General features: G+C 39.9%; 60 protein-coding genes and 1 tRNA gene (1 of these 61 only partly in view). 41 read left to right on the top strand and 20 right to left on the bottom strand.

All coding sequences use genetic code 11. From position 1 onward, the window contains the following. Window positions 1-313: 313 nt before the first annotated feature. The 4 genes from ACEQ1T_RS07235 (at window position 314) to ACEQ1T_RS07250 (ending at window position 3219) form a co-directional block, all read left to right on the top strand. Window positions 314-679, top strand: coding sequence for a hypothetical protein (locus tag ACEQ1T_RS07235; RefSeq protein WP_206835345.1), 366 nt, complete (start codon window positions 314-316; stop codon window positions 677-679). Window positions 680-798: 119 nt separating this feature from the next. Next, window positions 799-1437, top strand: coding sequence for a GTP pyrophosphokinase family protein (locus ACEQ1T_RS07240; protein ID WP_275723073.1), 639 nt, complete (start codon window positions 799-801; stop codon window positions 1435-1437). A 25-nt stretch (window positions 1438-1462) separates the two neighbouring features. Continuing rightward, window positions 1463-2257, top strand: a complete 795-nt coding sequence (locus ACEQ1T_RS07245) for an NAD kinase (protein WP_009331194.1) — start codon at window positions 1463-1465, stop codon at window positions 2255-2257. Between the two features lie 77 nt (window positions 2258-2334). Beyond that, entirely contained in the window at window positions 2335-3219 is an 885-nt protein-coding gene (locus ACEQ1T_RS07250; protein ID WP_206835348.1) for an RluA family pseudouridine synthase, read from the top strand. A 32-nt stretch (window positions 3220-3251) separates the two neighbouring features. Here ACEQ1T_RS07250 and prpE read toward each other — a convergent pair whose 3' ends face one another. Next, entirely contained in the window at window positions 3252-3986 is a 735-nt protein-coding gene (gene prpE / locus ACEQ1T_RS07255) for a bis(5'-nucleosyl)-tetraphosphatase PrpE (RefSeq protein ID WP_370222253.1), read from the bottom strand. Between the two features lie 377 nt (window positions 3987-4363). On the opposite strand from prpE, the gene mgtE reads away from it, so the two are divergent. The 4 genes from mgtE (at window position 4364) to ACEQ1T_RS07275 (ending at window position 9183) form a co-directional block, all read left to right on the top strand. Further along, window positions 4364-5743 carry a magnesium transporter gene (mgtE, locus tag ACEQ1T_RS07260; protein ID WP_206835354.1) on the top strand — a complete coding sequence of 460 codons (1380 nt, stop codon included), beginning with the start codon at window positions 4364-4366 and terminating at the stop codon, window positions 5741-5743. Between the two features lie 12 nt (window positions 5744-5755). Then, complete coding sequence (locus ACEQ1T_RS07265; RefSeq protein ID WP_370222254.1) at window positions 5756-7615, top strand: cation:proton antiporter; 1860 nt, start codon at window positions 5756-5758, stop codon at window positions 7613-7615. Between the two features lie 137 nt (window positions 7616-7752). Continuing rightward, window positions 7753-8523 (top strand): enoyl-ACP reductase FabI, encoded by a 771-nt coding sequence (gene fabI, locus ACEQ1T_RS07270; RefSeq protein ID WP_206835360.1) that lies wholly within the window; start codon window positions 7753-7755, stop codon window positions 8521-8523. 117 nt (window positions 8524-8640) lie between these two features. Then, entirely contained in the window at window positions 8641-9183 is a 543-nt protein-coding gene (locus tag ACEQ1T_RS07275) for a CotO family spore coat protein (RefSeq protein ID WP_370222256.1), read from the top strand. Between the two features lie 64 nt (window positions 9184-9247). On the opposite strand, the gene ACEQ1T_RS07280 is transcribed toward ACEQ1T_RS07275, so the two are convergent. Continuing rightward, window positions 9248-9751: a CotY/CotZ family spore coat protein gene (locus tag ACEQ1T_RS07280; protein WP_206835365.1), complete on the bottom strand. Its 504-nt coding sequence runs from the start codon at window positions 9749-9751 to the stop codon at window positions 9248-9250. A gap of 127 nt (window positions 9752-9878) precedes the next feature. Between ACEQ1T_RS07280 and ACEQ1T_RS07285 the strand changes: the two genes are divergently transcribed. From ACEQ1T_RS07285 to ACEQ1T_RS07315, 7 genes are all read left to right on the top strand, one after another. Continuing rightward, window positions 9879-10232, top strand: a complete 354-nt coding sequence (locus tag ACEQ1T_RS07285; RefSeq protein WP_206835369.1) for a DUF1360 domain-containing protein — start codon at window positions 9879-9881, stop codon at window positions 10230-10232. A 332-nt stretch (window positions 10233-10564) separates the two neighbouring features. Further along, window positions 10565-11038 (top strand): YhcN/YlaJ family sporulation lipoprotein, encoded by a 474-nt coding sequence (locus ACEQ1T_RS07290; protein ID WP_206835373.1) that lies wholly within the window; start codon window positions 10565-10567, stop codon window positions 11036-11038. A gap of 15 nt (window positions 11039-11053) precedes the next feature. Then, entirely contained in the window at window positions 11054-11527 is a 474-nt protein-coding gene (spoVAC, locus tag ACEQ1T_RS07295) for a stage V sporulation protein AC (protein ID WP_061791561.1), read from the top strand. After that, window positions 11527-12540, top strand: coding sequence for a stage V sporulation protein AD (spoVAD, locus tag ACEQ1T_RS07300; RefSeq protein WP_206835376.1), 1014 nt, complete (start codon window positions 11527-11529; stop codon window positions 12538-12540). Before spoVAC ends, spoVAD begins: the two co-directional genes overlap by 1 nt. Window positions 12541-12553: 13 nt before the next feature. Further along, window positions 12554-12910 (top strand): stage V sporulation protein AE, encoded by a 357-nt coding sequence (gene spoVAE / locus ACEQ1T_RS07305; RefSeq protein WP_206835378.1) that lies wholly within the window; start codon window positions 12554-12556, stop codon window positions 12908-12910. 168 nt (window positions 12911-13078) lie between these two features. Continuing rightward, complete coding sequence (locus ACEQ1T_RS07310) at window positions 13079-13192, top strand: YjcZ family sporulation protein (RefSeq protein ID WP_019381501.1); 114 nt, start codon at window positions 13079-13081, stop codon at window positions 13190-13192. A gap of 145 nt (window positions 13193-13337) precedes the next feature. Continuing rightward, window positions 13338-13592 carry a stage VI sporulation protein F gene (locus ACEQ1T_RS07315; protein ID WP_206835380.1) on the top strand — a complete coding sequence of 85 codons (255 nt, stop codon included), beginning with the start codon at window positions 13338-13340 and terminating at the stop codon, window positions 13590-13592. Between the two features lie 40 nt (window positions 13593-13632). On the opposite strand, the gene ACEQ1T_RS07320 is transcribed toward ACEQ1T_RS07315, so the two are convergent. After that, window positions 13633-15951, bottom strand: coding sequence for a UvrD-helicase domain-containing protein (locus ACEQ1T_RS07320; protein ID WP_370222258.1), 2319 nt, complete (start codon window positions 15949-15951; stop codon window positions 13633-13635). A 204-nt stretch (window positions 15952-16155) separates the two neighbouring features. On the opposite strand from ACEQ1T_RS07320, the gene ACEQ1T_RS07325 reads away from it, so the two are divergent. Then, complete coding sequence (locus tag ACEQ1T_RS07325) at window positions 16156-16440, top strand: hypothetical protein (protein WP_206835383.1); 285 nt, start codon at window positions 16156-16158, stop codon at window positions 16438-16440. A gap of 130 nt (window positions 16441-16570) precedes the next feature. On the opposite strand, the gene ACEQ1T_RS07330 is transcribed toward ACEQ1T_RS07325, so the two are convergent. The 4 genes from ACEQ1T_RS07330 to ACEQ1T_RS07345 form a co-directional block, all read right to left on the bottom strand. Then, window positions 16571-17245, bottom strand: a complete 675-nt coding sequence (locus ACEQ1T_RS07330; RefSeq protein WP_370222259.1) for a DUF421 domain-containing protein — start codon at window positions 17243-17245, stop codon at window positions 16571-16573. Window positions 17246-17348: 103 nt separating this feature from the next. Continuing rightward, on the bottom strand, window positions 17349-17771 hold the full coding sequence (locus ACEQ1T_RS07335; RefSeq protein ID WP_206837613.1) for a GNAT family N-acetyltransferase: 423 nt from the start codon (window positions 17769-17771) through the stop codon (window positions 17349-17351). 8 nt (window positions 17772-17779) lie between these two features. Further along, complete coding sequence (locus ACEQ1T_RS07340) at window positions 17780-18298, bottom strand: YjcG family protein (RefSeq protein WP_206835390.1); 519 nt, start codon at window positions 18296-18298, stop codon at window positions 17780-17782. Between the two features lie 190 nt (window positions 18299-18488). Then, the gene (locus ACEQ1T_RS07345) at window positions 18489-19214 is read right to left on the bottom strand and encodes an esterase family protein (RefSeq protein WP_206835391.1); all 726 of its coding nucleotides are present in this window, start codon (window positions 19212-19214) and stop codon (window positions 18489-18491) included. A gap of 264 nt (window positions 19215-19478) precedes the next feature. Here ACEQ1T_RS07345 and ACEQ1T_RS07350 point away from each other — a divergent pair, with 264 nt between their 5' ends. The 3 genes from ACEQ1T_RS07350 (at window position 19479) to ACEQ1T_RS07360 (ending at window position 23077) form a co-directional block, all read left to right on the top strand. Next, window positions 19479-20471, top strand: coding sequence for a TAXI family TRAP transporter solute-binding subunit (locus ACEQ1T_RS07350; protein ID WP_370222261.1), 993 nt, complete (start codon window positions 19479-19481; stop codon window positions 20469-20471). Between the two features lie 127 nt (window positions 20472-20598). Next, window positions 20599-21129, top strand: coding sequence for a DUF1850 domain-containing protein (locus tag ACEQ1T_RS07355; RefSeq protein ID WP_370222262.1), 531 nt, complete (start codon window positions 20599-20601; stop codon window positions 21127-21129). Further along, complete coding sequence (locus ACEQ1T_RS07360) at window positions 21119-23077, top strand: TRAP transporter permease (protein WP_206835399.1); 1959 nt, start codon at window positions 21119-21121, stop codon at window positions 23075-23077. Before ACEQ1T_RS07355 ends, ACEQ1T_RS07360 begins: the two co-directional genes overlap by 11 nt. Before the next feature lie 77 nt (window positions 23078-23154). Here ACEQ1T_RS07360 and ACEQ1T_RS07365 read toward each other — a convergent pair whose 3' ends face one another. The 4 genes from ACEQ1T_RS07365 to ACEQ1T_RS07380 form a co-directional block, all read right to left on the bottom strand. Next, a complete protein-coding gene (locus ACEQ1T_RS07365; protein ID WP_370222263.1) occupies window positions 23155-23739 on the bottom strand; it encodes a hypothetical protein in 585 nt (194 codons plus the stop codon). Between the two features lie 177 nt (window positions 23740-23916). Next, window positions 23917-24135 (bottom strand): hypothetical protein, encoded by a 219-nt coding sequence (locus ACEQ1T_RS07370; RefSeq protein ID WP_370222264.1) that lies wholly within the window; start codon window positions 24133-24135, stop codon window positions 23917-23919. Between the two features lie 110 nt (window positions 24136-24245). Continuing rightward, the gene (locus ACEQ1T_RS07375; protein ID WP_206835403.1) at window positions 24246-24860 is read right to left on the bottom strand and encodes a YitT family protein; all 615 of its coding nucleotides are present in this window, start codon (window positions 24858-24860) and stop codon (window positions 24246-24248) included. A gap of 175 nt (window positions 24861-25035) precedes the next feature. After that, a complete protein-coding gene (locus tag ACEQ1T_RS07380) occupies window positions 25036-25800 on the bottom strand; it encodes a SurA N-terminal domain-containing protein (protein ID WP_206835405.1) in 765 nt (254 codons plus the stop codon). 246 nt (window positions 25801-26046) lie between these two features. On the opposite strand from ACEQ1T_RS07380, the gene ACEQ1T_RS07385 reads away from it, so the two are divergent. Further along, a tRNA-Val gene (locus tag ACEQ1T_RS07385) sits at window positions 26047-26119 on the top strand. A gap of 199 nt (window positions 26120-26318) precedes the next feature. Beyond that, window positions 26319-27293, top strand: a complete 975-nt coding sequence (locus tag ACEQ1T_RS07390; protein WP_206835446.1) for a proline dehydrogenase family protein — start codon at window positions 26319-26321, stop codon at window positions 27291-27293. A 254-nt stretch (window positions 27294-27547) separates the two neighbouring features. Here ACEQ1T_RS07390 and ACEQ1T_RS07395 read toward each other — a convergent pair whose 3' ends face one another. The 5 genes from ACEQ1T_RS07395 to ACEQ1T_RS07415 all read right to left on the bottom strand — a co-directional run bounded on the left by ACEQ1T_RS07395 (window position 27548) and on the right by ACEQ1T_RS07415 (window position 33672). Beyond that, entirely contained in the window at window positions 27548-28333 is a 786-nt protein-coding gene (locus ACEQ1T_RS07395) for an endonuclease/exonuclease/phosphatase family protein (RefSeq protein WP_370222266.1), read from the bottom strand. A 2-nt stretch (window positions 28334-28335) separates the two neighbouring features. Further along, on the bottom strand, window positions 28336-29976 hold the full coding sequence (locus ACEQ1T_RS07400) for a PTS transporter subunit IIBC (RefSeq protein ID WP_370222267.1): 1641 nt from the start codon (window positions 29974-29976) through the stop codon (window positions 28336-28338). A gap of 321 nt (window positions 29977-30297) precedes the next feature. Continuing rightward, on the bottom strand, window positions 30298-31782 hold the full coding sequence (locus ACEQ1T_RS07405) for an aldehyde dehydrogenase family protein (protein ID WP_206835455.1): 1485 nt from the start codon (window positions 31780-31782) through the stop codon (window positions 30298-30300). A 128-nt stretch (window positions 31783-31910) separates the two neighbouring features. Continuing rightward, on the bottom strand, window positions 31911-32864 hold the full coding sequence (locus ACEQ1T_RS07410) for an amidohydrolase family protein (protein WP_206835458.1): 954 nt from the start codon (window positions 32862-32864) through the stop codon (window positions 31911-31913). Window positions 32865-32895: 31 nt separating this feature from the next. Then, entirely contained in the window at window positions 32896-33672 is a 777-nt protein-coding gene (locus ACEQ1T_RS07415) for an IclR family transcriptional regulator (protein ID WP_206835461.1), read from the bottom strand. Window positions 33673-33941: 269 nt separating this feature from the next. Here ACEQ1T_RS07415 and ACEQ1T_RS07420 point away from each other — a divergent pair, with 269 nt between their 5' ends. The 7 genes from ACEQ1T_RS07420 (at window position 33942) to ACEQ1T_RS07450 (ending at window position 40166) form a co-directional block, all read left to right on the top strand. Next, window positions 33942-35405: an aldehyde dehydrogenase gene (locus ACEQ1T_RS07420; RefSeq protein WP_370222268.1), complete on the top strand. Its 1464-nt coding sequence runs from the start codon at window positions 33942-33944 to the stop codon at window positions 35403-35405. A 15-nt stretch (window positions 35406-35420) separates the two neighbouring features. Beyond that, window positions 35421-36197: a 2-keto-4-pentenoate hydratase gene (locus ACEQ1T_RS07425; protein WP_206835466.1), complete on the top strand. Its 777-nt coding sequence runs from the start codon at window positions 35421-35423 to the stop codon at window positions 36195-36197. Between the two features lie 98 nt (window positions 36198-36295). Then, the gene (locus ACEQ1T_RS07430; protein WP_206835469.1) at window positions 36296-37180 is read left to right on the top strand and encodes an acetaldehyde dehydrogenase (acetylating); all 885 of its coding nucleotides are present in this window, start codon (window positions 36296-36298) and stop codon (window positions 37178-37180) included. A 19-nt stretch (window positions 37181-37199) separates the two neighbouring features. Further along, window positions 37200-38225 (top strand): 4-hydroxy-2-oxovalerate aldolase, encoded by a 1026-nt coding sequence (gene dmpG / locus ACEQ1T_RS07435; protein WP_206835472.1) that lies wholly within the window; start codon window positions 37200-37202, stop codon window positions 38223-38225. 15 nt (window positions 38226-38240) lie between these two features. Further along, window positions 38241-39029: a 2-keto-4-pentenoate hydratase gene (locus ACEQ1T_RS07440; protein ID WP_370222269.1), complete on the top strand. Its 789-nt coding sequence runs from the start codon at window positions 38241-38243 to the stop codon at window positions 39027-39029. A 43-nt stretch (window positions 39030-39072) separates the two neighbouring features. Continuing rightward, window positions 39073-39258: a 4-oxalocrotonate tautomerase gene (locus tag ACEQ1T_RS07445; protein WP_206835479.1), complete on the top strand. Its 186-nt coding sequence runs from the start codon at window positions 39073-39075 to the stop codon at window positions 39256-39258. Window positions 39259-39317: 59 nt separating this feature from the next. Continuing rightward, entirely contained in the window at window positions 39318-40166 is an 849-nt protein-coding gene (locus tag ACEQ1T_RS07450; protein WP_206835481.1) for an extradiol ring-cleavage dioxygenase, read from the top strand. An 81-nt stretch (window positions 40167-40247) separates the two neighbouring features. Here the strand turns inward: ACEQ1T_RS07450 and ACEQ1T_RS07455 are convergent, their stop codons facing one another. Next, on the bottom strand, window positions 40248-41153 hold the full coding sequence (locus tag ACEQ1T_RS07455; RefSeq protein WP_206835483.1) for a LysR family transcriptional regulator: 906 nt from the start codon (window positions 41151-41153) through the stop codon (window positions 40248-40250). Window positions 41154-41312: 159 nt separating this feature from the next. Between ACEQ1T_RS07455 and ACEQ1T_RS07460 the strand changes: the two genes are divergently transcribed. Then, complete coding sequence (locus ACEQ1T_RS07460) at window positions 41313-43088, top strand: thiamine pyrophosphate-requiring protein (RefSeq protein WP_370222271.1); 1776 nt, start codon at window positions 41313-41315, stop codon at window positions 43086-43088. A gap of 120 nt (window positions 43089-43208) precedes the next feature. Then, window positions 43209-44267 carry a TRAP transporter substrate-binding protein gene (locus ACEQ1T_RS07465; RefSeq protein WP_206835486.1) on the top strand — a complete coding sequence of 353 codons (1059 nt, stop codon included), beginning with the start codon at window positions 43209-43211 and terminating at the stop codon, window positions 44265-44267. A 52-nt stretch (window positions 44268-44319) separates the two neighbouring features. On the opposite strand, the gene ACEQ1T_RS07470 is transcribed toward ACEQ1T_RS07465, so the two are convergent. Beyond that, window positions 44320-45099 (bottom strand): IclR family transcriptional regulator, encoded by a 780-nt coding sequence (locus ACEQ1T_RS07470; protein WP_370222272.1) that lies wholly within the window; start codon window positions 45097-45099, stop codon window positions 44320-44322. Window positions 45100-45116: 17 nt separating this feature from the next. After that, window positions 45117-45905, bottom strand: a complete 789-nt coding sequence (locus ACEQ1T_RS07475) for an IclR family transcriptional regulator (protein ID WP_370222273.1) — start codon at window positions 45903-45905, stop codon at window positions 45117-45119. A 119-nt stretch (window positions 45906-46024) separates the two neighbouring features. On the opposite strand from ACEQ1T_RS07475, the gene pobA reads away from it, so the two are divergent. The 11 genes from pobA (at window position 46025) to ACEQ1T_RS07530 (ending at window position 57319) form a co-directional block, all read left to right on the top strand. Beyond that, window positions 46025-47245, top strand: coding sequence for a 4-hydroxybenzoate 3-monooxygenase (pobA, locus tag ACEQ1T_RS07480; RefSeq protein ID WP_370222274.1), 1221 nt, complete (start codon window positions 46025-46027; stop codon window positions 47243-47245). Window positions 47246-47547: 302 nt separating this feature from the next. Continuing rightward, window positions 47548-48600, top strand: coding sequence for a TRAP transporter substrate-binding protein (locus ACEQ1T_RS07485; RefSeq protein ID WP_370222276.1), 1053 nt, complete (start codon window positions 47548-47550; stop codon window positions 48598-48600). Window positions 48601-48623: 23 nt separating this feature from the next. Then, a complete protein-coding gene (locus ACEQ1T_RS07490; RefSeq protein ID WP_206835504.1) occupies window positions 48624-49196 on the top strand; it encodes a TRAP transporter small permease in 573 nt (190 codons plus the stop codon). Next, window positions 49186-50490 (top strand): TRAP transporter large permease, encoded by a 1305-nt coding sequence (locus tag ACEQ1T_RS07495; protein ID WP_206835506.1) that lies wholly within the window; start codon window positions 49186-49188, stop codon window positions 50488-50490. Before ACEQ1T_RS07490 ends, ACEQ1T_RS07495 begins: the two co-directional genes overlap by 11 nt. Window positions 50491-50543: 53 nt before the next feature. Continuing rightward, window positions 50544-51896 (top strand): aromatic ring-hydroxylating dioxygenase subunit alpha, encoded by a 1353-nt coding sequence (locus ACEQ1T_RS07500; protein ID WP_370222277.1) that lies wholly within the window; start codon window positions 50544-50546, stop codon window positions 51894-51896. Continuing rightward, on the top strand, window positions 51893-52417 hold the full coding sequence (locus ACEQ1T_RS07505; protein ID WP_206835511.1) for a 3-phenylpropionate/cinnamic acid dioxygenase subunit beta: 525 nt from the start codon (window positions 51893-51895) through the stop codon (window positions 52415-52417). The genes ACEQ1T_RS07500 and ACEQ1T_RS07505 overlap by 4 nt, the downstream gene beginning before the upstream one ends. Window positions 52418-52733: 316 nt before the next feature. Next, a complete protein-coding gene (locus tag ACEQ1T_RS07510) occupies window positions 52734-53588 on the top strand; it encodes a MurR/RpiR family transcriptional regulator (protein WP_206835514.1) in 855 nt (284 codons plus the stop codon). 51 nt (window positions 53589-53639) lie between these two features. After that, window positions 53640-55019 (top strand): YjiH family protein, encoded by a 1380-nt coding sequence (locus ACEQ1T_RS07515; protein ID WP_206835518.1) that lies wholly within the window; start codon window positions 53640-53642, stop codon window positions 55017-55019. Between the two features lie 75 nt (window positions 55020-55094). Beyond that, entirely contained in the window at window positions 55095-55913 is an 819-nt protein-coding gene (locus ACEQ1T_RS07520) for a GNAT family N-acetyltransferase (protein WP_206835520.1), read from the top strand. A gap of 12 nt (window positions 55914-55925) precedes the next feature. Continuing rightward, complete coding sequence (gene menC / locus ACEQ1T_RS07525; protein WP_206835523.1) at window positions 55926-57035, top strand: o-succinylbenzoate synthase; 1110 nt, start codon at window positions 55926-55928, stop codon at window positions 57033-57035. Window positions 57036-57178: 143 nt separating this feature from the next. Continuing rightward, complete coding sequence (locus ACEQ1T_RS07530; protein ID WP_206835525.1) at window positions 57179-57319, top strand: hypothetical protein; 141 nt, start codon at window positions 57179-57181, stop codon at window positions 57317-57319. 69 nt (window positions 57320-57388) lie between these two features. Here ACEQ1T_RS07530 and ACEQ1T_RS07535 read toward each other — a convergent pair whose 3' ends face one another. Next, a protein-coding gene (locus ACEQ1T_RS07535) for a hypothetical protein (protein ID WP_280516052.1) crosses the window boundary here: on the bottom strand, window positions 57389-57492 show its 3' portion. 22 nt of this gene lie beyond the right edge of the window; the window shows 104 of its 126 coding nt (coding positions 23-126); the start codon falls outside the window, past its right edge; it ends in the stop codon at window positions 57389-57391.

Genomic DNA, 57492 nt, shown 5'->3' on the forward strand with positions numbered 1-57492 from the left:
ATAAAAATCCTCTCTTATTAATTAAAAAAAATCTATTAATGAGGAAAACTCTTCACTGGTCAGCATGTTTTTAAATTCAATTTCAATATTTTTGTTAGACAAGCCTCTACACCTCAGCTATTAGTAATTTCCTGTATTATCTCCTTAATTAGCATGGACTTCAATCTTTGAAGTTTTTTTTATTATTGTGATAAAGTCAATCAGGGGAGACTCAACTATCGGGGCGCAGGACTGTGGCTATGAAAATTGAATCAGGGGTTTTACTGTCCATAAAATCTGCGATAGAATAGGTAATGACAATGGAGGTAGAAAAATGAAACAGAAACTTACAGTTTTAAATGCAGAATGGATTGAAAATGAATTAATTTTGGAAATAGAAGCTGGAACAGTCTCAGGCTTAACAGCCATGCGGCAAATATTGGCTGATTCCGACAACCTTTCATTTATTTACATAGCAGAACAAAATGATGATTATACATATATTTCCCTTCCGGAAACAGTCTGGACGGAACTTAAAAAGGCACTTGATGGCCAGATGCGTGTTTTTGCTTCTGATCGTAATCATGATCGTATTGAACTGGCAGGCTTTCATGAGGAATTAGGAGATTTAATAGAAAATATCCGTGGGAACAGCAATTATGGTAATGAAATGGTAGAAAAAGTAGAGAACATATTTTAATTAATGTTTAAATTACGAAAAACTTGGATAAAGAGATAGGCTGTGTTACCCCCTCTCGAAGTCGGGGGTAGTCGAGGCGCTTGCGCTTTTCTAACTTCGGATATTTGGTGGTGTTGCAGGTGAAGCATTGGGATTTATTTTTGGCGCCATATAAGCAGGCGGTCGAAGAATTAAAAGTAAAGCTAAAAGGCATGAGAAGCCAATTTGAAATGGATTCTACCCATTCTCCGATTGAATTTGTTACTGGGAGGGTAAAGCCAATTGCAAGCATTCTTGATAAGGCAAACCAAAAAGGCATTCCTCTCGACAAATTGGAATCTGAAATGCAGGATATTGCCGGTGTTAGAATGATGTGCCAATTTGTAGATGATATTAAGAGAGTGGTTGAGCTATTAAGAAAAAGAAATGATTTTGAAATTGTTGAAGAAAGAGACTACATATCTCATAAAAAAGCAAGCGGTTACCGCTCTTACCATGTCGTGATCCGCTATCCTGTTCAGACAATAAAAGGAGAGAAGAAAATTCTCGCAGAGATTCAAATCAGAACACTTGCCATGAATTTCTGGGCCACGGTTGAACATTCCTTAAATTATAAATATAAGGGCCAATTCCCTGAAGATATTCAAATGAGGCTCCAGAGAGCGGCAGAGGCTGCTTTCAGGCTGGATGAAGAAATGTCACTCATTCGCGGTGAAATTCAGGATGCACAGGCATTCTTTACAAGGAAAAAGGAAAAGCAGCAAAAGGGAGAAAACTAACGTATAAAAGAGGAGCTTGGATAAGATGAAATTTGCCATTACCTCAAAAGGAGATTCAAAATCTAATACACTCATGCACAAAATGAGAACCTATTTATTGGACTTCGAGCTTACATATGATGAAGAAGAGCCTGATATTGTCATATCGGTAGGCGGGGATGGCACTTTACTTTATGCCTTTCACCGATACAGCAGCCGTCTGGACAAGACCGCGTTTGTGGGTATACATACAGGCCACCTTGGGTTTTATGCAGACTGGGTGCCGGAGGAAATCGAAAAGCTTGTCATTGCAATTGCCAAAACCCCATATCAAGTGATTGAATATCCGCTTTTGGAAGTAATTATCCGCTACCAGCATGGCGGCAAAGAAACCCGTTATCTTGCATTGAATGAATCAACAGTTAAAGCGGTGGAAGGTACTTTAGTAATGGATGTGGAAATACGCGGCCAGCATTTTGAAAGGTTTCGGGGAGATGGCCTTTGTGTTTCTACACCATCTGGAAGTACAGCTTATAATAAGGCGCTGGGGGGTGCCATCCTGCATCCATCCTTGCCTGCCATCCAGCTTGCTGAAATGGCTTCCATCAATAACAAGGTATTCCGTACAGTTGGCTCTCCGCTCGTATTGCCGGCACACCATACATGCATGCTTAAGCCTGTGAATGAACCGGATTTTCAAATTACCATTGATCATTTGACTCTTCTTCATAAAGATGTAAAATCAATACAATTCAGAGTGGCAGATGAGAAAATCCGTTTTGCCAGGTTCAGGCCATTCCCATTCTGGAAAAGAGTTCACGATTCATTTGTTGCTGATTGATAAAGGAACCCTGCAGTTTTTAGAATCACTTATTTTAATAATCCCGTTACTTCTTATAGAACAGGAGCCAATTGCTCATGGAGCGTTTTAAATTACAATGGAAAATTACTGCCCCGCAGGCGGGCTCGTTAATCAGGGAATTTTTAAAAGAGAATGATATTTCTAAAACTGCACTTACTGACATAAAGTTTGCTGGCGGCTTCATTAAAGTGAACAATGTGGAAGTCAATGTCCGCTATGAGTTAAAGGAAGGAGATATCCTTCAGGTTGGTTTTCCGGAAGAAGTTCCCAGTGAAGGCATGAAGGGTGAAGACTTGCCCCTTGATATTCATTATGAAGATGATTATCTTCTTGTAGTAAATAAACCGGCAGGTGTTAGTACCATTCCTTCGAGAGAACATCCTTCGGGAAGTTTGGCTAATCGGCTGATTGGATACTATCAGCGAATAGGCTTAAAGTCTGCAGCACATATCGTGACTCGACTGGATCGAGATACTTCCGGCTTGGTTTTAATTGCGAAACACAGGCATGTGCATCATTTGCTTAGCCAGCAGCAGCGCTTCCGTAATATCCAGCGCACTTATGAAGCCTTTGCAGAAGGGGCAGTCATCTGGGATGCCGGTACTATAGAACAGCCGATTGCGAGAAAAAAAGACAGTATTATTGAGCGGGAAGTTAGTGAGGAAGGTCAATACGCATGTACTCATTATCAGGTAATCAGCCGCCGCAAAGAATTTACTCATGTAAAATTAAAGCTTGAAACTGGCAGAACTCATCAGATCAGAGTCCATTTGGCCTGGCTTGGTTATCCTCTTGCGGGTGATGAATTGTATGGAGGCACAAGACAGATTATCAGGAGGCAGGCACTGCACTGCTGCAGCCTTTCCTTCAATCATCCCTTTCTGCACAGAACCCTTTTGTTTGAACAGAAGCTACCAGAAGATATGAATTGCCTATTATAAAAGCCGGCATTAACATTTGCCGGCTTTTTGGATTAAATCTTCCTAAATTTTTCTTCCACATAAGGCATGCCTGACTGGACTGACATGAATTCCACTTCAGGATATCTAAGTGCAGTTAATTTATTGCCAAAAACAGCACCTGTATCAATATTAAAGGTGTTATTGATTTTCCTGACTTCCTTTACAGGAGTATGCCCATAGACAACTGCTGCCTTACCCTCATACTGTTTAGCCCAATCCCGTCTTACAGGTGTACCGTCAGGATTTTTTTCTCCAGTTATATCTCCGTAAAGAACAAACGTTTTAACTTTGGATGAATGTTTCCCAATATAGCTTTCCTTAATTCCAGCATGGGCGATTACCAGTTTATTGTTGTCGAGTACATGGTATAGCGGTGCATTTTCATATAATTCAATAAATTTCCTTTTAATTTCCTTCTGTGATTGCGGGTCAAGCTGCTCATATTCAGCTGCTGTGGTTTCCAGGCCATGTGTAATTTGAACTTTATTTCCTAAAAAGAAGCGGTATAGTTTATTGCAATGATTGCCCGGGACATAGTGTGCCAAGTCATTTGCGACAAGGTTATATACTGCATCGATGACTGCCAGAGATTCTGGTCCTCTGTCTGTTAAGTCTCCTACAAAGGCAAGTTTTCTATTACTTGGGTGTACAGGAAATCCCCTCTTCCAGCAATAGCCCATTTCCAATGTCAGCTGTTTAAATTCAGCAAAGCAGCCATGAATATCACCAATAATATCAAGTCTCATAATTAGGCTCCTTTAATAGTTCTACTGTTATGATATCAATTTTCATAATATTTATCATGACGCTCCATTTTTCAAGCTGAAGAGAAAGCTTGGACGGTTTTTAGTTCAAGGAATGGGAAAATTAAAAATAATAAAAATTCTTCATTAACGTTCATCTGATCTTATGGTTGTTCAGAGACGACAAAAAAACAAAGATTTGCTAGTATAGTGAAGTACGTTTTCCTGTTATGCGTTTTAATGGGCAAAGAGCTTGTGGTTTGTGCAGGCAATATCAATTCCACAGCTAGAATGAATTTGTCCCCATTTTCTCAGAATTCCTGTGCTGGGGAAAACATTCCAAAAGGATGGTTTCATTGTATGAGAGGAGGTAAATTCTTATGGAAGATCACGCAGAGGAAAAGTCTGATTCCCACATCAATGCCGGTCTTTTAATCCAATCTTTACAAAATGAAGAAATTGATATCTTCAGGAATGAATTTCTTGATATGCACCCTTATGATCAGGCTTCATTTTTTAAAGATCTGGATGAGGACATCCGGGCAAAAATTTATCTTTATCTCTCTCCGGAAGAAATGGCAGCTCTATTTGAAAATCTGGAGATTGAGGAAGAAGAATATAAAGACGTCCTTGCTGAGATGAATCCCCACTATGCTGCGGATATGCTTTCAGAAATGTATGCCGATGATGCCGTTGATGTTTTAAATGAACTTGACAAAGACCAGGTTGTCAGCTATTTGACAATTATGGATGATGAATCGGCAAAAGAAATTAAGGATTTGCTTCATTACGAAGAATATACAGCAGGAAGTATCATGACGACGGAATTTGTCTCTCTGTCAGCCAATCAGACGGTTCGTTCTGCTATGTATATCCTGAAAAATGAAGCTCCAAGGGCGGAAACCATTTATTATGTGTACGTTGTTAATGACGAGAAGAAACTTATTGGCGTTATTTCATTAAGGGATTTAATAGTAAGTGATGATGATACGATGATTTCGGAAATTACAAATGACAGAGTAGTTTCCGTATCAGTTGGCGAAGATCAGGAAGAGGTCGCAAGAAAAATTAAAGACTATAACTTCCTTGCCGTTCCGGTTGTAGATTTTCAAAACCATTTGCTGGGTATTATTACAGTTGATGATGTTATGGATGTTATGGAAGAAGAAGCATCTGATGATTACTCTAAATTGGCTGCTGTATCGGATATGGATCATATTGACCGGAATCCAGTTTCTGCAGCGCGTAAACGGCTTCCCTGGCTTATCATCCTGTTGTTTTTGGGTATGTTAACTGCAAGCCTTATCGGAAGATTTGAGGATACATTGGATAAGGTTGCGATTCTGGCTGTTTTCATTCCTCTTATTGCAGGGATGGCAGGAAATACAGGGACTCAGGCGTTGGCCGTTGCTGTCCGGGGTATTGCTACAGGAGACCTGGAGAAAGAAAATAAGTGGAAACTGGTGATAAGGGAAGCCGGGACTGGGTTAATTAATGGAGGCATTTGCGGTATTCTTGTTACTTTCATTGTTTACTTCTGGAAGGGAAACTTCTTTCTTGGTGTTTTAGTTGGCGTTTCAATTTTGTTTACATTAATAGTAGCCACTCTTGCCGGTGCGCTGATCCCTCTGCTTATGCACAGGATGAAAATTGACCCGGCTGTAGCATCAGGTCCATTTATTACAACTATTAATGATCTAATCAGTATTTTAATTTATTTTGGAATGGCGACATTATTTATGAGCTACTTAACAGGCTAAGGAGGTTATTTTATGGAACATGGGGCATCGGTAGCATCACTGGTCATTGTTATATTGGCTGCTTTTATCACGCCCATTTTGCTGCACCGGCTGAAAATTAATTTCATCCCTGTAGTGGTTGCAGAAATTCTTATTGGTTTGATTATCGGTAAGAGCGGTTTTGATATCGTGCATGAAGATATGTGGCTGGAAACTCTTTCAACTCTTGGATTTATATTTCTGATGTTCCTGAGTGGTCTGGAAATTGACTTCACAGCTTTTTCTTCTGCAAAGAAGAGAGAAAAGCTCCCAAGCGGGAAGCTTGAGCCAAACTCTTTTGCTGTTTCTTCCATTGTATTTATAGGAATATTTCTGGTTTCATTGGGTCTATCATATTTATTTGTCTGGGCAGGATTCATTGATAATGCTTTTTTAATGACTTTAATTATTTCGACCATCTCTCTGGGAGTTGTGGTTCCTACACTTAAGGAAGCGCATTTAATGAAAACAGGTATAGGGCAAATCATTCTGCTGATTGCCGTTATTGCAGATTTGGCTACGATGATTCTGCTGGCTGTGTTTGTTTCATTAAATGATACAGGCGGAGGGAATACCTGGCTGCTTCTCGTCTTATTTGGCGTAGGTGTATTGCTTTATTTCCTGGGAAGAAGGTTCAAAAACCTAAATTTCCTTGAAGCGATGTCTACAGGGACTGTTCAGATTGGAACAAGAGCAGTATTTGCTCTGATCATTTTCCTTGTGGCATTATCAGAAACAGTTGGGGCAGAGAATATATTAGGTGCGTTCCTGGCCGGGGTTCTTGTATCATTGCTGGCACCAAATCAGGAAATGATTCATAAGCTGGATTCTTTTGGATATGGATTCCTCATCCCGATTTTCTTTGTGATGGTAGGGGTTGATCTGAACGTATGGTCATTGTTTGGGGATCCCAAGATGCTCATGCTTATTCCATTGCTGCTGATTGCTCTACTGCTCTCAAAACTGATCCCGATTTATATTTTAAAAAGATGGTATGACATCAAAACGGTTATTGCCTCGGGTTTCTTGTTAACTTCAACTCTTTCACTTGTTATTGCTGCAGCAACGATAGGTGAAAGAATGGACGTCATAACCGCAGAAATGAGCGGAACATTGATCTTGGTTGCTGTCATAACAAGTATATTTACTCCTGTAGTCTTTAAAAAGCTATTCCCTCAGGAAGCGGCAGAAGAGAAAAAGCTTAAAGTGTCCTTCATTGGTGCAAATCAGATGACTATGCCAATCTATAATGAACTTAAGTCATCCCTTTACGAACCAGCTTTGTATCATAAAAAGCAGGAAAAGGCGGAAAAGCAGATAGCTGACTCTTTGTTTGATATCATTGAAATTGAGGAGTTTGATATTGAAAATTTTGAAGGTACAGAAGCATTTAATTCAGATATTGTAGTAATCTCCACAGGTGATGAAGAGACAAATGCCACATTATCCATTGCTTTTAAAGAAAAGGGAGTAGATCGTGTCATTTGCCGGATGGAAAGCCCTGATATGGAAGAAACTCTACGGGAACATGATATTGAGCTATTTTCAACCATTCTTTCGTCTAAGGCGCTGCTTCGTGCTTTAATCGAGTCACCAAGTGTGGTGAACATTTTAACGAACCAGGAGACAGCTTTATATGAGATCCGATTAAAGAATGAGCAGTTTGAAGGCATGATGCTTCGGCGATTCCCTTTTACAGGGGATGTAATTTTCGTACGCATATTTAGAGGAAAAGATTCAATTGTTCCGCACGGTGATACTGAACTGCATGTCAATGACCGCCTGATAGTTACGGGATCTAAGGAATACGTTGATGAATTAAAAAGGGAACTTGAATTTTGTGAGTGGTGTTAGGGCTGCCTGACATCTGTCTTGCCGAAAAAGTTCTGCTTTTAGAGCAGGATTTTTTCGGCTTTTCTTTTCAGATGAATTGATGTACAATTAGTACTAGGTACTAATAACATGTAATAATAAATCAGGAGGATTTTAAAATGACTCTTTCACTAAATGGAAAAACATTCGTTGTCATGGGTGTGGCAAATAAAAGAAGTATTGCATGGGGAATTGCCAAATCACTTCATGATGCTGGTGCCCGCTTAATCTTTACATATGCGGGAGAAAGACTTGAGAAAAGTGTGCGTGAATTGGCAGACTCACTGGAGGATGTACAGTCATTAGTTCTTCCTTGTGATGTAACAAGTGATGAAGATATCGCGAAATGCTTTGGTACGATTAAGGAAGAAGCTGGTGTAATTCATGGAATTGCCCACTGCATCGCCTTTGCCCATAAGGAAGAACTTCAGGGAGAATATATGAACACGACAAGAGACGGGTTTCTATTAGCTCACAATATCAGCTCTTATTCACTAACTGCAATTGCCAAGGAAGCAAAAGGATTAATGACAGAAGGCGGAAGCATTGTGACTCTCACATACCTTGGCGGTGAAAAGGTTGTGAAAAATTATAATGTTATGGGTGTAGCAAAAGCCTCTCTTGATGCAAGTGTCAAATATTTAGCCAACGACCTTGGTAAGGATGGAATTCGGGTTAATTCCATTTCAGCAGGTCCAATCAGGACTCTTTCTGCAAAAGGGATCAGCGAATTTAATTCTATCCTGAAAGAAATTGAAGAACGGGCTCCTCTCCGTAAAACAACTACTCCGGAAGAAGTAGGGGATACAGCATTATTCTTATTCAGCAGCCTGTCACGCGGAATTACCGGGGAAAATATCCATGTGGATTCCGGTTATCATATACTCTAATAGAAATTGCCTGCTCTAATGTGAGCGGGCTTTTTTTATTTACATCAGAAACGAAAGCCCATCTTCTGCATACATATAATACGATGAAACATTAAGATTGCGGAGGTGTGCAAAAAAATGGCTGAGAAAAAAGAGAAGGAACCATTATTTTATATACAGCAGCCGAGTTTTAAATTTCCAGAGACGAGGATGCAAACAGTCTATTCCAGCAGAAAAGCAGAGCTGGAGCGCAAACAGGAACAAAAAGGCAGTGTACCGGAACCCGCGAAAACAATAAATGACCAGACGGAGTCCGATGAAAAGATCGAAAATATGACCGAAGTAAAGGTGCAGGCAGCTATTGAAGAATTTGAATCAGGCAGGGAAGAGAAAAAAGAAAGTGCATCCTTTGCTTTCACCACTGAAAAAAGAAAGCCTGCTTTCAATCGTGTAAAAAGTTTTAAGGAAATGGATACGCTTGAGCGCCTGGAGTACTTAATTGAATTCCCTAAACAGCTCCCGCCCATACCATGTATATTTGAAACCGGCGATAAGGCTATAAGGGGATTTTTGGTTTCAAGAAATGAAGAATGCATCGAGGTTAAGCTGTTTGATGATACAATCGAACAATTAAATCTTCAATCTTTAAATGCAGTAAAAATGATTGGTCTAAGACGGTAAAACTGGATGCTTGAGAATGTCGGCCAAAAAATAGCCAGCCGAATGGTCGGCTGGCCTCTTTTAATTAGTCTTCACAGATATCCAGGTCAACATCTGCAATACATTGAACAGCGCAGAAGCATGTTAAATCAACAGTTACGCAGTCATCAGTGGCTAAGAAATAGTCTACCTCACAAACTTTCTTCAAGTCTATGCAGCAATCATCAGCCAGGTTGACTACTTTGTCACGACCTTCTTTCCTATTTACTGGAAGAAGTACTCGGAGCACGGCACAGCAATTATCGAAAACTTCTTCTACTCTGAAGAAGATGGATACGCATGCACAGTCATCTCCTTTAAAGAATGCATGGAATGGTGTACCATCTGCTGTCTTTAGTGTGAAGACTCGAGTATCCGGACGCTTATGACGGCGTTTGCTTGAAGGTGATATCGCTCCAAGCGGCTCCAGGAAACAGTTTGAAGGGCATTCGCACACATCTTCTGCGTTATCTTGAATATCTTTTATAGCACGAACTACTTCACATACACAGCTTTTGCCTTTGAAGTCGTCTTTTTTTCCACAACCCATTTTTGTTTTCCTCCTTGTTTGTTTCTTGTGGTCTACACTACTAACATATTGCTGGCGGGCCCTTTGGGATACGGACAAACGCCTTATTTTCAAAAAAATAGGCTATTTTTAAAATTGAGGTGAAAACATGGATATATCAGCTATGGAACTGTTGATTCTCTCACTTGCGAGCTTCAGGCTGACAAGATTAATGGTATACGATAAAATAACTGAGTTTTTGCGCAAGCCTTTCCTTAAAGAAGTAGAAGAAAAAAATCAAGTTGGAGAAACTGAGATATATTTGGTGGTAAGAGAAGGAAGAATTCGGGGATTTTTCGGGGAGCTTTTAAGCTGTTACTGGTGTACAGGGGTTTGGAGTGCCATATTTATATATGCTGTATATTACTTTTATGCATCCTGGTCAGCTCCAATACTGATGATTTTGGCAGTTGCCGGACTTGCAGCTATAATCGAATCCCTGGTGCAAAAATTAATAAATTAGCATATAACTTTTTGTACAATCGCGTAGGCATTTGTTTTACACAAGCATTGAGGCTCAGCATAAATTAAATAGAGGAAATTATTGATTAATGGAGGGCCTCATCAATGCTAAATGATTATAAAAATCAGCAAACGGAAAAATCACAGCCTGTCAGCAAGAAAAAGAAAAAGGGGTGCGGATGCGGAAAAAAAACGAAGAAAGCTCAATAGCCGGATATACCGGCTTTTTTTATTGTTTAATTTCTGGAAAAAATAGGATGGATAGTGGTGTAAATAAATCCAAAACAATTCGAGGACAATATAATTAAAGATTCTACATAGGAAGGGACTATTATGAAAAAAAGACTTTTATCATTTATTGCATTTTCACTTATCTTATTATCAGGCTGCAGCGGAGACGGAAAGGTGACGGAAAGCGACCTTGCGCTCCTCAAAACGACTAATCCCCCTGCTGTATTAATTGATAAAAATACAAAGGGAAATTTGGATTTAGTTGAAAATATTGAGCATGATGTCGAAAAAATGAAAGAACTTTATGATGTTGCAGTGGTCAAAAGCAATGGGGATACACTTGTTGCTTATAAAGTGAAGCACTTGCAGCGATTCCACATGAAAAAAATTGAAAAGAAAATGACAAAAATGCTTGAGGAAAAATACCCTGATGAGAACTTCATTGTTTCAAGCGATTATAAAATCTTTATTGAGGCAGTAGAACTCCAGGAAAAAATGAAAGATCCCGATTTTACAGACAAAAAGGCTAAAAAGAAACTTGATAAAATCATTAAGCTTAAAAATGAAATGACATAGGAAGGGAGAAGGGGTATGAGTAAAAAAGCAAATAAAACACCTGAACAGCAGCAATATGAGCAGCTTGAGCAAAAACATGAGCTGAAGCGCCCGGTCTTGAAAAATTGTATTCGTGCTTTCTGGGTAGGAGGGCTTATCTGTGTTGTCGGACAGGCAATCACTTATTTTTATATCTACTTTTTTAACTTCACGGAACAGACAGCTGGAAATCCAACAGTTGCTACCATGATTTTTATCTCCATGCTGCTGACAGGTTTTGGCGTTTATGACCGATTGGGCCAGTTTGGCGGAGCAGGCAGCGCAGTTCCTGTAACTGGTTTTGGAAATGCTGTGATTTCAGCGGCTATTGAGCATCGTACGGAAGGTTTTGTGCTGGGAGTAGGCGGGAACATGTTCAAGCTTGCTGGGTCGGTTATTCTATTTGGTGTGTTTTCGGCTTTTGTAGTGGCCCTGATTAAAACGCTATTAATTATTTGGGGGGTTATTTAATGCTAAAGGGAAAACAATCTTGGGTCTTTCAAAACCGCCCGGTAATTACAGCTGCTGGTGTATCCGGCGGGCCATTTGAGGCAAACGGCAACCTGTCAGAGGATTTTGATGTTCTTCATGATGATTTATGGATGGGTGAAGACTCTTATGAAAAAGCACACCGAATCCTTTTGGAAGAGGCGGGACAGACGGCCTTAAATAAGGCAAATATCCAAAAGGAGGATGTTCAGTTTTATATTGCCGGGGATTTAATTAATCAGATCACACCTTCAAGTTTAAGTGCAAGAACGATTCAAATCCCGTATTTCGGGATTTTCGGAGCTTGTTCAACTTCAATGGAAGGACTTGCGCTCGCATCCTTTATTGTTAATTACCAAGGTGCTGATTACGTTTTGACAGGTGCTTCCAGTCATAATGCCGCTGTTGAAAAACAATTCAGATACCCGACAGAATATGGAGGCCAAAAGCCCCCAACAGCCCAATGGACAGTAACTGGTGCAGGTGCGGCTCTGATTTCAGCGAAAGGAGTTGGTTCAAATATGCCGGTTACCACTTCTGCCACAATCGGCAAAGTTATCGATATGGGACTGACAGACCCTTTTAATATGGGAGGAGCCATGGCGCCTGCAGCAGCAGATACCATTACTGCACACTTCAAAGACATGCAGCTGGATCCATCGCATTACGATTTGATCGTCACAGGGGACCTGGGGAGAATTGGTCAGGAAACCGCTTATGAACTGCTCACAAATAATGGATTGAAAATAGACAGAGAGAAATTTAAGGATTGCGGTTTAATGATTTATAAAGATGATCAGCCAGTCCAAGCTGGAGGAAGCGGTGCAGGATGCTCGGCTGCTGTCCTTTATGGACATCTATTGAATCGAATGAAACAGGGGACTTATAGGAGAATTCTTGTCGTCGCTACGGGTGCACTATTATCCCCATTGACATTCCAGCAAAATGAGAGCATCCCTTGTATTGCTCATGCTGTTTCTATCGAAATGACTTAAAGGAGGAATTTGTATGCTGCCTATGTTTTTCTGGGCTTTTGTAATTGGAGGCCTATTTTGCGTATTTGGCCAGCTAATGTTTGATGTTTTTAAGCTAACACCTGGCCATACATTAAGTCTTTTGGTTGTAATAGGAGCTGTTCTTGATGGAGTTGGACTCTATGAACCACTTGCAGACTTTGCGGGAGCCGGCGCGACGATCCCCATAACCAGCTTTGGGAATTCCCTTGTCCATGGAGCCCTTCAGGAAGCTGATCAGCATGGGCTTGTCGGTGTATTGACCGGAATGTTTGAAGTAACGAGCTCCGGTATTTCAGCTGCGATAATCTTCGGATTTATCGGTGCCCTTATTTTCAAGCCAAAAGGCTAAGTGGCATTAGATATAAAAAATTTACACAAGAATGATCTTCAAGTTAATTAAAAACAAGCCCTTATTACAATTTGACCGAATAAACCAAGCCTGCCTTGGGAGCTTGCCCATACCCCCTGCTTAATTAACACATATGTTGTAGGGAGAAATCTAAGTGAGGTGAGAGGCATGGGCTATGGCTATGGAGGCTGCGGATATGGCGGGGGCTATGGAAATACGTTTGTTCTGATCGTTGTTCTTTTCATTTTACTCATTATCGTCGGAGCAAGTTTCTACAATTAGATTTACACAGGCTGACTCAGAACCGGCAGCAGGTTTTGTGTTGGCTTTTTTGCATATATGGTACATAAATTATTAATACATTTCACGTTTTCCGCCTACCTTCATAAGATATAAAGGAGTAAATGAAGGAGCGTGAGTGTTCAGGATGGATAATAACTTTTTTAAAAACCTTGAAAAGAAAACAGGCGTAAATATGAAGGATGTTTTTGAACTGGCCGGCTCTTTGCAGAATGCAAATTTTAAAGATGAAAAAACAGTGCGAAATGTAATCAAGAGGGTTTCGCAAATTGCTAACAAACCCGTTTCCAAGGATACGGAAGACAAGATTGTGAAATCGATCGTTGCTGATGGAAAACAGCTTGACTTTAATACCATTTCGCAGATGATAAATAAAAAATAACAGGAGAAACCTGGCGATATAAATCAGCCAGGTTCTTCTGTTAATTACTGCCTTTATTCCTGCCGCTTCTTGTAATGGGAGCAAGGAACCTTGAGGCATATGACTTTCGTCCGCGCCTTTTTTCCGGCACAGAAATATACAAATCCTTCCTGGCTCTTGTTACTGCAACATACATCAGCCTTCTTTCTTCCTCTAATGGGGAAGATTCACCTGAACGGTAAGCTTCTAGTGCGTGATCATGCGGGAGGTTTCCTTCAACTGCACCGGCAACATAAACAACGTTATATTCAAGCCCTTTTGCACGGTGGATTGTGCTTAATGTAATAGCATTATCCTTATTCCTGCTGAGGCGCTTGATTTCTTTGTTCATGGCTTTCATATGTTCAGTATGTTCCAGAAACTCATGAAGAGATTGAAAGTTACGTGCAGCGACCTTTAAATCTTTTATATCATCAGAGCCTTTATCCATTTTATTGCCTTCATTACCTCGTTTTTTTAAAAAGTCCTGGAAGCCAAGCTCTTTTTCAACCGTTTCAATTGCAGTGAGGGGACTGAGTCCTGAGATGGATCTGGTAACAGAAATCACTTTTTTTAACTTGCTTTCCTGAAAAGCAAATCCTGTTTTTATAAACTTTAGGCACTCCAGCATTGAGCAATCCTGCAAGATGCTCTCTGCCTTAATATCCTGAAGGACTGATTGTTTAACAAACAGAGACGGCAGCATATCTTTCAAAGCATTCTGGTCATCCTCATTTAACGATAACTTTAGAAAAGCAAGCATGCTTCGAACAATAAACCGATCATAAAATGATTCGGCATCCTGATCTAATTTAAACGGCAGACTGGAATTGGCCAGCCTTTCAAAAATGGCCCTGCTCCCGGTATGGGTACGGAATAATACTGCGAAATCCTGCGGCTCATATCCTTCTTCAATTTTTTCCTGCATATCAGTCATGATCATCGTAGCTTCTTCTTCCTCATCATAAGGAAAAAAGAGGAAAGGATGCTGTTTACCAGAAAATTGGGCATTCATGCTTTTTGCGCGTCTATGTTTATTTAAAGATATGATTTGGTTTGCAGCTGATACGATCTCGTGAGCAGAGCGGTAATTCTGATTCAATGTTATAACCTTAGCACCAGGGAAATCTTTTTCGAAATCTAAAAGATATTGGGGATCGCTTCCTCTGAAAGCATAAATAGATTGATCATCGTCACCCACTGCACAGACATTTTTTGTTTTATCGGACAGCATTTTCATAAGCTCATATTGAACATTATTAATATCCTGGAACTCATCGATCAGGAAATAATGAAAGCGATTCTGATATTGTTCAAGAATTTCAGGCTTTTCATGAAAAAGAGAATGGCAGCCTGCCAGCATATCATCAAAATCAAATAATTCTTTTCTTAATTTGGTTTGTTCATACCTTTGATAAAGAATCGCGGTCTGTTCCTCCCAATCATTCTTTGGATGAACCTTCCCAGGTATCATAAGAGAATTTTTCCAAAAGCTAATTTGCTGGAGGGCAAGGTCAAAGGCAAATTCCTTTTCATCGAGCTTTAAGTCTTTGCTGGATTCCTTAATGATCTGTTCCCTCTGCCATTCTTTATTAAGCAGCTTGCCGGAAGACCATTTTTCTGGATTGTGGAAGGAGAGAATCCGGTAAAACAAGCTGTGAAAAGTGCCGGAAACGATTTGCCTGACTTTTCGTGAATCCATTCCGGGATATTGGGTAAGGCGCTCCTTCATTTCAGCAGCAGCCTTAGCTGTAAAGGTAACGAGCATTATGGATTTAGGATCGATATCTTTTTCGCGCAGCATAAAAGCAGTCCTGGTTGTTAAAACTCTGGTCTTGCCGCTCCCTGCACCTGCAAGAACGAGCAGAGGCCCATCAATATGTGAGACAGCAGCTGCCTGCTGTTCATCCAAAAAGACTCCTGCTTGTGAAAGGGACTTTAAGTATTCATCAGGGAAACTTGGATTCTGAGTGCTTTCTTGGATATAGGGGGGGATATTTTTTGCCGGCTGAGCTTTTTTAAAGGCTGATTCGATTTCTTTTACAGCAGCAGAAGCAATTTGCCTTGAAACAGGCATATTAAAGCCATTTCTTTCTATATATTCTTCAGTCTCAATCTTGGCCGATTCTTGTTTCATCATCTTATCCTTGCACATTCTGCTGCTTTGCTGAATATGATAAAAATGAGGCTCATCCATAATTCCTAAATACAAACGGACAGAAGCTCCGCAATCAGGGCAAAACAGCTTTCCTTTTTTGCCTTCTTCATAAATATGCTGAAAACTTTCTCGATTTAATTGTTCCAGATTCACTGTTTTATTAAGTAAAATTGCTGTCTTCATAAAAAATACCCCATTTTTATAAATTGCCGAGTTTAAGTTATTAATCATCTTCTAACAATAAGACCGATTTTATCATAACAAACCGGTAAAGGATTCTAAAGTGCTTTTCTGTTTAAAGTTTTATGTAAACGGGTACATAAAAATAAATATTGTTTCGTATTCCTTTAATAAACAGATACATAAAGAATGGAGAGAGGGGCATTCATGGGCTACATTTTACCTGTAACTTCATATCAATATAATCAGTATGCAGAAAGAGAGATTGGCACAAAATATGATCCATTTCGTTTCGTGCCAGTTGCCAAAATATCGGCACAATCCAATTCAAAAGGTTTCCGTCATGAGCTTCCTCTTGAAATTCAAAGAAGGTTAACCAAATCAAATCCTCAGCAGCGGGCAGATATCCAAACACGCAGCACCAGAAAAAAAGCAGAAGAAACATACGGCGAGCTGACGGGCAAAGGCCGCTATATCAGTGAATGCATCTAAGAAAAGCGGAAGTGCCTGCCCACCCCTGACAAGCACAAGACAAGCTTGTGACCTCGAGGGGGTAGGCGCTGGAGCTGGACAAGTTATCTAACTTATGGTATCTAAACCCATAAAAAAAGGAAGGAGAGGCTTAGTACGTTTGCACGTGCAAAGCCTCTCCTTTTTTCCACTCAGCGTATAAGACACCTTTGACATTATTTGCGCCGTTGTTTTTAATTTCATTAATAAGCTTTGCTTCGTCCCAATTGATGCTTTTGAGATTATCCCAAATCACTTCTCCGTCTAAAATTAATGTTACAGGCAGCTCGATCATATTAATAGGGAGATTCAAATCCTGTATGGTTGGTGTCGAGTAAAGCGGTTTTTTCAATGCACTGACCGTTCCATCTGTTTCAAGAATAGCATATTCGCATTCCCTGATTGAAAAAACGTCCTTTGAACGGAGGAGGTGCTGGAGCTGATTAATGTCGAGATGATTTTTCTTCAGTTCTTCATAGACGATTTTTCCTTTTTTTATAACAATAGAGGGCTCACCCTCAAGGAGTTTACGTGCCCTTTTAAATTTCTGGGTAAGGATTTCAGTTGCGTAGATGAGAATCCCCCATACTGCAACAGCAAAGAATATTTCCGGGATTCCAGTCTCCTGATCGTATAGGGCATTTCCCACCAGCTCGCCTAGCACGATGGCAGAGATGAAATCAAAAGGAGTAATCTGTGTAATCTGTGTTTTGCCCAGGAGTTTTGCCATAATAAATAAGAAAATATATCCTATCACAAGTACACTTATGATATGTAAATATTCCATTCAAACCACTCCTTAAATTGCTGTATCTGGAATAGTGTTTGCAGAAGGCCCTAAAATTATTGCATACAAAAAGCTCCTGCCATTCCTGGCAGAAGCTTGTCGGTTATATCGTTTTTTTCATTGTACGGTGGGGAATCCCAGCATCCATGAATTCTTCGGAGATTACCTGATAGCCCAGCTTTTCATAAAAAGGGATAGCCTGCGTCTGGGCATTTAATTTTAAGGCAGGCAAGCCTTGTTTCTTAGCATGCTCTTCAATTTTATCCATTATTGCTTTTCCTGATCCGCTCTGGCGGTTCTCCTTCAGAACGCATATTCTTTCCACTTTGCCATTGCCGTCAACTGTGCGGAATCTTCCGGCACCTGCGGGAATGCCATTATTATATAATACAAAATGGACTGCTTCGTCTTCGAACTGATCAATTTCCTCTTCTTCAGGAACATTTTGCTCGTTGATAAAAACTTGTTTGCGGACGGAGAAGGCATCGTCCAATTCTTGTTCAGATGAGACAACTTTAACTTCCACTTTTTTCACTATTCCTTTCCTAGCCTGAATGTTTCATAGACGGTCCATGAGCCATTTTCCAGCTGATATAAAAGATGAAAACGATCCACAACCTCTTCATGATTCACAGGCTGCATTCTTAAGCTCCCATATACATCTGAATGTTCATCATTGGAGAGTTTTTGTCCGATGGTAATATGGGGGACAAAATTATATTCAGGTGTTTCGCCAGTAATATGATCATTCAGTTCAATATGTAACTCTTCGAGCTGGACTGAAGGTTCAATTTTGAAATAAATGACATTGTTGACAGGCTGGAAAGAGCTTATTTTTGTAGCGTTTATTTGAAATGGCTCGTGTTTCTCAGCTATTCCATGAAGTGTTTCCGTCAGCTGTTTTATTTCTTCTTCAGATGCTTCAAAGCGCGATCTTAAAGTTACATGAGGAGGAATTAAAGCATAATGCGGATCATACCGCTTTCTAAAAGAATTTGCCAAATCCTGCAATTTTTTTGACGGGAAAATAACTATGCCGTAATTAGTGTTCATACAACAACCTCCATGTTTATTAATATTTTTTTAACTGGCAGGCTAAACGAAATGAAAAACACTTGGTTGGTCTATTATAGCAAATTTTCTAAATTCATTATATAATTATACCTTTTTTCATAATAAAAAACAGTGTGTCGAGGTAATCTTTTTATCGCGAAAGAATAGTGCTTTTCACACAATTTCAAATTTAAAACATTGTCTTTAGCGCTCTTTTTAAATCTGGCTGCCAGTATGTCCATGTATGATCCCCATCGAATTCATCATAGAAGTAAGGAAATTGTTTTTGCTTAAACAAACTGGATAGATCCCGATTTGGAGTAAGAAAATCTTTCTCTGCACCTCCTGTGGTTTTTACAGATGTCTCGCCTTTCCCGATAACGTGATAAATATTAAGAAGGTGGGTCTGCGTAAATTCATGCACTGCCTCTGTAACGGAGGTATCAACATAAGGTGATTGAAGAATTAATCTCCCAAAAGTATTAGGGTATTGCAGGGCCGCCATTAATGAAACAGTTGCCGCAAGGGAGTCTCCCATAAGGGCACGTCCCATTCCCATTTGATAAGTAGGGAATTCACGGTCAAGATATGGAACAAGCTCATGTGCAAGAAAACGGATATAAGCATTATGCTGTTCACCGTCCGGATGATATTTCTTCCATCTGTCTTTGACGTTTTTATAAGGGACTCCAACAATGATGATATTTTCGATTTCTTTTTCGTTTAATAATTCATCTGCGATGCGCCCGACTCTTCCCAGCTGGAAGTAATCCTTGCCATCCTGGGCAATAACAACAGTGTATTTATATAAAGGTGAAAAGGAAGCGGGCAAATAAATGAGCAGCTCAACCTCTTCGCCAAGTTCCTTGCTTTCGATTACAGTATCTTGTATTGATCCTCTAGGGTAATCCATCATTTCTGTTCCTCCGTTTAGTTCTGTTATGTAAGAGTTTACATAGAGATTTTATCATATATATATAGGAATTGCTTTTTACATGCATTCTCATTCATGGGCCATGGTGCTTTATTATAGGTAAAATTTACAGAGGAGGGGAATCAGCATGCTATAAGAACAATTAACAGCAAATATAAAAAGCAAGGAGGGATCATTTGACAATTCAGATAAGGTTTATGTTAGTATATAATTGATAAAATCTAATCTTTATAAGGGGGAAATAGGATGAAAAAGAGAAGTATATTCCTAGCCACAGCTTTGCTGTTAGCGCTTTCTATGGTTCTTGCAGCCTGCGGCGGCGGAAAAGATGAAGGCGGCGGCGATGGAGAAGGCGGCGCAGACAAGCCTAAATTCATGAGCATTGTAACTGGTGGAACAGGCGGTACATACTATCCGCTGGGCGGATCATTCGCTGAGATTATTTCTGATGCTACAGGCATTGATACAAATGCTGAAGTTTCAGGTGCATCTGCAGAGAACATGAACACACTGAAAGACGGCAATGCTGAAATTGCTTTCTCTCAAACTGATATTGCTTCATATGCACAAGAAGGAAAATTAATGTTTGAAGGTGTAGCAGTTGATAATGTGAGTGCGATTGGAACGCTTTATCCGGAAACAATCCAGATCGTTACTACTGCAAAATCTGGCATTAAATCTGTTGAAGACTTAAAAGGCAAAAAAGTTTCAATCGGAGCTCCTGGTTCAGGAACTGCTGCAAATGCAGAACAGATTCTTGAAGTGCACGGAATCAAATTGGATGACATTCAAAAGCAGGATCTTTCCTTTGATGAGTCAACTGCCGGAATTCAGGATGGCAATATTGATGCAGCATTCGTTACAGCAGGAACTCCTACAGGTGCTGTTGAAGGACTTTCTGCAACTGAAGATGTTGTGATCATTCCGATTGAACAGGACAAAATCGATGCATTAATCGAAAAATATCCTTACTATGTACAGGATGAAGTGCCATCAGGAACATATAAGCTTGCAGAAGCTGTGCCAACAGTAGCAGTACAGGCAATGCTTGTTGTTTCAAATGACCTTTCAGAGGATGTAGTTTATGATGTTACGAAAGCAATCTTTGAGAACCTTGACAAAGTTACACATGCCAAAGGGAAAATGATTAAGGCAGAAAATGCTGTCAAAGGTACTGGCATTGAACTGCACCCTGGTGCTAAAAAGTACTTTGACGAAAAAGGCTTTAAAGCTGAATAATCTTTCAATAACATAATCCAATGATGAAATTTGGCCGGCTGTAAAACCTGATAAGGTTATTGCGCCGGTCAATTAATTTTAAAAAAATTATTGTATAAGCTGACAATATTTTTTAGGTGGAGGTTCCATGAATTTTTATAAGCCAGGGAATAAAAAAGCGGTCCTGGCACTCCTCGTTATCATAACCATCGCAATCATGTTCTTCATACCCATTAAGCATGCAGTTGTTTTTGAGTATCAAAACAAAGGAAAAGTGATTGCTTATTTCCCGATTAAAGAGGACAGAACCTTTAAAATAAAGTATACACACTCCATCCATCTTACAGATGTTGTAGAAAGCTACAGTATAACCGGGGATGGAAGTATTAAATTGTTCGAACTCATGTATGAGGATTTTGCCATCGGCATGCCTGATAATGCCTCAGATGGAGAAACATTTGAACAAAAGGACGGCAAATATTATATTAAGAATATGAAAAGGGTTTTTCCTTCATTTGACTTAAGGCTGGGTAAGGTGAGAGCAAATCACAGATTGATTTTGAAAGGCGAAGAATATGTCCTTTCAGATTATATCGAACCTGGCACATGGGTACGGATAAAGGCGAAAAAAATAAACTTATTCGAGGTGTTGAAAGGAGTGAATATCCTTGGAAAATAAAGGGGAAACGTTATCTCTTGAGGAACAGCAGAAATTGCTGGAAAAATACGATCCAGAGGCTGGTACAAGGAAATTAGGAGGCGTATTAGGCTGGATTGTCTTTTTTGGGCTATTAGCATTTTCATTGTTCCATTTATATACAGGGGTTTTTGGGATGCTTACAGCCCAGCTGCAGCGTTCGATTCATTTAGGCTTTGCATTAGCCCTAATATTTCTATTATTCCCTGCAAGGAAGAAAGACAGAGGAAGAAAGAATAAAGTTGCCTGGTACGATATCATTTTAGCCATACTGGGTATTGCTGTAGGTGCTTATTGGCCGCTTTTTATTGATGAAATTGTCATGAGGGCCGGCCGTTTGACCGAGATAGATTTTTATGTAGGACTAATTGCAGTGCTTCTGGTTCTGGAAGCGACAAGGCGAGCGGTAGGACTTCCAATAACCATTATTGCTGTCATTTTTCTCGCCTATGCTATGTTCGGGCCATATATGCCGGCATTTTTGGCGCACCGGGGTCTTGATTTAGAAAGATTGGTGCAGACCATGTTCTTTACGACAGAGGGAATCCTGGGTACCCCCTTAGGCGTATCTGCTACGTTTATTTTCCTATTCTTGTTATTTGGTTCATTTCTTGTAAAAACTGGTGTAGGGCAGTATTTTAATGATTTAGCTGTGTCCATCGCCGGAAAGAGAACTGGCGGGCCAGCGAAAGTTGCCATTTTCTCAAGTGCTCTACAGGGAACCATCAGTGGAAGTTCTGTAGCTAACGTAGTAACTTCAGGCTCTTTTACCATTCCAATGATGAAAAAGCTTGGATACAAGAAAGAATTCGCTGGCGCAGTTGAAGCGACTGCATCAACCGGCGGCCAAATAATGCCTCCAATCATGGGTGCTGCTGCATTCCTGATGGTTGAGTTTATTGGAGGCGGCATTACTTACTGGGATATTGCAAAGGCAGCAGCAATTCCTGCACTTCTTTATTTTGCCGGTGTCTGGATAATGACTCATTTCGAAGCAAAACGTGTAGGACTTAGAGGGCTGAAAGATGAAGAGATGCCTAACCGAAAGGAAGTAATGAAAAAGATTTATCTGCTGCTGCCAATTTTGGCAGTTATCATCCTGCTAATGAGCGGAATGAGTGTAATACGTGCTGCTCTTTGGTCAATTGTAATTACGGTTGCAGTAAGTATGATAAGCAAGGAAACGCGCATTGGTTTCAGAGATGCTATCGATGCATTAGTTGATGGTGCACGCACGGCTTTGGGCGTTGCTGCAGCAACAGCTGCTGCAGGTATTATTGTTGGAGTAGTTGTCAAAACAGGTCTTGGATTAAAGATGGCGAATGGCCTTCTTGATCTTTCAGGAGGGCTGTTGATCCCAACTTTGATGCTGACAATGGTTGCAGCAATTATCCTTGGAATGGGGTCACCTACAACTGCAAACTATGTTATAACATCAACAATAGCCGCCCCGGCAATCATCCTACTTGGGGTACCTGATTTATCTGCTCACTTATTTGTGTTCTATTTCGGTATTGTAGCAGATGTCACACCGCCAGTTGCTCTTGCAGCATTTGCGGCGGCTGGTGTATCTGGCGGAGATCCGATAAAGACGGGAGTATCAGCGTCCAAGCTTGCGATCGGGGCATTTATAATTCCATACATGTTTGTCCTTTCACCGGAGTTATTGATGATTGATACAACCTGGTATTACCTAATTTGGGTAGTATTCACCGCTTTGGCAGGTATGATGGCAATTGGCGCTGGCGTAATTGGCTACTGGCTGCGTAAATTGAATATTTTTGAAAGACTGCTGGGAATTGCAGGGGGTCTATTGCTTATCTACCCTGAAGGGGTTACTGATATTGTTGGATTAGTAATTTTTGTCCTGTTGATTGCATTGCAGGTTTTCATTAAAAAAGACGATCAGGCAAAACCGCAAACAGCATAATAAATAAATAAATAAATTAAGAAGGAAGGATGCTCACATGATGAGATCCTTCCTTTTTGTTTCTGCAGATTAGCCTGTCAGGCTCCTTGAACGCTATGGCCGATTGAAAGGGTGGCATTAACATAATCGTTTTCGCTGCTGGTTAATAACACAGTGAATGTACCAGGTTTATCTCCTTCATATACTTCATCACTGAGGGTTTCTTTTAATAGTTGGCTTTTATACTCAATGATTTCACGCTGATTGTTATCATCTTTAAATCTGTTCACCTCTTCAGCATCTTTCGGAATGCGTTTTTCGATAAAAGCAAGAACCTCTTCATTACTCATATCTTTTTCCATATCTTCAAATTGCAGCTCAACAGTTACTGCCCGATGAGTTTGAAACTCTACCAGCATACTGTCTCCATTGAAGCGGGCTATTTCATCATTATTTTTATTTTCCCCATAAGCCTTTGTGAAAAGATCCCGTGTGTCTCCTAAACCAACTTCTTCAGTGATCTTTTTGTTATCTTCCGGAGCTTCCTCTGTTTCCGCCCGCTGTTCTTCCGTAGAAGGATTATTCTTGTCTTCATCCTCTGCAATTTGCTCTTCATTCTGATTACAGCCTGCCAGTATAAGGATTGCTGAAAACAAAGCAGCAATCAATGAGTAGCATTTCATAAAATCCTTCCTTTCTTTAGCTTAAATTATTTAAGGGCCAAATCCCGATTAGAGAGTATATACCCGAATGAGGACCAGATAATCGGAGAAAGAAAGGAGCATAATAAAAAGCCGTACTTCCCATGTGAAATACAGGCTTTGATGAATAAAATGAAATATTTTGAAAGAAGGCTCCTTTTAGCTAATCTGGCTAGCTTTCTTTTCGGGCAAAATGGACATGATATGGTTCAAGTTGAAGATGCGCATTTGTTTTCTATATAAACAATAGGCTAAAATCGTGCTGCCTCGAAGTTCTTTGATTAATATTCTTCTTTGTGTAAATAAATTGCGTTTGGAGAGATAAATGATTTCAACAGGCTTTCTCTCTTCCATAGCTCGATAAAGAATTCCTTTCATTAGAGAAATCCCTCCTTACTTTTATTTACATTATACACGAACGCGTGTTCTTTATCAAGCGGGATGCGAAAATTTGTTCGTATAAAAAAAGACTTCACAAATGAAGTCTCTTAAATAATCTTTAATCCCTTATCTTTTAAGTGATTTAGCAAGATGGTTCCGTATTGTATGGCAAAGCCTAAAAAGGTGGCTACGAACAATGTGCCCAATCCAACTGGACCGCCTAAGATAAGGCCAATGGCCAAAGCTAAAAATTCATTAATGAGACGTGCAGTCTTAATGCTGATATTGAGCCTTTTGGCAGTTGCGATCATTAATCCATCAATTGGGCCGCTGAATAGTTGCGGACGGATATATATAGATACCCCAAAGCCAAGGAAAGAGACACCAATGATGAAGGCAATAATCTGAACGGGAAAGTTTGTCACTGTGATGCCGCTGAAAACAAGCTCCATCCAAAAATCGATGCCCACACTCGCTAAAATGGTTCCAATAAATGATTTAAACTGCGGTTTTTCCCAAATCAGCAGAGCATTGAAAAAAATAAGGGATGCTGTTACCAGAAATGACCATGTTCCAATAGTCAGACCGAACTTATTAAAAAGGCCAACATAAACAGTGTCCCAGGCACCTGCACCAAGATTGGATAATATAATTAATGAGACACCGAGAGTGAGAATTAAATAACCTGCAATTATTTGAATGAATGCTGTGTGTTTAATCATGTTGTATCCTCCCCAATACATATTACCGTATATAAATAAATTCTCAAGGGAAAGAAAAGGAAGAAAATAAAACAGTATTCATAACAGGGCACTATAGGAAATAGCACTTATCAGCTTAATGAAATCTCAAACAAATAAAAACAGCTCCCATAAACAGGAACTGTTTTAAAGATTCTTATACCTTTATATCAATTTTTGCACTTTTCTTCAATTCTTCTACATGCTTAACCAGCATTTCCTGCTGTTTTTGCTGTTCGAGCTGCTGTTTAATCTGAGGTTTTACTTCCTCCAATTTTGGCGGCTCCTGTCCTTCAGCACCACCCTGGCTGGCATATTCATCATAGAATTTCTGAATTTCAGCATCTGTGACTTTCTCTGGTTTTATCTCGCCGTTAATATATTTCGTATATTTAATATTGTTGGCAATTTCCTTCTCTAATGAGTCGGGGTTAAGACCAGCCTGTTTCATTGCTGTTTCGAATTCCTTGTCGTCCTTGAATTGTCCTTTTGTTTCTTCCAGCTGCTTTTTGACTTCTTCATCAGAAGCTTTGTAGCCTTTTTTGTCTGCTTCCTGGAGAAGAAGTGTCTGGCCGACTAGACTGTCGAGTGTCTGCTCTTTGATTTTCTCTGCAGCATCTTTAGTAGTAGGGTCTTGTCCCATTTGCTGATACATCATTTGTGATGAAGTAAGAACGCTGTTATACTCACGGCCAAGAATTTCCTGGTTATTAACAATGGCAACAGTCTTTTCTTCTTCAAGCTTTTGTTTGTCCATTTTCTTTTGCATTTCTTCCATTTGCTTCTGCTGGTCCTGCTGTTCGGTTTCAGCTGTTTTCGCTTCCTCTTTTTTATCTGCACTCTTGCTTTCATCATCAGCTCCACAGGCAGCTAAAACGGCAGATATTAATACTAGTAAAAAGGGGTACATTAGTTTTTTCATTAAAATTTCTCCTTCCGTAACCCTGTATGGTTTGATTCAGCTAACAAAAGAATCATATAGAGGGCATTATAAAGCAAAAATTCTTAAAAAGATACCTTTAAGGCATAAATGCAGAATTTGTAATGGGAATGTAATCTAGTTTCCCAGCTGCTAACTTTATAGTTTATGGATGAAATATAGGTATTGACTTTTATGAGAAAAAGAAGTATATTTTATATTGTCCCCAATACAGGGGAATGTTATAACGATTCCGTAGCTCAGCTGGGAGAGCGCTACCTTGACAGGGTAGAGGTCGCTGGTTCGAACCCAGTCGGAATCATACTTAAAGTGTCTGGCCGCTGATCGCCAGGCACTTTTTTTGTTTAGAGGGATCTTGTTTTTTGAGCTGGGAACTCCTGCAATGTTTTAACGAAATAGTGATGGGGAATCGTTAAAATATAAAAATTCACAAAATAATTTTTATTAAAAATCTATGCTATAATTTCATTGTGAAATTACAAGAGTTAGGGGATATTTCTATGTTGAAAGATCTGTTTATCGGCCTTTCCCAAAACGAATTTCTGAATAGCGCTGCAAAGAAATATGGGTTGAAATTGGGAGCGCAGAATGTAGTGGCGGGAACAAATTTAGATGAAGCAATTCAAAGCATAAAAGAGCTTAACGCTCATGGCATCTCTTGTACTGTCGATAACCTCGGGGAATTTGTTTATAAAAAGGAAGAGGCGGCAGAAGCGAAAAAACAAATTATTGAAGTGATAGAGGCAATTTATGAAAATAAGGTGGATGCACATATATCTATAAAGCCTTCCCAGTTAGGCTTGGATATCGACTACTCTTTCTGTCTTGAAAATGTTAGGGAGATAGTAGAGAGGGCAAGCCATTATGGTATTTTTGTGAATATGGATATGGAAGACTCTAAGCGTTTGCAGCCTTCCTTTGATTTACTGGATGAATTATCTAAAGAATATAATAACATAGGAACAGTTATTCAAGCCTATTTTCTGGCTGCTGAAGAAGATTTAAAGAAATATAAGGATTTCCGCTTGCGAATTGTAAAAGGGGCTTATAAGGAGCCTGAAGAAATTGCTTTTCAGGAAAAAAATGACATCGATGCTAATTTTATAAAATTGATAGAATGGCATTTGCTGAATGGCAAATTTACATCCATTGCAACACATGACCATGTGGTAATTAATCATGTAAAAGATTTTGTAAAGGCCAACAATATCCCTAAAGAGAAATTTGAATTTCAAATGCTTTATGGCTTCCGTAAGGATATGCAGCTGAAGCTTGCTGGTGAAGGCTATAATTTCTGTACGTATGTACCTTTTGGAAATGACTGGTACGGCTACTTCATGAGGCGTCTGGCAGAAAGGCCCCAGAACTTAAACCTTGTTGCCAAGCAAGTATTTAATAAGAAAACCAATACTGTGATTGGAGTGGCCGCTGGAGCTTTCCTGTTAGGCAGATTGACAAAGAAACGGAAAAAATAATACTCCAAAAGTCTCCCTGTTTTATTAAGCAGGGAGGCTTTTTTATGTTATCATTTTTGTGCGGAATTGCGAATTAAATTTGAGAATGATTAGAGGGGAGATATGGAATGGACACCGACCTTCCGGCTATTCGTGTTTATGAGAAAGTCGGTTTCGAACCAACAGGTGAGATTTTTTAGGCCTTCCATCCTGAATCCATCTACAGGCTAAAAATGTAGAAAGAAGTCCCTGACTGAATTGTCAGGGACTTTTGCCTACATTTCAATTTCCACACCATAATGATCCGAAATGATGGGTTTGTGTGTGCCGTTAAAGATAACCCGTGAATATTTCGGCTGGACAGGCTGAGCCGAAAGAATTAAATCAATCCGCATATCATGTTTATTGTTATCCCAGCCGGCAATCTTTCCTTTAACAGTAACACCCGAATCCTTCCTGGAAGCTAATTCATAAGTGTCGTAGAGCCCATTGCCTGTCAAAAAGTCATAACCTTCATTGCGGACATAAGCCGAGCTGTTGAAATCTCCCATTAAAAAAGCGGATTCATCCTTTGGGACTTTTGCAAGAAGAGATTCAACCTGGAATTTATAGCATTCTTCTTCATCGTGCCACCAGCCAAGATGACAAGAATAGAAGGAGATGGGTCTATCTTGAAGAACTAATTTTATACCAACTATTTTTCGTGTCTTCCAGTTTTTCCGGTCTCGGTTATTTGTAATGAAAAATGAATGGTCCTCTTTAATTTCATGCCTGGTCATGATTGCAAGACCTTCTTCATATATATCATAGCCAATATGGGAGAAATCCCATATAAAAACGTAATCGTCCACACCTATTTTTCTCAATTCTTCAATTAACAGCAGTGCATAATTATCTTCTCTGATATGGCCGTCTATCAAAGGGGCTTTGAAATGCTGGCTGACTTCCTGCAGTGCGATGACATCATAGCAGTTCTCTTTAATAGTCTCTGCAAGAATTTTAATTTTTTCCAGCTGCTGATCCTCCTGCCATGAGTGACAGTTTAGAGTTAATAATTTCATTATTAAGCTCCCAGCAGGTCTTGTATATCTGATTTAAGGACATCTGCTTTTGGGCCATAAATTGCCTGAACGCCTTTGTCCTTAACGATAAGACCTAAAGCTCCATTCCTTTTCCAGTCCTGTTCACCAGCAACTTGTGAAGTGTCCTTTACTGTGACACGCAAGCGGGTCATGCAGGCATCTACATCTTCAATATTTTCTCTTCCGCCCAATAATTCAATTAATATAGGGGCTAGTGAATTTTTCTGAACTGCCGATTCTGATGATGAAGCGGAGTTTTCTTCTTCAATGTAGTTTCCATTGCGCCCTGGAGTAGGGAAGTTGAATTTCTTAATCATAAAATTGCCAACACCAAAGTTTAATCCGAAGAATACAATGCAGGCAATTACAAAGTTTACAAGGTCCAGCCATAAGCCGGCTTTTAAAATCATTGGTGTTCTTGTAATCAATTCAATGATGCCAAAAGAATGGACACGGATATTAATGATGTCAACAATTGCAAATGCCAGACCTGTCATAACTGCATATATGATATAAAGAAGTGGAGCAGCAAACATGAACATAAATTCGATTGGTTCGGTTACTCCAGTCAGGAATACTGCCAAACCAGCAGAAAGGAACATCGATTTGTATTTCTTCTTTTTCTCAGGATCTACATTCCGGTACATTGCAAGCGCAATTCCCAATAAGGCAGCAGCGGAAAGAATCATTTGGCCTACTTTAAAGCGGGCAGGAGTAACATCATTCAGGAGCTGCTTATAGCTTTCTGTATCACCTGCAGCCAAAAAGTTATTAAGATCGGCAATCCATGCCAGCCATAGCGGGTCTTGTCCAGCCACGGTTGAACCTGAATTAGAGCCTGTCAGGATTTTGTAAGTTCCGCCGAGCTCAGTATAATTAATTGGGACAGTCAGCATATGATGCAATCCAAATGGAAGAAGCAATCGTTCCAGTGCCCCAAAAACAAAGGGAGCTATAACTGGCGCTGTGTTACGTGATGTAGCAATCCATTGACCGAAGTCATTTAATAATCCTTGTATAAATGGCCAAACAATCGATAAGACTAACGCTGCTGCAACAGAGCCGCCAATTACAGTGAAGGGCACGAAGCGCTTTCCATTAAAGAAGGAAAGTGAATTTGGCAATTTATCATAGTTATAATACTTGTTAAATAAATTTGCTCCAATAAAACCTGAGATGATCCCGACAAATACTCCCATATTCAATGCTGGTGCACCTAAAACAGAAGTGAAATAGTCAGTCACAATGAGATCTTGCCCAAACAGGGATTTTACCATGGCGTCCGGATTATCTAACATGTCGGACTTTACTCCGAATATGGCGCCTGTAATTCTATTAATCAGAATGAAAGCAATAAGAGCTGCGAATGCTCCGCCTGCACGTTCCTTAGCCCAGGAACCGCCAATTGCTACTGCGAATAAGATATGAAGATTTGCAATAATGGCCCATCCTATATCCTCCAGCACGCGTGCAATCGCTTGCACAAATGCTATGTCAGCACCCGTCATGCCAACAAGCTTGCCAAGTGAAATCATGATACCTGCAGCTGGCATTACGGCCACTACAACAAGTAATGCCTTACCAAACTTTTGCCAGAAATCAAAAGAAAATAATTTTTTCATCGTTTTTCTCTCCCTTATTGTATGGGCTTTCATTAAATGGACTAAAAAAGCATTCCCAGAATTTCACGAAAAAAATTTCGATTAATGCATGGATTTCTCCTATGAAAATACTAATTAGCTTTATTATTATCTTAAAGTAACACGGGTAGAAAAATGATGCAACCGTTTGCGTAAAAAATATTCATTCGGAGGTATAGAAGATGATAAAAGGAAAGATTCTTAAAACAATCGTTCCTTTAATATTATTTCCAAAGTGGAATTGGGGAGCAGGATGATTAAAATGCAGAAAACGGACATCTATATGCCCGTTTTCCAGAGTTATTAAAAAGGAAAGTGTCTGTCTTTAGTTTGTATCGATACCCATTTGGTGACGGTAAATTCCTCTACAACCCATGGATTGCCAAACCTTCCTAATCCGCTGGCCTTATTTCCTCCAAATGGAATATGTGGTGCGTCATTTACCGTTTGATCATTCACATGAGTCATTCCGCTATCAATTTTTAGAGCTAATTCTTCTCCTCGAGCAAGATCGCTTGTAAAAATAGAAGAGCTTAAACCATATTCTGTATCATTGGCCATTTCAATAGCATGATCATCTGAATCAGCTTTAATAATGGTGGCAATAGGGGCAAATAATTCAGTCTGTGCCAGTTTGCTGGAATTATCCACATCAGTAAAAACAAAAGGTGTAATAATATTGCCGATCCGCTGGCCTTCTAAAGAGAGTGTCGCGCCTTCCTGCTTTGCTGTTTCGATATACTGAATAGCCTTTTCCAATTGGCGTTCGTTAATAAGAGGACCTATCACAGTCTTAGGGTCGCTTGGATCCCCATAGGCCAGAGACTTCGCTCGGTCTATAAATTTTTCTGTAAAATCATTGTATATGTCTTTATGGACGATGATCCGGTTTACAATCATACATATTTGGCCCTGGTGGATGAACTTGCCGAATATTGCAGCATTCACTGCCTGATCGACATTTGCGTCGGAAAGGACAATCAGCGGGCTGTTGCCTCCCAGCTCCAAAGCGACTCTTTTCAAATTTCGCCCAGCAATAGCTCCGATATGCCGGCCTACAGCAGAGGATCCAGTAAAGCTAATTAGTTTTGAATGCGGATTAGTCAGCATGCTCTCTCCGATTTCAGTAATATCAGTTAAAATGATGTTAAGAACACCTTTTGGCAGACCCGCATGTTCGAAAGCTTTGGCTATAATCGAACCGCCAGAAAGGGCAACTTGAACATCAGGCTTATGAACAACACTATTGCCTAGAGCAATGGCAGGTGCAATAGTTCTCATTGAGAGATTCAATGGAAAGTTAAACGGAGAAATTGAGGCAATGACCCCAAGTGGTAAGCGATGGATGTGGTTATGCTTTTCATCTGATCCTGCTACTTCTCTTACCTTATTAACTTCATCAGCGTATTTAATAGATTCTTCAAGGAATTCAATGGCAAGATGCAATTCAATATTGCTCTTAAGTATAGTACTGCCAGTTTCTCTTTGAATAATTGCCGTAATTTCATCTCGGTTTTCTTTTAAATAGGCAGCCGCCTTTGAAAGGACCTCTCTTCTTTCCTCAACAGTAGAGGCAGCCCATTTCTTTTGGGCACTGCTGGCAATTTCGAAAGTTTCTGCCAGCTGATCTTTTGTCGCCAGCTTCACGGTGGTGACGACACTGCGGTCATAAGGATTCAAAATTTCATAGGTTCTCCCGCTTTTTCCTTCAGTCCATACTCCGTTAATAAAGCTTTTGCTAATCTCTTCACTGATGAGGCTGTTTGCAATACTTTGTGATTGCTGCATTTCATTACCCCCTCCTTAATAATGGTAGCGCTTACACGTCTACTCGCAGTTTAGTATAACAGCATGGATTTTATGTAAGAATAGCAAAGTTGCGCTATATGAAAATCATTAAAAAATTCTTCACCGGATTAAAAGGAACTTGAGATAGGTTCCATTAAAGATGACGCCCCTTTGGTGTTCTTATAAATTGGAGGGTTTTCACATAAGTCAAAAGGGTAATCTGATCCAGGAACAACTCTATTCTCTCCAACTGTTTTTACCAGGAAATCCAATCCTGCAGGGTTCCACAAAACTGTATCAAACCAAAATCGTTTTATATATTGGGATGGAGGTGCATTCAAGTTTGAGGATACCTGATCCCATTGTTCATAGCCTTTATCAAGCCGCCCAATCTGGTAAGGAAGGAAACCTCCACCATGAGCAAATAAAATCTTTACATCTGGAAAGTTATCAATCATCCCGCTAAGTAAGATATCTGTTGCACAAACAGTAGTTTCCCAAGGAACCCCAATTAAATTTGGCATCATTTTTGTTTTGAGGCGAGGATCTTCACTTAAAAGCGGGTGAATGAAAAGAATGGCTTTCATTCTGTTTGCCGTTTCAAAAAATGGTTTGAAATATTCATCCGAAAGCATTCTCTCTGATAGACCAGGTCCAATAATGGCTCCTTTTAGCCCTAGATTAATGGCTCTTTCCAATTCTGCAGCTGCTATTTCAGGGTTATTCAATGGCACGGTTGCAAGAGCAGCTGTTTTTTCTGATGATGAGGATGCCAAATTAGCTAATGATTGATTATATACATGAGAAATTTCTGCTGTAATTTCTTGAGGAAAGTCATACATAAATAGCTGAGGAATAGGTGATATCAAAGAGTGAGTTACTCCTGAATTAAATTGTTTTTTGTTAAATAAATCAAAGTGATAAAATTCTGGCTTTAATTCAAAGCCCCATTTATTATTGACTATCAAAAATTCATCTTTATCAGGTGATTTCTTAACCCACTCCGCTTTTACTGCAGTTTGATTGTCTTTTACCCAGTCAAGCACCTCCTGTGGAATAAAGTGTGTATGAAAATCGAACATATAAATTTCTCCTCTCGTTTTTATTAATCTATTATTTCCAATATCCCATTCGGCTGGATATTTCATTGGCAGCAATTATGACCCTTTTTGAATAATTCTTAATCTTGCTCTGCTGGATTCTTTGTTTTGGGCCTACAATCGCTAAAGCCGCAATGACTCTGCCCTTATAATCATAGATTGGTGCTGCAATAGAATTTACCCCTTCAAGATACTCTTCATTGCTCCAGGAATACCCTTGTTCTCTAATTTGCAATAAATGAAATTTAAGCTTCTCGGGGTCAGTAATCGTCGTTTTAGTATGTTGTTCTAGCCCTTTATTTAGAACTGCATTGAAAACATCTTCTTTTGCATGGGCAAGCAATGCCTTCCCTGAGCTTGTACAGTAGAGGGGATTTCTTCTTCCGACATGTGTCAGGAATCTAACTGGGTGATTGCATTCAACCTTTTGCAAATAAATGACTTCATTATTATCTAAAACCGAAATATGGGCAGTCTCTCCCAACTCCTGTACGATTTTATTTAAAACAGGCTGGGACTCTCTGTATATATCCATTTGGCTGTTTACAATACCTCCAAGGGAGAGAATTGACAGCCCCAAACGATACTTTTTGCTTTCAGGATCTTTATACACGAATCCCTCACTGGCTAATGTAGCCATTGTTCGGCTGACCGTGCTTTTATTAAGACCAAGTGATGCCGAAATGTCACTGATTTTTTTTTCCGGTTCGTCCATTGAAAAGCATCTCAATATACGTAATGCATTTTTTACAGATGAAAGGTGACTATCCTCGTTTGTCTTTAAAGTCATTTCGTATCCTCCTTAAAGTTGCTATATGTTAAACATGGTTGCTTTATAGTGGAAAATATATCAAAGAAGTTTAAAAAAGGAAAGGGAATGTTTTAAAAATTTAGAAATTTGCAAAGCCAAGCTATTGTCCTTTCAGGTTTTAGAGTGTTTTTAAAAAGTTTCAAAAATTTACCCCTTGTTGCATATAGAGCAATTAACGTGTTGTTAAGCCTGAAAGTAAGCGTTAACATAAAATTGCGAAAATAAAAAAAGTTATTTAGGAGGCTAACATGCAAACAGAAGCTAAAATCAAAGCTATTAATTGTCAGCATTTTATTAACGGACAGTTTGTTGATTCTAAAAATCAAAAAACATTTGAAAATATTAACCCCGCAACTGAAGAAGTTTTGGGTACAGTCGCAGAAGGCGGTAAGGAAGAAGTGGATTATGCTGTAGCAGCAGCAAGAAGAGCATTAAAAGGCCCTTGGAAAAATACGACTCTGCAAGAGCGTTCAAAAATTCTTCGCCGAATAGGAGACCTGATCCTTGAAAGACAGGAAGAGCTGGCACACCTGGAAACTTTGGATACGGGAAAACCTTTTTCCCTTGCAAACAGCATCGATATTCCAAGGGCAGCATACAATTTCCATTTTTATGCTGATTATATTACTTCAATCGGAACGGAAGCTTACCAGCAGGATCAGCAGGCACTTCATTATGCATACCGCCGTCCAGTCGGTGTTGTCGGGATTATCAAGCCATGGAATCTGCCATTATTATTGCTTACCTGGAAATTGGCACCATGCTTAGGCATGGGCAATACAGCTGTCATTAAGCCGGCAGAGTGGACACCAATGACAGCAACAGTATTAATGGAGATTTGTAAAGAAGCCGGTGTCCCTGATGGAGTTGTTAATCTTGTTCACGGGTTCGGACCTAATTCTGCAGGTGGCGCGATCTCCGAACATCCTGATATTGATGCCATTTCATTTATCGGTGAACCTGGAACAGGTTCAGCGATTATGAAGTCGGCAGCTGATTCACTGAAAAAACTTTCATATGAACTTGGGGGCAAGAATCCTAATATCATTTTTGCTGATGCAGACTTGGATGAAGTAATTGAAACGACTATTAAATCCAGCTTTGTTAATCAAGGGGAAGTTTGCCTGTGCGGATCACGTATATACGTAGAACGACCGATCTATAATGAATTTGTCAGCAGGTTTGCTGAAAGGGTTAAAGCACTTAAAGTTGGCCACCCATTGAATGATGATACAAATGTTGGGGCACTGGTCAGCAAAGAACACTATGACCGGGTCATGGGCTATGTTGAAATCGCCAAAAGTGATGGGGGAACCATTGTAACAGGTGGTAAGCGTCCAGAAGGGCTTGAAAAAGGATACTATCTTGAGCCCACCATAATTACAGACTTAAGCCGCAATTCCCGCTGTATCCGTGAAGAAATCTTTGGGCCTGTTGTAACAGTCACCCCATTTGATATGGAGGAAGAAGTAGTTATGCAGGCAAATGATACACACTATGGATTAAGCGCAACGATTTGGACCAGCAATTTAAAGCGTGCCCACCGTGTTTCCCATCAAATTGAAGCAGGAATTATCTGGGTGAACACATGGTTCCTGCGTGATTTGAGAACACCATTCGGAGGAATGAAGAACAGCGGTATTGGAAGAACAGGCGGCATGCACAGCATTGATTTCTACTCCGAATTATCCAATATTACCATTAAATTGTAGATAGGAGAGCATGTTATGGGTGCAAATATAAAACAATATGCTGCTCAGCTTGAAGGGGCAGAGTTTTCAGGTACTGGGGTCCTGCCAATCACTTCCGATAATGCCGGGCTTACGATAGAAGAGGCTTATCAAATTCAACTCGAAAATATTAAGCGTAAAATTGAGAGAGGCAAAAAAATTGTCGGCAAAAAAATTGGTTTGACTTCCCTTGCTATGCAGCAGCTGCTGGGAGTGGATGAACCCGACTATGGTCATTTGCTTGATAGCATGGTTGTTGAGAATGGAGGAAAAATTTCAATCGAGAAGGTTCTTCAGCCTAAAGTGGAGGCGGAAATTGCGTTTGTTTTAAAAAAGGAATTAAAGGGGCCAAATGTCACAGCTTTAGATGTAATCCAGGCAACAGATTACGTAGTTCCTGCATTAGAGATTGTTGACAGCAGAATCAAAGATTGGAAGATTAAACTTCCTGACACCATTGCAGATAATGCTTCTTCCGGCTTCTATGTTTTAGGAGGAAAGCCAGCGAGGCTTTCGGATATAAACCTGGAGTTAATCGGAATGGTATTGATGAAAAATGGAGAGGTTGCCAATACAGGTGTTGGTGCGGCAGCATTAGGCAATCCGATCAATTGCGTAGCATGGCTTGCAAATAGATTAGCAGATTTTGATATTTCCCTAAAGAAGGGGGAAGTGATTCTATCAGGAGCCCTTTCTGCAGCTGTTGAAGCTAATGCAGGAGATATCTTTACAGCACGGTTTGCTCATATTGGCCAGGTAAGCGTACATTTTTAAAAAATCATTGTTATCCTCTTCCGGTAAACACCCGCGGGAGATGGCGGTTATGATTAATTAGCCTGAAAACATTTCTTTAATAAAGAAAGGGGAGCGTTATGGGAAAGGTTAAAGTTGCTGTATTGGGTTCCGGTAATATAGGGACAGATTTAATGTTAAAGCTCCATCGTTCTGAAGTGCTTGAACTCACGACAGTTATCGGAATTGACCCTGAGTCTGATGGGTTGAAAAAAGCAAGGGAGCTTGGCTATCATACCATTGATAATGGAATAAAAGGATTCCTCGAAAGACCGGAATTGGCAGACATCGTATTTGATGCCACTTCTGCAAAAGCGCATATCAGACATGCAAAGCTATTAAGAGAAGCCGGGAAGCAGGTTTTGGATTTAACACCGGCGGCAGTCGGCCCCTTTGTGGTACCTCCTGTAAACATTTCGGAGCATTTGGAAGCAAATAATATCAATCTAATAACATGCGGAGGACAGGCAACAATTCCAATGGTTCATGCCATTAATAGGGTGCAGCCTGTAAAGTATGCAGAAATTGTTGCCACAATCTCTTCAAAAAGTGCAGGTCCCGGTACAAGGGCAAATATCGATGAATTTACACAGACTACTTCCAGAGGAATCGAAAAAATCGGCGGGGCAAAAAAAGGGAAAGCAATTATCATATTAAATCCTGCAGAACCTCCGATATTAATGAGAGATACCGTTCATGTTTTAGTTGAAGGAGAAAAAGTCAAGGAAGAAGAGATTATTGCTTCAATTCAAGAAATGGAAAAGCAGGTTCAGTCCTATGTTCCAGGTTATCGCTTGAGACAGGAGCCAATTTTTGACGGCAATAAGGTAACCGTTTTTCTTGAGGTGGAAGGCGCAGGGGATTATTTACCTAAATATTCCGGAAACCTTGATATCATGACAGCTGCATCCGTAAAAGTGGCTGAAGAGTGGGCAAAGAATAAAATCAACAAGGTAACTGTCTAAGAAAGGAGATGAGCCGGAAATGACTCTAAACAGAGATATTTTAATAACAGAGGTGGCATTGCGTGACGGAAGCCATGCAGTAGGACACCAATTTACAGTTGAGCAAGTAACACAAGTGGCCCGTGGATTGGATGAAGCAAATGTCCCTTACATTGAAGTGACCCATGGCGACGGTTTGGGCGGTTCTTCTTTACAATATGGCTTATCGCTTATGAATGAAATGGAGTTAATTGAAGCAGCTGCGGCTTCGGTTACTAATTCTAAAATTGCTGTTTTGCTATTGCCTGGAATTGGGACAATGCCGGAGTTAAAAGAAGCAGCCCGTTTAGGCGCAAAGATGGCAAGAATCGCCACCCATGTTACAGAAGCAGATGTTTCACCACAGCATATTGCATTGGCAAAAGATTTGGGTATGGAAACGGTAGGATTTTTAATGATGTCCCACATGGCGCCAACAGAAAAGCTTGTTGAACAGGCAAAGCTGATGGAAAGCTATGGAGCAGATACAGTATATGTAGTGGATTCTGCAGGTGCCTTGCTGCCGCATCAAGTGACAGAAAGAATTTATGCACTGAAAAACAGCTTATCGGTCAATATTGGATTCCACGGCCATAATAACCTTTCTTTAGCAATGGGTAATACTCTTGCTGCTATTGAAGCAGGGGCTACAAGGATTGACGGAAGCATTCGCTGTCTAGGCGCAGGAGCAGGAAATACCCAGACTGAAGTGCTTGTTGCTGTTTTAGACCGTCTTGGAATTAAAACTGGTGTGGATATTTATAAAATGATGGATATTGCAGAAAACTTGGTAGCGCCAATTTTACAAAAACCCCAAGAAATAACAAAGGATAGCCTGGTTCTTGGCTATGCAGGTGTCTATTCCAGCTTTTTGCTGCATGCACAGCGGGCAGCAGCAAGATTTGGAATTGATTCACGGGATATATTAATAGAACTTGGAAAGAGAAATGTTGTTGGAGGCCAGGAAGATATGATTATTGATGTGGCAGCAGAGATATCAAAGAAAAAACTAGGTGCCGGCGTCTGATAAGGAGGAAATTAAATGCCTAATCAAGAATATAAGGAAATTGCTCAATATTTAGTAGCAGCTGAAGTTGAAAAGCGTGAAGTAATTAAGATTACCTCAGAAATCAACCCTAATCTAACAGTTGAGGAAGGTTATCTGGTCCAACAAGAGCTGGTAAATATCAAGATGTCAGAGGGGAAGAAGATTATAGGCCCTAAGATGGGCTTAACCAGTCAGGCGAAGATGAAACAAATGAATGTGGATGAGCCGATATATGGATATGTATTTGATTATATGCTCATTGAAAATGGCGGGGAATTGTCTTTCCATGAGTTGATACATCCTAAAGTAGAGGCTGAAATCGCGTTTGTGATCGGTGAAGATATCGAAGGGCCGGGTGTAACAGGTGCCCAAGTGCTTGCAAAGACAGAATATGTGCTGCCGGCTCTGGAAATTATTGATAGCCGTTATGAGAACTTTAATTTTACCCTTCCGGATGTAATTGCTGATAATGCTTCAACATCACGTGTCGTATTTGGTACATCATTAAAGAAACCTGATCAACTGGATCTTGATTTAGTAGGCGCCACACTATCAATCAACGGAGAAATGAAAGATTTGGGAGCAGGTGCAGCAGTTTTAGGTCATCCTGCTAATTCAATTGCCATGCTTGCAAATATGCTTTCAAGAAAAGGCGAAATAGTGCGAAAAGGTGATGTGATTCTCACTGGGGCACTTACTGGGGCAAGTATGCTTGCAGCAGGCGATTTTGTCAGCGGCAAATTTGATGGTCTTGGCGAAGTGACATTCACAGTAAAAGAGTGAGGAATCCGTCTAACATTTAATATAGAAAGAAGATGAAAAGAAAATGCCAATTATCAATGTTCAAATCATTGAAGGCAGACCGAAGGAAAAGGTTGCTGAAGTAATTCAGAATATTACAAATGCGGTTTCAGAAACATTAGATGCCCCTAAAGAAACAGTAAGAGTGATTGTGACAGAAATCCCTAAAACGCACTGGGGAAAAGCGGGGAAGCCAATGTCAGAAAAATGAAAGCTAATCGTTTAGTTATCTTTTAGCGAGAAAAAACTTTTTAAAGGAGGATCAGATGAATGACGATTGAGCTATGTATGCTCGTACCCCATGTTCCAAGTATTTGCCATGAAGACCAGGTTCCTGACTTCCAGCAGCCAATGGTAACTGCAATGAAGGAATTGGCCAAGGATATTGAACAAATTAAACCGGATGCGATTGTGCTTGTTTCATGTCACTGGCCGTCGACATTTTTTCACTATGTTGATGGTACACCAATACATAAAGGGATCTTAACAGCAATAGAAGCACCTGACTTAATTAAAGATGTTCCCTACTCCTATCCAGGAGATGAAATGCTGGCGAATGAATTGGTGAGTGCTGGAAAAGCTGCCGGCCTGCAAGTACAGGGCGTAAATGATCCATATTATGTATGGGATTATGGGAGTGTGGTACCTCTGAGATACCTTGTTCCAAAAGAGGATATACCAGTCATTAACCTTTCAGTTACATTAGCGGCAAGCATTGAGGAAACCTATCAATGGGGACAGGTAATTGCAAAGGTTCTGCGTGAAAGCCAAAAGCGGATTGTATTTGTTTCGAGCGGTGCCTTATCTCATAATCTGGTTAGGGGCAGGCATAACAAGCCGACTATCGCAGAACATGCCCTTGATAAGCAGTTTGTAGAGTTTGTAATGAATAATGACTACAAGTCTGCTTACCAAATGCTTCCTGAATATGCGAGAATGGCGAAAGTTGAATCGGGTGGACGCCATTTGGCGATGCTTTTCAGCATGCTGCAAGATAATTGTACCCCATCCTATTTGGCGGATGGACAATCCTCAGGAAGCTGGAATGCACTTATTACCTTTGAAAAAGCAAATGTATCATGTAATGGTGAGACCACAGAACGAGAATATGCAAACTAATAAAATGATAAAGAAGCTGTGTAAATGCAGATTTATACAGCTTCTTTGTGCTTAATTACGGTTTTGAATCTTTGCTCAATTTTAAAATTTATTTAGGATATGATGGCTGTTCTTGTTGAATGTTTCCAGGAAGCGTTTGGCGATCTGTGATAAATAACCGTTTTTCAGCCAAATAGCATAAGTTCCTGTGGTAAGGCGGCAATCATTAATTGAAAGAACTTTAAGATTATCTCGGGAGTAAGATGCTGAAGCTGATAAGGGAAGAATAACTGCACCGGCCCCTGACTCAACTAATGATAATAGGATGGTGGTATTTGGAGACTCTGCAACAATTTTTGGCTTTAATCCCCTTTTGGTGAATTCTTCAAGAAGCATTTCATAAATACCTTCTCCGTTTACTCGATGCAAAGCTACTAAAGGCAAAACAGAGAGTTCTTCCATAGTCACAGAATTCGTATTACTGCCAACTGCCCACTCTTTAGGAAGTATGCAAACAAAGGGTTCTTCCTCGATTGAGATATATGAGAAATTTTTCTTTTCGATTGGGGAACGAACGATTGCAAGCTCAATTTGCCGGTCAAGAATGTAATCAGATAAACGAAATGGATCGCCTTCCCATATTTTAAAAGTGATGTGAGGATAATATGCTTGAAAGTGGTGTATTCGTTCCGGCAGATGGCATATACAAGAAATAGCTGTACCGATATTGAGAGTTCCGCGCAATCCTCCTCCTGCTTCTTTTACTTCAGTGATAATATCATCGAAGTTATATAAATGCTTTTTCCCTTTTTTATATAGAATTTCTCCGGCTTCAGTTAATTCAAGTGTTCTTCCATTACGAATAAGCAATTTTGTTCCAAGCTCTTTTTCTAAATTTATTAACTGCTGGCTCAGGGGAGGCTGCGCCATATTCAACTTTTTCGCTGCAAGGGTAATTTGTCCTTCTTCTACAATTGTAATGAAATATTTGAGCTGCCTTAAATCCATACAAACCGGCTCCTTGTCTTAAGTATACTTAAAAAGTATATAAATATTAGAAAATTAATATTTTTCATATATTTTACCATGTGATAGGATTTAATTAAACAGTTATGTAAGCGCTTAAAAATGGTTTAGGCAAAAACGATTACGATAGGAGGAGAGAATGTGAGTGTTCAGGAAGTGAAAAAAGAAACAAGCATAGCTTCAAACTATAAGACAATATATACAGCAGCTGACGCAATGCTGGAAACTTTACAGGAAAATGGGGTGAAATATATTTTTGCCAATTTGGGAAGTGACCATCCCGCCATCATTGAAAGCTTTGCCAAAGCTAAATTAGAAGATAAGGATACACCTCAAATTATTACTTGTCCTCACGAATTTGTTGCTATGAGTGCTGCACATGGATATGCCATGCTTACTGGAGAGCCGCAGGCTGTTATTGTTCATGTTGACTGTGGGACACAGAACTTGGGCGGGGCTATACATAATGCTGCAAAGGCAAGAATCCCAATTCTGATATTTGCTGGAACATCACCAGCTACACAGGAGGGGGAATTAAAGGGAAGCCGAAATGAGTATATTCATTGGCTGCAGGATTCGTTTGATCAAAGGGGAATCGTAAGAGGATATGCGAAATACGACAATGAAATACGAACTGGTAAAAATATCAAACAAGTGGTAACTCGGTCAATTCAAATTGCTAAGAGTGATCCTAAAGGGCCTGCATACTTAATGGCTGCGCGTGAAGTAATGGAAGAAGAAATTGACCCTTATGAAATTGATCATAATAGATGGGGGTGCATTTCTCCTTCTGCCATACCAGATGATAGAATACAGGAAATAGCAGGCCGATTGCTGAAAGCAGCAAAACCTTTAATTGTTACTTCATACGCAGGGAGGAACCAGAGAAGTGTACAACAGTTAATTAAGTTATCTGAAAGACTGGCAATACCTGTACTTGAATCAGTGCCCAGCTATATGAATTTCCCATCTGATCATCCGATGCATATAGGTTATACATGGAATGAACCACATCAGAATAAACATTTGGAAGACGCCGACTTTATTCTTGTAGTAGACAGCGATGTTCCATGGATTCCATATAAAAATAAACCCTCTGAGAATTCCGAAATTATAATCATTGACATAGACCCTTTAAAGGAAAAAATCCCGCTTTGGTATATCCCGGCGGAAGGATTCTTTAAAGCAGATTCCTTCATTGCCCTCTCACAAATTAATTCCTACATTAATAAGCATCAGAGATTAATAGATGAATCGTCCGTTTCAAATAGATATACAGCCATTTCAAGGATTCACAAAGCACAAAGACTTGAATGGGAGGCAATGGAGTATCCCGGCGAGGAATCAGCCATTACACCACAAATGCTGACAGGCTGTTTAAGGGAGGTTCTCAATGATGAAGACATAGTCATTAGTGAGGCCATAACAAATTTCTCAACAGTTACAAGACATCTGCCAAGGAATAAGCCGGGTACTTACTTTAGCCCAGGAGCAAGCTCCTTAGGCTGGAGCGGGGGAGCTGCATTTGGTGCAAAGCTGGCCGCACCAGATAAGCTTGTTGTTGCATTGACAGGTGATGGAAGTTTTATGTTCAGTAATCCAACTCCTTTGCACTGGATGTCAGGAAAATATGAAACTCCTTTCTTAACGATTATTTACAACAATGATGGCTGGACAGCACCAAAACTTTCTACATTAGGAGTGCATCCAAATGGAATCGCTCAACAAACAGATGAATTTTTTGTTAAATTCAATCCAGCGGCGAGGTACGCTGATATCGCTAAATCTGCTGGCGGGACATTCGCCTTTATTGTTGAAAAGCCAAAAGAACTAAAAGATACCCTGTTAAAAGCTATTCATGCCGTCAAACATGAAGGCAAGTCAGCGGTAGTGGATGTCAGGCTGCCGCAAGGCTAAAATTTCAAAGAAAATGGTGAATAGGCTCATTCCAATGAAGCACAAATCGAGAATTGCTTAACATCATTCTAAAAAAATCAGAAAATCTTAAACTGCCAAAAGAAAAAGGGGTGTAACGCAGTGGGAAAGAATCAGCAATTTATTAGACGTATTGGCATTTTGGGAGTTGCAAGTTTAATGGCTTTTGCTTTAACAGCATGTAGCGGCTCTTCCAATAATACCGCAGCGAAAGGTGAAAAAACTGTTGATCTGGCTGTGTCCAGCTTTATGCCAGGCCAGCATCCGCAGCATTCGGATGTTATTGAGCCTTTTTTGAGAGAGGTTGAAAAAGCAACTGAAGGAAGAGTCAAAGGGACTATTTATTCCGGGAGTGCCCTGGGAAAAGCAAATGAACAATATGACTTGGCGGTTACAGGTACGGCAGCTATGTCAATGGCACTGCATGCCAATACTCCTGGGAAGTTCCCTTTAACAGGTGTCACAGAACTGCCGTTTATGGGGGAAAATGCGGAAGACGGTACCCGTATTTTCTGGTCATTGTATGAAAAATTCCCTGAAATAGCTGAAGAACATGCAGAGACTAAAGTCGCCTGGTTATTTAAGAATGATGCAGCCCAAATTTTCACTACGAAAAAACCTATAAAGAAAATGGAAGATTTAAATGGATTGAAGATTCGAACCCCTTCTCCTGCTGGAACAGCTATTCTTGAGACGTTTGGAGCTACCCCTGTATCCATTCCTATGGATGGTGTATATGAAGCCATGCAGAAAGGAGTCGTTGACGGAGCTTTAGCTCCTGCATCGGTGATAACAAACTTCCAATTGTCTGATGTCACAAAGTATATAACCAAAGGGGATTTCTATACGAGCAGCTTATTCATGGTTATGAACTCCAAAACCTGGGAAAACATATCCCCTGAGGATCAAAAAGCTATAGAGAATCTAATGGGGGAATCAGTGGCTATGAAAGCTGGTGCTGTGTATGATGAAGACGGTGATCTGGGCTGGAAGCAAGCGGAGGAAGCCGGAATAGAAGTTTATGAGCTATCTGATGATGAAAAAGCAGAATGGGAAAAAGCCCTGCAGCCTGTTTATAGTAAGTGGATTGATGAAATGAAAGCCAAAGGGCTTCCTGGCAAGGAGATCTATGATGAAGCTGTCCGTTTGAAAAATCAATGATCACATAATTAATGCGCCTGTCCCCAAAGGGACGGGCGCATTTATATTTTAGTCAAATACATAAGTTGCGATTTATTATTTTTTCAGAAAGTTCATTTGCAGCCCTCTTTACTATCTTCGCCAGCTCAGGGGCACTTTGATGATTGATTCTCGAGGAGGGACCTGCAATGCTTATTGAATAAGAGGCCATTCCTGGTTGAGAAAACACAGGAGAGGCAATAGATGATACACCCTTATGCATTTCTTCCCTGCTAAAAGCATAGCCGTTTTTTTTAATCAGAGAAAGTAGGAATTTTAGTTTTTGTGGATTAGTAACCGTGTAATCAGTTAACTTTGGCAGTCCTTTTTCAATTACTCCCTTAATCACTTCCTCAGGCTGGAAAGCTAGTATTGCTTGTCCTGAACTTGTACAGTGGATGTAGTTTCGCTTGCCAGCATGTGAAAGGAGGTGTACATAGTTTACAGCATCCATTTTTTGTAAGTAGATGACTCTATTATCTGTCAAGGTAGACAAATGTGCGGTTTCACCTGTCTCTTGAACTAATCTCTTCAGAATGTCAGGTGAACATTTACAGATATCATATTGGGACAGAATTGTCGTTCCTTTTGCTAAAATAGAGGATCCGAGCCGGAAGTTTTTAGATACAGGATCTCTCGCAAGGAAGCCTTCTTGCATTAGTGTAAATGTCAATCGATAAATGGTGCTGTTTCCAACGCCTATCTTTTCGCTAAGTTCGCTTAAACTTAGTTCTGGCTCCTCCATTGTGAAGAGATTTAATAGTCTTAATGCATTCCTTAGTGAGGAAACTCTCCCAGCTGGCAAATTCTCCATTTAATCTCCCCCTTACTTTAAATATCAATAAAAACTGATTCAAGATACCCTAATCTTTTTGAAATAGCCTCTGCTGTTTTGGTGATTTCCGATACGATTTCCATCATTTTGCTTTCCGAAATTCTTTGTCTTGGGCCGGCTGCACTAACTGCAGCAATGACCTTACCGGTATAATCTTTGACAGGTGCAGCAATACTGACTGCATCTGTATGAAGTACATCTATACAAATTGCAAACCCTTTTTCTTTTATGTAATGAATCTCTTGTAAAAGTTCTTCCTGGTTAGTAAAACTGTTCGGTCCCATCTTCGGAAGCCCATTGCCAATCACCTCTATCGTTTTCTCCATAGGCTGGTGAGCTAACAACACCAGTCCAGAACTCGTGCATACGGCAGGATTGTCTTTGCCTATGTATGAAAGGAGCCTGACTGGGTGTTTACATTCAGTTTTTAGTAAATATATGATTCTGTCACCTTCCAATACGGAGATGTGAGCTGTTTCTCCTATTCTATTTACCAGTGAGTTTAATGGCTCTGCCGCTTCCCGATGTATTTCCAAATGAGTAGTCAGGACGCCAGCTAAACATAAAAGGGTTAATCCAAGGCGGTATTGTTTTCCGTATTTTTCCAAATAACCTTCCTCTGTCAAATCTGCAACTAAGCGGCTAACAGAACTTTTGGGTACATTTAGCTCGCGTGAGATTTCTGTTATCCCCCATAGAGGCTTATCTTTTGTAAACAATTTGATAATGGAAAGTCCGTTTTGGACTGATTGTAATAACGATTTACTGGTAGCCAAACAAACCACTCCAAAAAATTCATAATTGTTCCATATAGAAGAAAAAGTTTCTTCTATTCAGAATATTCATATTATAACATGGTGTTGAAAGCGTTAACATATAAAAAGCAAAAAAGGAGATTGGTAGTTTGCGTACACAAGTAGGAATTATTGGAGCTGGACCTGCAGGACTAATGTTGTCTCATTTACTGCATCTGCAGGGAATTGAAACAATTGTAATTGAGAAAAGGTCGCGGGAAGAAATTGAAGGCACCATCCGTGCAGGAGTGCTGGAACAGGGGACAGTGGATTTGCTGAATGCATCGGGAGTAGGAGAAAGAATGTTGATAGAGGGGCATATTCATCAGGGCATAGAGCTGCAATTTAATGGAAATAGGCATCGGATCAACATGGAAGAATTGACAGGCGGCAAAAGGATTACTGTATATGCGCAGCACGAGGTCATCAAGGATTTAGTTGCTGCAAGGGTGCAGGCTTGCGGGGAAATTATTTTTAATGCTGATCATGTGAGTTTACATGATATTGAAACAGAAGAGCCTAAGATTCGCTTTAAGAAGGAAGGAATGGGAAATGAAATTGTATGCGATTTTATAGCTGGCTGTGATGGTTTCCATGGGCCCAGCCGCCAGGCCATTCCAAATATCATCCGTACAGAAAAGCAGAAAGTATATCCTTTTGGATGGCTTGGTATCTTGGCTGAAACCCCGCCGGTAAATCCCGAACTAATTTACACAAACCATGAAAGAGGATTTGCCCTAATAAGTACACGTTCACCAGAAGTCCAGCGCCATTATCTTCAGGTAGATCCAAATGATGATATAAAGAATTGGTCAGACGACCGGATATGGACGGAACTGCATGCCAGGGTTGATAGTGAAGATGGATTAAAAATGAAGGAAGGTCCAATCATACAAAAAAATATCGTGTCTATGCGAAGTTTTGTTTGTGAAACCATGCAGCATGGACGTTTATTTATTGCCGGCGATGCAGCACATATCGTACCGCCTACAGGAGCCAAGGGATTAAATCTTGCTATCTCGGATGTATACGTCATGTCAAATGGCCTGCTGCAGTTCTATCAATCAGGCAAACAAGAGATTCTTGACCAATATTCTGAAATATGCCTGCGCAGAATCTGGAAGGCACAAAGATTCTCCTATTGGATGACAACCATGCTGCATCGAGATGTCAACCATTCATCCTATGAATATCAAATTCAACTCGCAGAACTGGATTATGTGACATCATCCATTGCCGCATCGACTAGCCTGGCAGAGAATTATGTTGGTCTTCCATTTGAAATTCCTGGATATAATTTTAATATGAATTCTGCCGGTTTGTCAGTTTAATTATTTCTTTGCAGCTCATAATGAGGCGCCTTTAGCACTCATTATGAGTTTTTTTGTTTTATGGAAAAAATAAAAAATTTTTAATATGTTGCACATAGAGCAACTGACCCCTTGTTGCTGAATAAACAATGAAATAACATAAAAATAAGAAAATATAAAAAATTTAATATATTCAAAACGGAAGGAGGTCTATAAAATAGTTGGCTGTTTATACATTCTTAATGATTAAAATGAAAGCGTTTTATTTATAAAAATGCCAGTATTTTAATGAAAAATTTAATAGGCAGAAAGGGAGAAAAGAAGTGAAAAAAACTACAAAGTTTTCATTTGCGATTTTGATGATATTGATGCTGATGGTTTTCACTGCTTGTTCAAGCACTTCTGGCGGTGAGGCTGAGGCTGATGGGAAAGGGCTCGAATTTAAAATGGGACATATGAATTCCCCAGATCATGTCCAGGACAAATTAGCTATGGCACCTTTTAGTGAAGAGGTTGCAAAGGTTACAGAAAATAGAGTGAAATTTAAAATATACCCTGGCGGAGCCTTGGGAGGCCCTAAAGATACTTATGACAACATAGTTACAGGGATCATGGATGCAGGTTGGGGACTACAGGGATACAATGCAGGGAAATTCCCAGTTCATTCTGTTCTGCAGCTGCCATTTCTTACTGGGGGCAACGGTGCTGAATTAAGTGTTGTAGCTCAAAAACTGTATGACACTTTCCCGGAAATTCAGAAAGAATATGACGACGTAAAGCTGCTTTGGGTACATGCTGCTGATCCTTATGCAATTATTACAAAAGGGAAAGCTGTAAGAAGTTTTGAAGATGCTAAGGGCTTGAAGTTAAGAACACCATCAGTAGAAGCTGGGAAAATGATCGAGTCATGGGGAGCAACTCCTGTTTCACTTCCTGCGCCGGAGATTTATGATGCTATGCAAAAGGGAGTGATAGATGGTGGCGTTCTGCCAGTTGCAGCAATCAAAGACTTTAACTTATTTGATGTAGTGGATTATGTTACTCTGGGGGATTTTAATACGAGCATTTATTATGTTGCAATGAATAAGAATAGCTGGGACAAGATCCCTAAAGAAGATCAAGAAATGATAAATGAACTAATCGGCGTTCCAATGGCAGAAAAAGCCGGTGCTGCATTCGATAAACAAAAAGAACTGGCAGAGAAAGAAGCAAAAGATGGAGGCACGGAGTTCATTAATTTATCAGATTCAGACTTACAGAAATTTAAAGATGCATCAAAAGGTGTAACGGAAAATTGGTTATCCGAAATGGAGAAAAAAGATGTTGATAGCCAAAAAATCTATGATGAAACGATTAAGTTAATAGAGAGCAAGTAGTAATACACTGTGAGGTGATATAAATGGAACAAGAATTACAGAAAAATATCTCGTTGGGCAAGGTAATTCCCAGCGAGCTTTCCTTTTTTCAAAAATTGACACTTTTTCTAGAAAAACTAACCCTGGCAATTAACAATATCCTGCATAAAGTCTCCAGCATATTGCTTTTCTTGTTAATGTTTCTAACTACTGCAGATGTAATAGGGAGATACTTTTTCAATAATCCGATAACAGGAACATATGAATTAACCGGTCTGGCACTCGCTTTGATGATTTTCTTTAGTCTTGGCTCAGGGCAAATATTCAAAGATCATATTGAGATTGATTTTTTGACAAGTAAAATGCCTAATAAGGTTCAGGCCGTATTGAGTGGAGCGGCTTCTCTTATTCTATTCACTCTAATGTCCCTAACAACCTGGCAATTAATCGAGTATACCAAGAGGACCTGGCAGGGAAATGAGTTAAGTGGAGATTTAGGATTACCGCTGTATATTTTTATAGGTTTAACAGTAATTGGTGCTTTTTCTTTTACCCTGACTTTTCTATTAGATGCTTTTCAGTCATTCATAAAGGCGGTGAATAAAAATGAGTCCTGAGGTAATTGGTGTTATTGGCATCTTGTTGTTGCTCACTCTGATTCTTTTAAGGGTATCAGTTGGTCTTTCACTATTCCTCGTTGGTTTTTTAGGTGTTTCATGGCTGTCTGATTGGAGTGTGGGTTTATCCCAATTAGGCTCTTCTGCATTTGGGTCTGCCAATAATTATGGTTTAAGTGTTATCCCCCTATTTATTTTAATGGGAATGTTTATGTCAAATACAGGTTTAGGCAAAGATCTTTTTGTTGCTGTTGATAAGTGGATTGGCCATTTTCGAGGCGGATTAGCAATTGCAACAGTTGGTGCAGCTTCCATCTTTTCTGCAATTTCAGGCTCATCTAATGCCACAACAGCGACATTGTCAAAAATATGCATTCCTGAAATGAATGAATATCAATATAAAAAACCCTTTTCTACTGCAGCAGTAGCAGCTGGCGGTACATTGGGAGTGCTGATACCTCCGAGTGTCCTGCTGATAATTTACGGTGCACTAACTTCTGAACCCATTGGGCCATTATTAATAGGAGGTCTTGTGCCTGGTATCCTAATGACACTCTTATTTATGCTGATGATTAATATACAAGTCCGCTTGAATCCTGAAATCGCTCCAACAAAACAGGTAGTTTCTACCACGAAAGAAAAATTCTCTTCTTTAAGAGGCATCTGGCCATTTCTGCTAATATTTGCAATAAGCATTGGCGGTATATATTTTGGCGTATTTACTCCGAGTGAAGCTGGAGGTATTGGTGCAATTGGAGCATTTGTACTTACTCTACTAACTAAACGTTTGAAATTTAAAGGCTTACTATCATCTTTGGATGAGACTTTGAGATTAACAGTTATGTTATTTTTGATTTTAATTGGGGCGGCTTTATTTGGGAAGTTTTTAGCTTTAAGCCAAATTCCAATGTATTTGACTACGCTGGTAGGAGGGCTTGATGTATCTCCGTACGTAATATTGGCTTTAATCCTGGTTGTTTATTTCATATTAGGGATGTTTCTTGAAGGTATTGCCATAATGACACTAACACTTCCAATAGTATATCCGATTATTACTCAATTAGGCTTTGATGGCTTATGGTTTGGAATCATTATGATCATGCTTATTAATATTGGTGTATTAACTCCGCCTCTGGGATTAAGTGTTTATATTATTAGTGGGGTAGTGAAGGATGTTCCGATTGAAAAAATCTTTAGAGGAGTAATTCCAGCAATTTGTACGATGGCGGTGTTAACTATCATACTCATTATTTTCCCAGAAATAGTAACATTTTTGCCGAGCATGATTAAGTAAGGTGAGAAAAGGTTATGAATGAATTTTAATATACTCGGAGGGGATCCTGAGACATGATAAAAAAAACATTGGACGAAAAGGCATTTCAGTTATTGAAGGAAAAAATGGAGCAGGGCTTGTTTCCGCAATGGGTGCTTACAGATCCAGATATTTATGAACTGGAAATTGATAAGATTTTTGGGCACACTTGGCAGTTTCTTGCTCATGAAACAGAACTTAAAGATTCAGGCAGTTATGTTACCAGATGGATGGTTAATGACCCGGTCCTGCTTGTGAAAAATAGGAAAGGTGAAATTAAAGGTTATTTAAACTCCTGCACCCACCGGGGGACACAGTTATGCACGGCTGATCATGGAAATAAAAAAAACTTCACTTGCCCTTATCATGGCTGGAGCTATAACTTAGATGGTGAATTAATTGGAATTGTAGCAGGCAATAAGGTTTATGGAGAAGAAATGGATAAATCAGAGTGGGGTTTAAGAGAAATTCCTCAAGTCGCAAGTTATCAGGGAATGATTTTTGGTTGCCTGGACCCTGCAGCTATGCCATTGGAAGAATATTTAGGTGATATGAAATGGTATTTTGATATATTGCTAGGCAGAAGTGACGGTGGAATGGAAGTGAGAGGTCTTCCGCAGCGTTGGGTAGCAAAAGCGAATTGGAAGGCAACGGCAGAAAATTTTGCAGCAGATCCTTACCATGTCCAAACAACCCACAGGTCCACAGTCGAGCTTGGAATCAGTCCGGAAGATCCCCTATATGCCGGATATGGGCACCAGATAGTTACCGAAAATGGACATGGCATAAATGTCATCACTTCTAAAACAGGTAAAGCCAGAGTTCCTTATCAAGGCACTCCTGATTCCATGTGGCCGATGTTTAAAAAGAATCTGACACCGGAACAGGATGAAATCTTATCTGGAGTAACCGTTTTTGTTGGAGGAGTTTACCCTAATCTTTCATTTGTAAGTCCCATTCATGGGACTGAAGGGCATCTGCATAATTATTTGAATTTTAGGATGTGGAGGCCTATAGGACCTGAAAAAGTCGAGGTTTGGTGCTGGTTTCTTATAGACAAGGCAGCCCCGGAAGAGTATAAGGAAGCTGCTTATAGGGGATATTTAGGTTCCTTTGGCCCTACCGGCACTCTTGAACAAGATGATACAGAAACGTGGGCAAGGATTGTTGAAGTCAGCAAAGGCCTAATGATGAGGGATAAAGAATTGAATTATAATAATGTCAGCAATTATTTAATGGGTTTTGATAGGGTTGAACCGGATGAATCCTTCCCTGGGCCGGGAATCGCCTATCCAACCACTTATTTAGATGCTATTTCGAGAAGTATGCATGAGAATTGGTTTAAGCTAATTTCAAAAGACCTCTTTGTAAAGGAGGCTGTAAAATGAGTTCATATTTGTCAATTCCAATTACAGCCCACTTGCAAATGGAGATAACTAATCTTCTTAACCTGGAAGCTTACTATTTGGATAATGGGAAATATAAAGAGTGGCTTGACCTATTGTCTGACGATCTCACATATAGAATGCCTCTTAGGGAAACACTTGAAGGAGTAGGAGCCGATAATGTATCCAAAGATGCTTCATTCTTTGAGGAAACAAAGAAGTCGTTAACTACACGGGTAAATCGTCTATATACAAAGTCTGCATGGGTGGAGAATCCGGCCACCAGGCAGCGTCACTTTATCTCAAATATCATGGTTGAGAGCACGAAAGATCCTGATGAATTTAAAGTGAGAAGTTATTTTTTATTCAAAAGAAGCAGAGGGTCAACCCATGATATAGAAGAGATGTTTGGCGAGAGAAATGATATCGTAAGAAAAGAAAGTAATCAGTGGAAAATTGCATCAAGAACAATACTTCCAGATCAATCTGTTATTACGACAATGAATATGAGCATGTTTTTATAACACTAAAACCACTAAAGACACTCTTTAGTGGTTTTTTTAATTATAAGGTGATCACTGAAACTTCTGGCAGTTTTTAAGGGTTATAATGCATAAAAATAAAATATTTTTGTTAAAAATACATATTTCTCTTGCTAAAGAAGTATTTCATCCTTTAAAATTTTCTTAAAGAAGGATTCCCTTCATGTAGAAGATAGATTCCTAGATGGATTTAGATAAAAATAATTTAGAATAGTGGAAATTCTTCTTGTTTGGGAAGCATTTCATGCTTTATACTTTGCATAAGAAGTTTTTCCTTCACTATTCATGAGGAGCCGGCATGGATAAGAAAACAATGAGCCAGATGATTAAAGAAAGCTATTCCTCACTCTCCCCAGGACAGAGGAAAGCTGCTGAATTTATTTTGGAGCACGCTGATGAAGCAGTTTTATTAACAGCATTTCAAGTCGGGAGAAATGCAGGAGTCAGTGAGACAACAGTCATTCGTCTTGCGTATGCACTTGGGTTCAGCGGTTATTCCCAAATGCAGGATCGAATCAGAAAAGAGTGGCTTGCCGGGAAACAGCAGGATTACATTGAAAATGACTCAGTCATAGAAAATGCTGAGAAAGAGAACCTGTTTAGGAGAGTCATTGATCAAGAGAGGAAAATACTTCTGCAATTGCTTGATCAGGTTGATGAAAGGGAAGTTTGGGAAGCGATTAATGCATTAATACAGGCAGACAGGGTTTATATTGGGGGTTTTGGCAGTTCTTTTGCCGCTGCATACTGGTTTTATTACACACTTAAACAAATAAGGGGAAATGTTTTTATCTCAAGTCCTGGCGGCTTTCTTCCTGAGGATGTGTGTGATTTAACAGAGCAATCGGCCGTTGTCATTTTTTCTTTTCCTCGATACCGGAAAGAAGCGTTAAAGCTTGCTTCTATTGCTGAAAGGCAAGGTTCCAGGATTGTTGCCATAACAGACCGCCAGCTTTCGCCAATCGGGCAGATGGCAGCAGTTACACTTACAACGGATGAGCTTATGGATTCTGGACATCATTCAATAGCTTCCGTAATTAGTATACTGGAGGTAATGATTGCAGGCATCGAAGAACGGGATTATGAAAGAATTGCAAAAAGACAGCAGGAACTGGAAGTTTTGTATGCTGAACAAGAGCTGTTTTTTGAGTAAGTCAGGACAGCAGGGGAGTTAAAACAAGAAAAATAAAAGGGGGCAAAACGAATGAGCAGTCTTTCAAAGAAGGTTCAGCAGGAGGAAAGGGCATCCTACACAGCCGGGGACTATTTAAAATTTTTAATTCCTTCACTGGTCGGGGTTTTACTTTTTATGGTACCGATTCAAGGAGATGATGGGATTACCATCCCGGTTGCTTATTTAGCAAATCAAATTAATGGATTACTGGGAGATTCCATTCCTTCAATTACTGTTATTATAATGGCTCTTTCAGTAATTGGCTCACTGATGGCAGTAATTTTTAAACCGGGATTTATCTTGAACAGCCCATATTTGAACAAATTACTGAATGTCAGTAAATTTTGGGTGGCAGCCCGTTTGCTTGGAACAGTTTTTGCTATTATTACATTATTTGAGTTTGGTCTGGAACCGGTATATTCAGAGAATACGGGCGCGCTTTTAATCTATGATTTGATCCCTATACTATTTACTACATTTCTCCTGGCAGGTTTATTGCTGCCGCTTCTATTAAATTTCGGTCTCCTCGAATTTTTTGGTGCATTATTGATTAAAGTTATGAGGCCAGTTTTTAAGCTGCCGGGGCGATCTTCGCTTGATTGTCTGGCATCATGGGTAGGTGACGGGACAATTGGAGTCCTGTTAACGACAAAACAATATGAAGAAGGATATTACACAAAGCGGGAGGCAGCAGTGGTGGCAACAACCTTCTCAGTTGTTTCCATTACTTTTACGATTGTAATTATTCAATATTTAAACTTAGAGCAATATTTCGTTCATTACTATTTAACGATTATCCTGGCTGGTCTGGTGGCAGCTATAGTAATGCCTCGAATTCCCCCTTTATCAAGGAAAGCCGATACGGCGTATGAAGGGACAGAGCTCAAGGCGGAAACGAATATCCCTTCTCATACTACACCTGTAAAATGGGGATTCAATAATGCCATTAAGAAGGCGCGTACAAATAATAGTGCTGCAGCAGTTGTAAAAGAAGGTTTTGAAAACGTTTTGGACATGTGGATGGGAGTTCTGCCAATTGTTATGGCGATTGGAACGGTTGCACTGGTAATTGCTGAATTCACCCCTGCATTTACCATTCTTGGCAAGCCGTTTGAACCGGTCCTGGCTTTAATGCAAATTCCGGAGGCGGCAGAAGCGGCCCAGACAATGGTGGTTGGATTTGCAGATATGTTCCTTCCAGCTGTCATCGGCAGCGGCATTGAAAGTGAAATGACAAGATTTATTATTGCCTGTGTTTCTGTAACACAGCTGGTATATATGTCTGAAATGGGCGGTCTGCTATTGGGTTCAAATCTGCCTGTCAGCATTAAGGACTTAATTCTTATTTTCCTTCTGCGTACTATTATAACGCTGCCAATTGTAGCAGCTGTGGCTCACATTATTTTTTAGGGACTTTATAGCATTTCGTAAAAAGGGCAGCATATTGGCCGGCGTATTTTTGGATATGCAGGAAAGGGGAAGGTTATGCAGAAAGAAGCGTTACCATCATTGGAAATTAAAAACCTTCATACAGTTAAGGACCTTGAAGCTGTATACGAACTTGAAACTCGAATATGGAGTGTGGAAGAAGCTGTGCCGGTTAATCATACAGTGGCAACGGTTAAAAATGGCGGGTTTGTGTTAGGTGCGTTCCTGGAAGATGAACTGATCGGCTTTCAATACAGCTTTCCCGGCTTTGACGGCACAAAGGTATATCTTTGCTCTCACAGTCTTGGTATTCACACAAAGTACCGGGCATTCGGGATTGGGGAAAAGCTGAAAAATGCGCAAAAAAAGACAGCGCTTGAGAAAGGCTATGATCTCATTTCGTGGACATATGACCCTCTTGAAACGGTTAATGCCAATCTCAATCTGCATAAGCTCGGGGCAGTGTGCACTCAATATATTGAAAATGCTTATGGTGAAATGTCAGACCATATGAATGCAGGCATACCATCTGACCGATTTTTAGTGGAGTGGCGAATTAAAGAGGAATGTCCTGAACGTCAATGGTCTGAAGATGTTCTGCCACTGGCTTTAGAAACAGGTATGGCGAATGGTGTTTATGTTCCTGAAAATACAAAGTTGTCCCATGATAATGAAAAAATTCTTATACCTGTTCCTGGGAATTTTCAGGATATTAAAAAGAAGGACTTTGAATTGGCTCTGAAATGGAGAAAGAGCACGAAAGAAGTATTCGTTCATTATCTTAGTAAAGGCTGGATTGTAACGGATCTGAAAAAGGACGTAACCGCGGAACACCAATACTTTTATCTCTTGGAAAAAGAGAAGGGATACTGCTAGGAGAATGGGAAGATGAAAATTAAAAGCATCGTTTTAAGGCACGTCAAAATGGAGCTGCTGAATCCATTTACTACAAGTGTCGGAACAGAAGTGGATAAGGACTTTATTCTGGTAGAAGTAAAATCAAAAAGCGGAGAGTCAGGCTGGGCTGAATCGGTTTCCATTATAGAGCCAATATACAATGAAGAAACAGTTAAAACAAATTGGCATATAATGAGTGATCACTTAATACCGATCCTTTTTGCATCAGAAATTCGGCACCCTGATGATGTTTCAGAGGCTTTCAGGCCAATCAGGGGGAATTTCAATGCTAAAGCAGCTCTCGAGGGTGCTGTCTGGGACCTATATGCGCGGGAGAAGGGGTTATCTCTCGCAAAAGCATTAGGCGGAGTAAAGGAAAAAATTGAAGTTGGCGTAAGTGTGGGCATACAGGAGTCAGAAGTAAAGATGCTCAAGCAAATTGAAGGTTATGTAAATGAAGGCTACCGGCGAATTAAGGTAAAAATCAAGCCGGGCTGGGATGTGCAAATTCTAAAATCCATCCGTGCCCAATTTCCTGAAATACAGCTTATGGCTGATGCCAATTGCGCCTATACACTTAATGATATTGATCACCTTCAAAGGCTGGAGGAGTTTAATCTAATGATGATTGAACAGCCTTTAGATCATGATGATATTATCGACCATGCCAAGCTTCAAAGTCATCTGAAAACGCCAATTTGCCTTGATGAAAGTATACATACCTTTGAGGATGCCAGAAAAGCGATTGAGCTTGGAAGCTGCAGAATCATAAATCTTAAAATCGGCCGGGTTGGCGGACTGACAGAGTCCAGAAAAATTCACGACCTTTGCAAAGATCATAACATTCCAATGTGGTGTGGCGGAATGCTTGAAGCTGGAATAGGCCGTGCGCACAATATTGCCATTACTTCACTGTCCAATTTTACGCTTCCTGGCGATACAGCCCCATCCTCCCACTACTGGAAGGAAGATATCATCGATCCTGAAGTCACTATGGAAGATGGATTTATATTCGTACCTCAAAGTCCTGGAATAGGCTATGAACCTAATCGTTCAAAAATAGAGGATGTCACTCTTTATAGCCGGACTTTCTCTAAATAATAAGATTTTCTTTGTTATCTAACAAAGTCGGTGCAGTTCACCATTGCGGTGAACTGTTTTTGTTTTTAGAGCTGTCAATAGGCATATTCTAATCCGTACAGAAACAAGATAATAGCAAGGTAAGCATAAAGGGAGGGTTAATCGTGAAGGAAGAAGATAAACAAGACATTGAAGGATTAAATCAGATATTTGAAATCATAAATGCAAAAGGTGATAAGGGAGAAATTAATGAAATTTTGAAAAGGCAAAACAGTAAAATGTGTGAATCAGAAAAGGAAAAGTAAAGGATATGGTTTATTTTAAAGTCACAAAAAAAGGCAGTCAAGTGACGTGCCTTTTTTGTGTGAGCCAGTTTATTTTTGCAGATCTTTTTTTGTCACTTCGCTTCTGATATCTGCCTCTCTTGAGAACTCCGTATCCTGTTTTTTGTTATTAGGATATTTGTTTTTTCTTTCGC

The organism is Cytobacillus sp., assembly GCF_964223445.1.
Taxonomy (GTDB): domain Bacteria; phylum Bacillota; class Bacilli; order Bacillales; family Cytobacillaceae; genus Cytobacillus.

Bases quoted from the DNA above. Each gene is read 5' to 3' on its own strand.
- ACEQ1T_RS07235 (WP_206835345.1), top strand. From the start codon at position 314: ATGAAACAGAAACTTACAGTTTTAAATGCAGAATGGATTGAAAATGAA.
- ACEQ1T_RS07245 (WP_009331194.1), top strand. From the start codon at position 1,463: ATGAAATTTGCCATTACCTCAAAAGGAGATTCAAAATCTAATACACTC.
- ACEQ1T_RS07250 (WP_206835348.1), top strand. From the start codon at position 2,335: ATGGAGCGTTTTAAATTACAATGGAAAATTACTGCCCCGCAGGCGGGC.
- prpE (WP_370222253.1), bottom strand. From the start codon at position 3,986: ATGAGACTTGATATTATTGGTGATATTCATGGCTGCTTTGCTGAATTT.
- mgtE (WP_206835354.1), top strand. From the start codon at position 4,364: ATGGAAGATCACGCAGAGGAAAAGTCTGATTCCCACATCAATGCCGGT.
- ACEQ1T_RS07265 (WP_370222254.1), top strand. From the start codon at position 5,756: ATGGAACATGGGGCATCGGTAGCATCACTGGTCATTGTTATATTGGCT.
- fabI (WP_206835360.1), top strand. From the start codon at position 7,753: ATGACTCTTTCACTAAATGGAAAAACATTCGTTGTCATGGGTGTGGCA.
- ACEQ1T_RS07275 (WP_370222256.1), top strand. From the start codon at position 8,641: ATGGCTGAGAAAAAAGAGAAGGAACCATTATTTTATATACAGCAGCCG.
- ACEQ1T_RS07280 (WP_206835365.1), bottom strand. From the start codon at position 9,751: ATGGGTTGTGGAAAAAAAGACGACTTCAAAGGCAAAAGCTGTGTATGT.
- ACEQ1T_RS07285 (WP_206835369.1), top strand. From the start codon at position 9,879: ATGGATATATCAGCTATGGAACTGTTGATTCTCTCACTTGCGAGCTTC.
- ACEQ1T_RS07290 (WP_206835373.1), top strand. From the start codon at position 10,565: ATGAAAAAAAGACTTTTATCATTTATTGCATTTTCACTTATCTTATTA.
- spoVAC (WP_061791561.1), top strand. From the start codon at position 11,054: ATGAGTAAAAAAGCAAATAAAACACCTGAACAGCAGCAATATGAGCAG.
- spoVAD (WP_206835376.1), top strand. From the start codon at position 11,527: ATGCTAAAGGGAAAACAATCTTGGGTCTTTCAAAACCGCCCGGTAATT.
- spoVAE (WP_206835378.1), top strand. From the start codon at position 12,554: ATGCTGCCTATGTTTTTCTGGGCTTTTGTAATTGGAGGCCTATTTTGC.
- ACEQ1T_RS07310 (WP_019381501.1), top strand. From the start codon at position 13,079: ATGGGCTATGGCTATGGAGGCTGCGGATATGGCGGGGGCTATGGAAAT.
- ACEQ1T_RS07315 (WP_206835380.1), top strand. From the start codon at position 13,338: ATGGATAATAACTTTTTTAAAAACCTTGAAAAGAAAACAGGCGTAAAT.
- ACEQ1T_RS07320 (WP_370222258.1), bottom strand. From the start codon at position 15,951: ATGAAGACAGCAATTTTACTTAATAAAACAGTGAATCTGGAACAATTA.
- ACEQ1T_RS07325 (WP_206835383.1), top strand. From the start codon at position 16,156: ATGGGCTACATTTTACCTGTAACTTCATATCAATATAATCAGTATGCA.
- ACEQ1T_RS07330 (WP_370222259.1), bottom strand. From the start codon at position 17,245: ATGGAATATTTACATATCATAAGTGTACTTGTGATAGGATATATTTTC.
- ACEQ1T_RS07340 (WP_206835390.1), bottom strand. From the start codon at position 18,298: ATGAACACTAATTACGGCATAGTTATTTTCCCGTCAAAAAAATTGCAG.
- ACEQ1T_RS07345 (WP_206835391.1), bottom strand. From the start codon at position 19,214: ATGATGGATTACCCTAGAGGATCAATACAAGATACTGTAATCGAAAGC.
- ACEQ1T_RS07350 (WP_370222261.1), top strand. From the start codon at position 19,479: ATGAAAAAGAGAAGTATATTCCTAGCCACAGCTTTGCTGTTAGCGCTT.
- ACEQ1T_RS07355 (WP_370222262.1), top strand. From the start codon at position 20,599: ATGAATTTTTATAAGCCAGGGAATAAAAAAGCGGTCCTGGCACTCCTC.
- ACEQ1T_RS07365 (WP_370222263.1), bottom strand. From the start codon at position 23,739: ATGAAATGCTACTCATTGATTGCTGCTTTGTTTTCAGCAATCCTTATA.
- ACEQ1T_RS07370 (WP_370222264.1), bottom strand. From the start codon at position 24,135: ATGAAAGGAATTCTTTATCGAGCTATGGAAGAGAGAAAGCCTGTTGAA.
- ACEQ1T_RS07375 (WP_206835403.1), bottom strand. From the start codon at position 24,860: ATGATTAAACACACAGCATTCATTCAAATAATTGCAGGTTATTTAATT.
- ACEQ1T_RS07380 (WP_206835405.1), bottom strand. From the start codon at position 25,800: ATGAAAAAACTAATGTACCCCTTTTTACTAGTATTAATATCTGCCGTT.
- ACEQ1T_RS07390 (WP_206835446.1), top strand. From the start codon at position 26,319: ATGTTGAAAGATCTGTTTATCGGCCTTTCCCAAAACGAATTTCTGAAT.
- ACEQ1T_RS07395 (WP_370222266.1), bottom strand. From the start codon at position 28,333: ATGAAATTATTAACTCTAAACTGTCACTCATGGCAGGAGGATCAGCAG.
- ACEQ1T_RS07400 (WP_370222267.1), bottom strand. From the start codon at position 29,976: ATGAAAAAATTATTTTCTTTTGATTTCTGGCAAAAGTTTGGTAAGGCA.
- ACEQ1T_RS07405 (WP_206835455.1), bottom strand. From the start codon at position 31,782: ATGCAGCAATCACAAAGTATTGCAAACAGCCTCATCAGTGAAGAGATT.
- ACEQ1T_RS07410 (WP_206835458.1), bottom strand. From the start codon at position 32,864: ATGTTCGATTTTCATACACACTTTATTCCACAGGAGGTGCTTGACTGG.
- ACEQ1T_RS07415 (WP_206835461.1), bottom strand. From the start codon at position 33,672: ATGACTTTAAAGACAAACGAGGATAGTCACCTTTCATCTGTAAAAAAT.
- ACEQ1T_RS07420 (WP_370222268.1), top strand. From the start codon at position 33,942: ATGCAAACAGAAGCTAAAATCAAAGCTATTAATTGTCAGCATTTTATT.
- ACEQ1T_RS07425 (WP_206835466.1), top strand. From the start codon at position 35,421: ATGGGTGCAAATATAAAACAATATGCTGCTCAGCTTGAAGGGGCAGAG.
- ACEQ1T_RS07430 (WP_206835469.1), top strand. From the start codon at position 36,296: ATGGGAAAGGTTAAAGTTGCTGTATTGGGTTCCGGTAATATAGGGACA.
- dmpG (WP_206835472.1), top strand. From the start codon at position 37,200: ATGACTCTAAACAGAGATATTTTAATAACAGAGGTGGCATTGCGTGAC.
- ACEQ1T_RS07440 (WP_370222269.1), top strand. From the start codon at position 38,241: ATGCCTAATCAAGAATATAAGGAAATTGCTCAATATTTAGTAGCAGCT.
- ACEQ1T_RS07445 (WP_206835479.1), top strand. From the start codon at position 39,073: ATGCCAATTATCAATGTTCAAATCATTGAAGGCAGACCGAAGGAAAAG.
- ACEQ1T_RS07450 (WP_206835481.1), top strand. From the start codon at position 39,318: ATGACGATTGAGCTATGTATGCTCGTACCCCATGTTCCAAGTATTTGC.
- ACEQ1T_RS07455 (WP_206835483.1), bottom strand. From the start codon at position 41,153: ATGGATTTAAGGCAGCTCAAATATTTCATTACAATTGTAGAAGAAGGA.
- ACEQ1T_RS07470 (WP_370222272.1), bottom strand. From the start codon at position 45,099: ATGGAGAATTTGCCAGCTGGGAGAGTTTCCTCACTAAGGAATGCATTA.
- ACEQ1T_RS07490 (WP_206835504.1), top strand. From the start codon at position 48,624: ATGGAACAAGAATTACAGAAAAATATCTCGTTGGGCAAGGTAATTCCC.
- ACEQ1T_RS07495 (WP_206835506.1), top strand. From the start codon at position 49,186: ATGAGTCCTGAGGTAATTGGTGTTATTGGCATCTTGTTGTTGCTCACT.
- ACEQ1T_RS07500 (WP_370222277.1), top strand. From the start codon at position 50,544: ATGATAAAAAAAACATTGGACGAAAAGGCATTTCAGTTATTGAAGGAA.
- ACEQ1T_RS07505 (WP_206835511.1), top strand. From the start codon at position 51,893: ATGAGTTCATATTTGTCAATTCCAATTACAGCCCACTTGCAAATGGAG.
- ACEQ1T_RS07510 (WP_206835514.1), top strand. From the start codon at position 52,734: ATGGATAAGAAAACAATGAGCCAGATGATTAAAGAAAGCTATTCCTCA.
- ACEQ1T_RS07515 (WP_206835518.1), top strand. From the start codon at position 53,640: ATGAGCAGTCTTTCAAAGAAGGTTCAGCAGGAGGAAAGGGCATCCTAC.
- ACEQ1T_RS07520 (WP_206835520.1), top strand. From the start codon at position 55,095: ATGCAGAAAGAAGCGTTACCATCATTGGAAATTAAAAACCTTCATACA.
- menC (WP_206835523.1), top strand. From the start codon at position 55,926: ATGAAAATTAAAAGCATCGTTTTAAGGCACGTCAAAATGGAGCTGCTG.